Source organism: Actinomycetota bacterium, from assembly GCA_041658625.1.
In the GTDB taxonomy this organism is placed as follows: domain Bacteria; phylum Actinomycetota; class JAHEXW01; order JAHEXW01; family JAHEXW01; genus JBAZZW01.
This window is the reverse complement of sequence record JBAZZW010000003.1, coordinates 57,672-104,882: the sequence shown is the minus strand read 5'-3', so window position 1 is coordinate 104,882 and position 47,211 is coordinate 57,672. Positions and strand designations below refer to the sequence as shown.

General features: G+C 55.7%; 57 protein-coding genes, 5 tRNA genes and 2 pseudogenes (1 of these 64 cut by a window edge). All 64 read right to left on the bottom strand.

Annotated features, from left to right (window positions below):
* Nucleotides 1-334: 334 nt before the first annotated feature.
* Nucleotides 335-1,624, bottom strand: a complete 1,290-nt coding sequence (locus WC891_08625) for an alkaline phosphatase family protein (protein MFA5867997.1) — start codon at nt 1,622-1,624, stop codon at nt 335-337.
* Nucleotides 1,621-2,364: a hypothetical protein gene (locus WC891_08620; protein MFA5867996.1), complete on the bottom strand. Its 744-nt coding sequence runs from the start codon at nt 2,362-2,364 to the stop codon at nt 1,621-1,623. The genes WC891_08625 and WC891_08620 overlap by 4 nt, the downstream gene beginning before the upstream one ends.
* A 28-nt stretch (nt 2,365-2,392) precedes the next feature.
* Nucleotides 2,393-3,178: a sugar phosphate isomerase/epimerase gene (locus WC891_08615; GenBank protein MFA5867995.1), complete on the bottom strand. Its 786-nt coding sequence runs from the start codon at nt 3,176-3,178 to the stop codon at nt 2,393-2,395.
* A 52-nt stretch (nt 3,179-3,230) separates the two neighbouring features.
* A complete protein-coding gene (gene glmS, locus WC891_08610; GenBank protein MFA5867994.1) occupies nt 3,231-5,063 on the bottom strand; it encodes a glutamine--fructose-6-phosphate transaminase (isomerizing) in 1,833 nt (610 codons plus the stop codon).
* A 1-nt stretch (nt 5,064) separates the two neighbouring features.
* Nucleotides 5,065-6,408: a phosphoglucosamine mutase gene (glmM, locus tag WC891_08605; GenBank protein ID MFA5867993.1), complete on the bottom strand. Its 1,344-nt coding sequence runs from the start codon at nt 6,406-6,408 to the stop codon at nt 5,065-5,067.
* 17 nt (nt 6,409-6,425) lie between these two features.
* Nucleotides 6,426-7,400 carry an alanine racemase gene (locus WC891_08600; GenBank protein MFA5867992.1) on the bottom strand — a complete coding sequence of 325 codons (975 nt, stop codon included), beginning with the start codon at nt 7,398-7,400 and terminating at the stop codon, nt 6,426-6,428.
* A gap of 238 nt (nt 7,401-7,638) precedes the next feature.
* Nucleotides 7,639-8,034 carry a 30S ribosomal protein S9 gene (rpsI, locus tag WC891_08595; protein MFA5867991.1) on the bottom strand — a complete coding sequence of 132 codons (396 nt, stop codon included), beginning with the start codon at nt 8,032-8,034 and terminating at the stop codon, nt 7,639-7,641.
* A 2-nt stretch (nt 8,035-8,036) separates the two neighbouring features.
* Complete coding sequence (gene rplM, locus WC891_08590; protein MFA5867990.1) at nt 8,037-8,471, bottom strand: 50S ribosomal protein L13; 435 nt, start codon at nt 8,469-8,471, stop codon at nt 8,037-8,039.
* Between the two features lie 45 nt (nt 8,472-8,516).
* The gene (truA, locus tag WC891_08585) at nt 8,517-9,320 is read right to left on the bottom strand and encodes a tRNA pseudouridine(38-40) synthase TruA (GenBank protein ID MFA5867989.1); all 804 of its coding nucleotides are present in this window, start codon (nt 9,318-9,320) and stop codon (nt 8,517-8,519) included.
* Nucleotides 9,310-9,675, bottom strand: a complete 366-nt coding sequence (gene rplQ / locus WC891_08580) for a 50S ribosomal protein L17 (GenBank protein MFA5867988.1) — start codon at nt 9,673-9,675, stop codon at nt 9,310-9,312. Before rplQ ends, truA begins: the two co-directional genes overlap by 11 nt.
* A gap of 4 nt (nt 9,676-9,679) precedes the next feature.
* Complete coding sequence (locus WC891_08575) at nt 9,680-10,612, bottom strand: DNA-directed RNA polymerase subunit alpha (GenBank protein ID MFA5867987.1); 933 nt, start codon at nt 10,610-10,612, stop codon at nt 9,680-9,682.
* A 27-nt stretch (nt 10,613-10,639) separates the two neighbouring features.
* Nucleotides 10,640-11,266 carry a 30S ribosomal protein S4 gene (rpsD, locus tag WC891_08570; GenBank protein ID MFA5867986.1) on the bottom strand — a complete coding sequence of 209 codons (627 nt, stop codon included), beginning with the start codon at nt 11,264-11,266 and terminating at the stop codon, nt 10,640-10,642.
* Nucleotides 11,267-11,659 carry a 30S ribosomal protein S11 gene (gene rpsK / locus WC891_08565; protein MFA5867985.1) on the bottom strand — a complete coding sequence of 131 codons (393 nt, stop codon included), beginning with the start codon at nt 11,657-11,659 and terminating at the stop codon, nt 11,267-11,269.
* A 31-nt stretch (nt 11,660-11,690) separates the two neighbouring features.
* A complete protein-coding gene (rpsM, locus tag WC891_08560) occupies nt 11,691-12,062 on the bottom strand; it encodes a 30S ribosomal protein S13 (protein MFA5867984.1) in 372 nt (123 codons plus the stop codon).
* A gap of 113 nt (nt 12,063-12,175) precedes the next feature.
* Nucleotides 12,176-12,289: a 50S ribosomal protein L36 gene (gene rpmJ, locus WC891_08555; GenBank protein ID MFA5867983.1), complete on the bottom strand. Its 114-nt coding sequence runs from the start codon at nt 12,287-12,289 to the stop codon at nt 12,176-12,178.
* Between the two features lie 17 nt (nt 12,290-12,306).
* Nucleotides 12,307-12,525: a translation initiation factor IF-1 gene (gene infA, locus WC891_08550; GenBank protein MFA5867982.1), complete on the bottom strand. Its 219-nt coding sequence runs from the start codon at nt 12,523-12,525 to the stop codon at nt 12,307-12,309.
* A complete protein-coding gene (map, locus tag WC891_08545) occupies nt 12,518-13,282 on the bottom strand; it encodes a type I methionyl aminopeptidase (GenBank protein ID MFA5867981.1) in 765 nt (254 codons plus the stop codon). The genes infA and map overlap by 8 nt, the downstream gene beginning before the upstream one ends.
* Nucleotides 13,279-13,929, bottom strand: coding sequence for an adenylate kinase (locus WC891_08540; protein ID MFA5867980.1), 651 nt, complete (start codon nt 13,927-13,929; stop codon nt 13,279-13,281). The genes map and WC891_08540 overlap by 4 nt, the downstream gene beginning before the upstream one ends.
* A 16-nt stretch (nt 13,930-13,945) precedes the next feature.
* Nucleotides 13,946-15,208, bottom strand: a complete 1,263-nt coding sequence (gene secY, locus WC891_08535) for a preprotein translocase subunit SecY (GenBank protein MFA5867979.1) — start codon at nt 15,206-15,208, stop codon at nt 13,946-13,948.
* On the bottom strand, nt 15,209-15,646 hold the full coding sequence (gene rplO / locus WC891_08530; protein MFA5867978.1) for a 50S ribosomal protein L15: 438 nt from the start codon (nt 15,644-15,646) through the stop codon (nt 15,209-15,211).
* Nucleotides 15,647-15,915: 269 nt separating this feature from the next.
* Nucleotides 15,916-16,110: pseudogene (gene rpmD / locus WC891_08525) on the bottom strand (50S ribosomal protein L30).
* A gap of 10 nt (nt 16,111-16,120) precedes the next feature.
* Nucleotides 16,121-16,618: a 30S ribosomal protein S5 gene (gene rpsE, locus WC891_08520; GenBank protein MFA5867977.1), complete on the bottom strand. Its 498-nt coding sequence runs from the start codon at nt 16,616-16,618 to the stop codon at nt 16,121-16,123.
* Between the two features lie 15 nt (nt 16,619-16,633).
* Nucleotides 16,634-16,987 (bottom strand): 50S ribosomal protein L18, encoded by a 354-nt coding sequence (rplR, locus tag WC891_08515; protein MFA5867976.1) that lies wholly within the window; start codon nt 16,985-16,987, stop codon nt 16,634-16,636.
* Between the two features lie 139 nt (nt 16,988-17,126).
* Nucleotides 17,127-17,663, bottom strand: coding sequence for a 50S ribosomal protein L6 (gene rplF / locus WC891_08510; GenBank protein ID MFA5867975.1), 537 nt, complete (start codon nt 17,661-17,663; stop codon nt 17,127-17,129).
* Nucleotides 17,664-17,679: 16 nt separating this feature from the next.
* Complete coding sequence (rpsH, locus tag WC891_08505) at nt 17,680-18,078, bottom strand: 30S ribosomal protein S8 (protein ID MFA5867974.1); 399 nt, start codon at nt 18,076-18,078, stop codon at nt 17,680-17,682.
* Between the two features lie 17 nt (nt 18,079-18,095).
* Entirely contained in the window at nt 18,096-18,281 is a 186-nt protein-coding gene (locus WC891_08500) for a type Z 30S ribosomal protein S14 (GenBank protein MFA5867973.1), read from the bottom strand.
* 26 nt (nt 18,282-18,307) lie between these two features.
* Nucleotides 18,308-18,847, bottom strand: coding sequence for a 50S ribosomal protein L5 (rplE, locus tag WC891_08495; GenBank protein MFA5867972.1), 540 nt, complete (start codon nt 18,845-18,847; stop codon nt 18,308-18,310).
* A 59-nt stretch (nt 18,848-18,906) separates the two neighbouring features.
* Nucleotides 18,907-19,236, bottom strand: coding sequence for a 50S ribosomal protein L24 (gene rplX, locus WC891_08490; GenBank protein MFA5867971.1), 330 nt, complete (start codon nt 19,234-19,236; stop codon nt 18,907-18,909).
* A gap of 3 nt (nt 19,237-19,239) precedes the next feature.
* A complete protein-coding gene (rplN, locus tag WC891_08485) occupies nt 19,240-19,608 on the bottom strand; it encodes a 50S ribosomal protein L14 (GenBank protein ID MFA5867970.1) in 369 nt (122 codons plus the stop codon).
* Nucleotides 19,605-19,880 (bottom strand): 30S ribosomal protein S17, encoded by a 276-nt coding sequence (rpsQ, locus tag WC891_08480; protein ID MFA5867969.1) that lies wholly within the window; start codon nt 19,878-19,880, stop codon nt 19,605-19,607. The genes rplN and rpsQ overlap by 4 nt, the downstream gene beginning before the upstream one ends.
* Entirely contained in the window at nt 19,867-20,070 is a 204-nt protein-coding gene (gene rpmC / locus WC891_08475; GenBank protein ID MFA5867968.1) for a 50S ribosomal protein L29, read from the bottom strand. The genes rpsQ and rpmC overlap by 14 nt, the downstream gene beginning before the upstream one ends.
* 3 nt (nt 20,071-20,073) lie before the next feature.
* A complete protein-coding gene (gene rplP, locus WC891_08470) occupies nt 20,074-20,487 on the bottom strand; it encodes a 50S ribosomal protein L16 (GenBank protein ID MFA5867967.1) in 414 nt (137 codons plus the stop codon).
* 3 nt (nt 20,488-20,490) lie between these two features.
* Nucleotides 20,491-21,738 carry a 30S ribosomal protein S3 gene (rpsC, locus tag WC891_08465; protein MFA5867966.1) on the bottom strand — a complete coding sequence of 416 codons (1,248 nt, stop codon included), beginning with the start codon at nt 21,736-21,738 and terminating at the stop codon, nt 20,491-20,493.
* Entirely contained in the window at nt 21,722-22,267 is a 546-nt protein-coding gene (rplV, locus tag WC891_08460; GenBank protein MFA5867965.1) for a 50S ribosomal protein L22, read from the bottom strand. The genes rpsC and rplV overlap by 17 nt, the downstream gene beginning before the upstream one ends.
* Nucleotides 22,268-22,283: 16 nt before the next feature.
* Nucleotides 22,284-22,562, bottom strand: a complete 279-nt coding sequence (rpsS, locus tag WC891_08455; protein ID MFA5867964.1) for a 30S ribosomal protein S19 — start codon at nt 22,560-22,562, stop codon at nt 22,284-22,286.
* Between the two features lie 15 nt (nt 22,563-22,577).
* Entirely contained in the window at nt 22,578-23,405 is an 828-nt protein-coding gene (gene rplB, locus WC891_08450) for a 50S ribosomal protein L2 (protein MFA5867963.1), read from the bottom strand.
* Nucleotides 23,406-23,432: 27 nt separating this feature from the next.
* A complete protein-coding gene (rplW, locus tag WC891_08445) occupies nt 23,433-23,720 on the bottom strand; it encodes a 50S ribosomal protein L23 (GenBank protein MFA5867962.1) in 288 nt (95 codons plus the stop codon).
* The gene (gene rplD, locus WC891_08440) at nt 23,717-24,346 is read right to left on the bottom strand and encodes a 50S ribosomal protein L4 (protein MFA5867961.1); all 630 of its coding nucleotides are present in this window, start codon (nt 24,344-24,346) and stop codon (nt 23,717-23,719) included. Before rplD ends, rplW begins: the two co-directional genes overlap by 4 nt.
* 3 nt (nt 24,347-24,349) lie before the next feature.
* Entirely contained in the window at nt 24,350-24,982 is a 633-nt protein-coding gene (rplC, locus tag WC891_08435; GenBank protein ID MFA5867960.1) for a 50S ribosomal protein L3, read from the bottom strand.
* 29 nt (nt 24,983-25,011) lie between these two features.
* Nucleotides 25,012-25,320 carry a 30S ribosomal protein S10 gene (gene rpsJ, locus WC891_08430; GenBank protein MFA5867959.1) on the bottom strand — a complete coding sequence of 103 codons (309 nt, stop codon included), beginning with the start codon at nt 25,318-25,320 and terminating at the stop codon, nt 25,012-25,014.
* Between the two features lie 14 nt (nt 25,321-25,334).
* Entirely contained in the window at nt 25,335-26,543 is a 1,209-nt protein-coding gene (tuf, locus tag WC891_08425) for an elongation factor Tu (protein MFA5867958.1), read from the bottom strand.
* Between the two features lie 11 nt (nt 26,544-26,554).
* A complete protein-coding gene (gene fusA, locus WC891_08420; protein ID MFA5867957.1) occupies nt 26,555-28,636 on the bottom strand; it encodes an elongation factor G in 2,082 nt (693 codons plus the stop codon).
* 45 nt (nt 28,637-28,681) lie between these two features.
* Complete coding sequence (gene rpsG / locus WC891_08415) at nt 28,682-29,152, bottom strand: 30S ribosomal protein S7 (GenBank protein MFA5867956.1); 471 nt, start codon at nt 29,150-29,152, stop codon at nt 28,682-28,684.
* A gap of 1 nt (nt 29,153) precedes the next feature.
* The gene (rpsL, locus tag WC891_08410) at nt 29,154-29,528 is read right to left on the bottom strand and encodes a 30S ribosomal protein S12 (GenBank protein ID MFA5867955.1); all 375 of its coding nucleotides are present in this window, start codon (nt 29,526-29,528) and stop codon (nt 29,154-29,156) included.
* Between the two features lie 126 nt (nt 29,529-29,654).
* Nucleotides 29,655-33,449, bottom strand: a pseudogene (locus WC891_08405) (DNA-directed RNA polymerase subunit beta').
* A gap of 17 nt (nt 33,450-33,466) precedes the next feature.
* Nucleotides 33,467-36,922 carry a DNA-directed RNA polymerase subunit beta gene (locus tag WC891_08400; GenBank protein ID MFA5867954.1) on the bottom strand — a complete coding sequence of 1,152 codons (3,456 nt, stop codon included), beginning with the start codon at nt 36,920-36,922 and terminating at the stop codon, nt 33,467-33,469.
* Nucleotides 36,923-37,025: 103 nt separating this feature from the next.
* Nucleotides 37,026-37,418 (bottom strand): 50S ribosomal protein L7/L12, encoded by a 393-nt coding sequence (gene rplL, locus WC891_08395; protein MFA5867953.1) that lies wholly within the window; start codon nt 37,416-37,418, stop codon nt 37,026-37,028.
* A 39-nt stretch (nt 37,419-37,457) separates the two neighbouring features.
* Nucleotides 37,458-37,973, bottom strand: coding sequence for a 50S ribosomal protein L10 (rplJ, locus tag WC891_08390; protein MFA5867952.1), 516 nt, complete (start codon nt 37,971-37,973; stop codon nt 37,458-37,460).
* Between the two features lie 20 nt (nt 37,974-37,993).
* Nucleotides 37,994-38,704 carry a 50S ribosomal protein L1 gene (gene rplA, locus WC891_08385; protein ID MFA5867951.1) on the bottom strand — a complete coding sequence of 237 codons (711 nt, stop codon included), beginning with the start codon at nt 38,702-38,704 and terminating at the stop codon, nt 37,994-37,996.
* 12 nt (nt 38,705-38,716) lie between these two features.
* Entirely contained in the window at nt 38,717-39,139 is a 423-nt protein-coding gene (gene rplK / locus WC891_08380) for a 50S ribosomal protein L11 (GenBank protein ID MFA5867950.1), read from the bottom strand.
* A gap of 24 nt (nt 39,140-39,163) precedes the next feature.
* Entirely contained in the window at nt 39,164-39,712 is a 549-nt protein-coding gene (gene nusG / locus WC891_08375) for a transcription termination/antitermination protein NusG (GenBank protein ID MFA5867949.1), read from the bottom strand.
* Between the two features lie 26 nt (nt 39,713-39,738).
* Nucleotides 39,739-40,029 carry a preprotein translocase subunit SecE gene (gene secE / locus WC891_08370; GenBank protein MFA5867948.1) on the bottom strand — a complete coding sequence of 97 codons (291 nt, stop codon included), beginning with the start codon at nt 40,027-40,029 and terminating at the stop codon, nt 39,739-39,741.
* 86 nt (nt 40,030-40,115) lie between these two features.
* Nucleotides 40,116-40,193: transfer RNA gene (locus tag WC891_08365), tRNA-Trp, on the bottom strand.
* Nucleotides 40,194-40,277: 84 nt separating this feature from the next.
* Nucleotides 40,278-40,427, bottom strand: coding sequence for a 50S ribosomal protein L33 (gene rpmG / locus WC891_08360; protein MFA5867947.1), 150 nt, complete (start codon nt 40,425-40,427; stop codon nt 40,278-40,280).
* A 79-nt stretch (nt 40,428-40,506) separates the two neighbouring features.
* Nucleotides 40,507-41,715 (bottom strand): elongation factor Tu, encoded by a 1,209-nt coding sequence (gene tuf, locus WC891_08355; GenBank protein ID MFA5867946.1) that lies wholly within the window; start codon nt 41,713-41,715, stop codon nt 40,507-40,509.
* Between the two features lie 188 nt (nt 41,716-41,903).
* Nucleotides 41,904-41,980 (bottom strand) — tRNA-Met (locus tag WC891_08350).
* Nucleotides 41,981-42,256: 276 nt separating this feature from the next.
* Nucleotides 42,257-42,331, bottom strand: a tRNA-Thr gene (locus WC891_08345).
* Nucleotides 42,332-42,497: 166 nt separating this feature from the next.
* A tRNA-Tyr gene (locus tag WC891_08340) sits at nt 42,498-42,583 on the bottom strand.
* Between the two features lie 172 nt (nt 42,584-42,755).
* A complete protein-coding gene (locus WC891_08335; GenBank protein MFA5867945.1) occupies nt 42,756-43,433 on the bottom strand; it encodes a hypothetical protein in 678 nt (225 codons plus the stop codon).
* Between the two features lie 15 nt (nt 43,434-43,448).
* On the bottom strand, nt 43,449-43,916 hold the full coding sequence (locus WC891_08330) for a hypothetical protein (protein MFA5867944.1): 468 nt from the start codon (nt 43,914-43,916) through the stop codon (nt 43,449-43,451).
* 651 nt (nt 43,917-44,567) lie between these two features.
* Nucleotides 44,568-44,642, bottom strand: a tRNA-Thr gene (locus tag WC891_08325).
* A 77-nt stretch (nt 44,643-44,719) separates the two neighbouring features.
* Entirely contained in the window at nt 44,720-45,277 is a 558-nt protein-coding gene (locus WC891_08320; protein MFA5867943.1) for a sigma-70 family RNA polymerase sigma factor, read from the bottom strand.
* Nucleotides 45,278-46,750: a cysteine--tRNA ligase gene (gene cysS, locus WC891_08315; protein ID MFA5867942.1), complete on the bottom strand. Its 1,473-nt coding sequence runs from the start codon at nt 46,748-46,750 to the stop codon at nt 45,278-45,280.
* Nucleotides 46,731-47,211, bottom strand: partial view of a serine O-acetyltransferase gene (gene cysE, locus WC891_08310; protein MFA5867941.1) — the 3' portion only. The gene runs 179 nt beyond the window's last position; the window shows 481 of its 660 coding nt (coding positions 180-660); its start codon lies beyond the right edge, outside the window; it ends in the stop codon at nt 46,731-46,733. Before cysE ends, cysS begins: the two co-directional genes overlap by 20 nt.

The window sequence follows — 47,211 nt, the reverse complement described above, 5'->3', positions numbered from 1 at the left end:
CCGGTGGGCCTGAGACCCGTTGGTACATACAAGTGGGAGCTCTACTACAGCTTTCACCTGCTCGGGGTATTAGACGAGAGGACCAAAAAGATCATCCCGGCCAAAGGCTGGCATGGAGCGAATTGAAAAGAAGCGTAAAGGATGTGCCCGGTCTAAAACGTAAAGGATGTCCGGCTTTCACAGTAGGTCGAGCATGCGGTCAAATCACGTCCGAGCGGAGAGCATTGATCGCTCGGCGAAGCGACTTGAAACACGGGGTCAGGCCCTGTCGCATAAGAAGAAAGGGCCTGACCCCAAAGCACTAACGATGGTAGGCCGCGAGCGGCATGCGAGTCTATTGTTTAGGCTGTGGCTTTAGGGGATTGACGCGGTCGGGCGTGGGACGCGCGTTTGAGGAAAAAGGATACGGGCGTAAGCCATGATAGTTGGCGCGATCGGTGTAGTTTAAAATCAGCGGCATTAAATCCTTGCCCCTAAACATGCCTAAGGCGCCTGCTCGGCAAGCCTTTTCGCTATAGCTCTTAACGTCGTCGGCGCCGCATAGCGCCCCTGTCATCAGGATAGGTACGGCGTCGCCTGAATGGATCATCCTGCCCGCGCACGGCGTCGCGTGGTCGCCGGTAATCAGACAAAGCGTGTCTCTGTCCAGGTCCATTGCCTCAAACGCCTTATCCAGCCTTTCTATTTGCGTCTTCTTGTACTCCGGATTCTTGGTGTGGCCCGCTTGGTCCGGCACCTTCGAGTGGACGTGGACGAAACCGAATCCGTCCTTGAATAGCTTGCGGGCAATCTCCAGACCGCCTGATAAGGCGTCTTCAGGCGACTGTCCTTCGGCTGACGGAAAATGGCCCATACCTAAAGCGGACGCCAGGCCTTTATATAGTGACCCGTTGGCGACGATCGCCCCGTTGAACGAGGTTAGATTATAGAATGACGGAATTTTCTTTGGCCGTCCCGGCCATTTGGTGATCAGGAAGTTCAGAGGTTGATCGCGCAGCGCCTCCGCGGACAGCAGCATGAACCGGTTAACGGTGTCCGCGGTCCGTCTGGCGGCCGCGGGTTCACCGGTTATATCCAAGGGTTCTACCAGAATAACGGGCATGTCGATCGATAAAGAATCAGCGTCGCTGACGTCCGGACTTACGTCTCCGGAAACGAACAACAGCCCTTGCCGCGCGCCTGTATATACAAAACGGCACCTGGCGTCCTCAATTACCTTGTCCTTAATCAGGCCCGCCGCTTCGCGGGCTAAAATGTCTTCGTTTTCTCGCTCTCTTGATGTAACGGTAAACCTGTCACCTGATTCTTCAACTGTCACGAAACTCGTCCTAAAGACGACCTCGTCGTCCTTGACGTCGTATCCTTCCCCTAAAGCCTCGATATAGCCGCGGCCCGGGTAGCCGCGCGCTGGGTAGCCGCGCGCTGGGTAGCCGAATAGCCGGAAGTGGGCGATGTCGCTAGATGGCGCGATGCCCGGCCCAAAGGGAAACATGACGCCGTTTATTCCGCCGGCGGCCAGCCTATCCAGGTTGGGCGTGCGGGCCGCTTCAAGCGGCGTCCGGCCGTTTAATTCAGCATAAGATTTGTCGCCCAGACCGTCCAAAATGACGCATAAAACCTTCATCGCGCGCTCCCTAGGACCTCAGCAACGGCCGGCAGGTAGTCTTTTTCCCCCGCGGACAGCATTTGGGCCAGCCTCTTGCCGACCGGCAAAAGAAATTCATCAATAAAAAGTTTCTCCGTTTCTTCCGGAACCCTGATAGGTGTTCCATCCGTCAAGCGGTAGTTCCCGCTAAGAACGCAGTTCATCTGTTCTCCACCTTCTTCCCACAACCACGGCGCCAAAGCCTTGATCTCGGCTCTGTCTACAATGTCGCGGACCGGAAATTCCAGCGAGAGGCCGACCGCCCCCAGGACTTCTTGATAACAAGCAAGTAAACTCGGCGTTTGATTTATCTTGCTGCCCGAAGCGTGCGTCGTTCTCTCGCCTGCCACAACGACGCCGCAATCATATCGGCGAGCTTCCGGTATCCTCATGAGGTGCAGGTATAAATGACACCCGATACAAGGGGAAAAGAAACCGAACCGGTCGCGGATCGTCGTCATAAACCGGCCGTTAAGCGCGCGCCAAAGAGAGGTGTCGGCCGAAACGACCAAATCGAGCAACTTGACGCTGAACCGCTCCGCCAGGTCTCGCCGCAGGTAGTCAACGTGAGATCCGACCACGCTGAAATCGCCGTATTCAGTTCCGGTGTGAACGTAGGTCGGCAACATGACCGTATGAGGATTAGTGGAAGCGTAGGAAATCGCAGCCGCGAACGCGTCTGCCCCGGCTATCTCCAGTACGGCGCTAATATTATCCATGCGGCTAGAATAGCAGATAAACGTCCGCTTAGGAAACCGGTTGTCTCCGGTAATCCCGCAAGAGGTTTATGGTCCGGCTTATTTCATCGGGATCGCCTAATTCGGCTACCCACCAACCGCAAGTAGTCTTAGATAGGGCATCGAGCGCAGGTCTAACCAAGGTTAAGTCTAAGGGAGCAATGTGGCCTTTACCGTCGACCTCGGCCTCATAGACGTGCGCGGCCGCGATGCGGTTTCCCAGTTTGGCGATTATGTCTTCCGCAGTCCATCCGTTGGCGGCCGCCTCGCTGGAATTAAAATGACCCACATCAAAGGTTACGGCGGCGCCTGTTTCTTCCGCCACCCTTATAAAGTCTTCGGGGCGCGCCGTTAAACCCCGGCGCAGATTCTCGACGCAAACCGTAACGCCTAAATCGCCGGCGTAGTCTACCAGCGCTTTAAGTCCGTCAATAGTGCTGGCAACATCGATCACCCCGTGCAATCCGAGGTTAAACCCTAAGTGGATCGTCAGATAATGTCCTTCCGCGGCGGCTACGTTGGCGACAACGTGGCGCATAAAATCAAGGCCCTTCGCCGCCCGTCCCACGTCCGCGCTGCCGATTTCGACATCCGCAAAATAGGCGTGAAAACGAATGTCAAAGCCACTGTCCGGTCCGCAACAGTCGTTAAGAGCCTGTTTCAGGTTGTCAACGTTTGCGATGTTAACCGCGAAATCAATACCAGTCGCGCCGCATGCGACCGCGATATCCGAGGCTCGTGTGTTTGAAGGAATCAAGTGAGTGCATATAGCTAGTTGGATGGATTTCTTAATCATATATTCATTATAACCGAAACCAGACCGTGCTATAAGGTATCTTTATATAAACTTATTCGACGGTGACGCTTTTGGCCAGGTTCCGGGGCTGGTCTACGTTGCAGCCGCGCTTCTTGGCGATATAATAGCTGATGAGCTGGAGCGGCACGACGGCGGGCACCGCCGATAATATCTCTGAAGTCCGAGGTACATAAATGATCTCATCGGCGTATTTGGCGATTTGCTCGTCGTCCCGGCTAGCGATGGCCATGACGTTCGCCCCGCGCGCCTTAACCTCCATGATGTTGCTGATGACCTTGTCGTACACATGGCCTTCGGTCGCTACTGCGACAATCGGCACCGCCTCTTCCACCAGGGCGATCGGGCCATGCTTCAGCTCACCGGCCGCGTATCCCTCGGCGTGAATGTAGGATATTTCCTTTAGTTTCAACGCGCCTTCCAGGGCGACCGGGTAGCCGACGCTGCGGCCGATAAACAGAAAGTCGCTCTTGTCTGCGTGTCTATCAGCGTATTGCTTCATTAACTTCATCTGAGTTTCGTCTTGCAGCAGATCTTCGACGACCTCGTCCATCCGGAAGAGCTCCTCGACGATCTCGGCTTCGTCCTCTACGGACAGGCTGCGCCGAACGGTGGACAAATATAACGTCAGTAAATATAAAGCGATCATCTGCGCGATCAGCGTCTTTGTCGCGGCCACGCCGATCTCTGGCCCGGCGTGAGTGTAAAGCACGCCGTCGGCCTCGCGGGAAATCGTGCTGCCCACAACGTTTGTTATCGCCATGATCTTCGCGCCCTGTTCACGGGCGAAACGCATACCTGCCAGAGTGTCGGCTGTTTCGCCTGACTGACTGACCGCCACCATCAGCGTCCGGTCGTCCAAAATCGGATTCCGGTACCTGAACTCGCTGGCGATATCTATCTCGACCGGAATGCGAACCCAGCTTTCTATCGCGTATTTGGCGACCATTCCCGCATGATACGACGTTCCGCAGGCGACGATGAAGACTTTATCGATCATCTTGATGTCGTTTTCCGTCAAACTGAGTTCGTCCAATATTATCTTATTGTCGTGGACCCGGCCGCGCATCGTTTCCCGGATGGCATGCGGCTGTTCAAAGATTTCCTTAAGCATGAAGTCGTCATAGCCGGATTTCTCGGCCGCGCCGGCGTCCCAGGTAACCTTAATGGGCTTCCTTTTCACTACCTTTCCGTCAAGCCCTTTCAACGTAACCTTGTCGCGATTGACGATAACCATTTCGTTGTCCTCAACAACCAGAACATCTTTGGTGTAGTTGAGAATGGCCGGTATATCCGAGGCCAGAAAATTCTCGCCTTTGCCCAGCCCCACTATCAGGGGGCTGTCTTTACGAGCGGCAACAATCGTCTCGGGATGTTCAACGACTACCGCCGCCAGGGCGAACGATCCCTCGACACGGGTGAGCGCCGTCCGGACGGCGTCTTCTAAGTCGCCGCGATAATACATTTCTATGAGATGGGCTAAGACCTCGGTGTCGGTATCGGAGGTGAAATTATGGCCCCGCTTCTGCAACTCTTCCCTTAAGTCATGGAAGTTCTCGATGATGCCGTTATGGACAACGGCGATCTGCTCCGTGCAGTCCATGTGCGGATGGGCGTTACGTTCGCTGGGCTCGCCGTGCGTCGCCCATCTGGTATGTCCGATACCGACCATCCCTTCAGGTGAGTCTTTCTCAAGCGCTCCGGCCAGCTCGCTCAGTTTGCCGAGACGCCTAACGACGTTGATTTTGCCGCCATCTACAACCGCTATGCCGGCAGAATCGTACCCGCGGTACTCCAGCCCCCGCAGGCTGTCTAATAGAATCGACGCCGCTTGTTTATCTCCCAGATAACCGACTATCCCGCACAATTTATGAAAGCTCCTTTTCCACTATGGCGGCCAAATGGCCAGCTATTCTCCCGGCCGCGCCTTCGGTATCAGCCTCTACCATCACGCGTACCAGCGGTTCGGTCCCGGAGGTCCGAATCAGAACACGTCCGCGTCCCCCAAGCGATAATTCGCTCTTCTCGACCTCACTCCAAATGGCGACTGCCTCCCCAAGCTTACGCTTGTCGGCCACGCGAACATTCAACAACACTTGAGGCAGCTTGCTCATGACATTCTTCAGTTCCGACAAGGGCCGGCCCGTCTCGGCCTTTATGGCCGCTAGCATGAGGCCGGTAATGATGCCGTCGCCCGTCGTATTATGGTCTAAAAAGATAACATGGCCGCTTTGCTCGCCCCCGAAATTAAGATCCTGATCAAGCAGCTCTTTTAGCACGAACCTGTCGCCGACGTCGGTCTTAATGACGTTTATGCCCAATTCCTCCATCCCTAAGTCAAAACCGCAATTTGCCATGACCGTCGAGACCAGCGTGTCGGCCTTCAGACTGCCTTTTTCCTTGATGTATTTCGCCAGAATGGCCATTATATAATCCCCGTCCAGGATATTCCCGTCTTCGTCAACGGCGATTACCCGGTCGGCGTCACCGTCAAAGGCCAAACCAAAAAAGCCTTCCCTCGCAACAACCTCGTCCCGAATGCAAAGCGGGTTGGTCGACCCGCAATCAACATTAATAAGATCGCCTCGGGGTTCGTCGCCGATGGTGATAACCTCCGCTCCGGCTTTCCTAAAGATATCCCCGCCCATCTGATAAGCCGCTCCGTAGGCCGCGTCCAGCGCGATCTTCAGGCCGGTCAGATCAACCGGTAATACCTTCAGGGCATGCTCGGCATAGAGACGGCGGCCTTGCTCCCCGGCGTCCGACAACTCGCCGACATCCGCGCCCGAGGGATGCTCGCCGGCGTAAGCGCCTGAGGGAACAAGCTTTTCGACCGCTTCCTCTTCTTCCTCCGTGAACTTAAAACCCGATCGGTTAAACAGTTTGATCCCGTTGTCGTCAACGGGATTGTGCGAGGCGGAAATAACGCAGCCGGCGTCGGCGCCTAGTTTCCGGGTGAGATAAGCCACCGCGGGCGTTGGTATGATGCCCAACCGCAACACCTCGGCGCCCGTCGACATAACACCGGCCATAAACGCCCGTTCCAGCATCTCGCCTGATAATCTGGTGTCGCGCCCGATAACGACGCGTCCGGGTTCGCCGCCGTTCACCGCAACGACCGCGGCCGCCCGTCCGACCGCCATGGCCAGCTCGGGAGTAAGGTCTTTATTGGCGACGCCGCGAATTCCGTCAGTACCGAATAACTTGTTCATAATCATACAATTATACTCTAGACATATTGTTTGGTGACGAACGGGCTTGTCATGGCCTTGAGGAGCGACTCGTAACCGGGAATAAAGGAAATTACCGCGCCCGTACGGGCTGGCGGCCCTGATTTCTTCAAAACAAAGTGGTCGGAGCTGGCTTTAACTATTCTCCAGGTGTCGTCAAGGGGAAACAGCTGAGTCCCTTCAATATCCTGGCGGCCGAGGGCCGCAATGTGGTGGTGGCCGCGCTCCGGGATACTTTCGATTATCTCCGCCTTGATAACAAAGGCGTCGTGATGCATATCCTGAATCAACCGGCCTCTCGCGGTTTCCTTGCCCAGCAAAATTGCCTCTCCCAGTCTGACCTGGTTAATCCCGGGCGGCATTTCGCCCGATTCAATCAGCTCCCAGGCGCTGCTGTTCCCGCCCGAAACGACCGGTAATTCAATGCCCGCCTTCTCTCTTGCGTCATTAGCTAGGGCCACCAGGTCTTTCATTTGATCCGGCGTAGGTTTTTGTCCGGCCAGGCAGGCGACGTTCACGCCCAAACCGACAACCTCGACACCTTGCAGCTGTGCCGCCCGCATTGCCGTCTCGACGGCGTCTTCCCGGCGAACGCCTTCGCGGCCGTCGCCCATATCGACCATGATAATTACTTTATGCTTCTTTCCGACCCGGGCGGCCGCCCGTCCCAGCGCTTCAATGACCGTCAAATCACTGTTCAAGCTGATATCGGACAAATCTACGATCTGCGGGATTTCGCTTAACATCGGCAACCGGAGCATCATCAATTGCTCTGTTATTCCGGCGCCTCGCAGATTTACCAGATTCGCCGGTCGGGAGTCGCCGATACCGGCAACACCGCCGTCCAGCATGGCGCCGGCGATAACCGGATCGCCCAAGCATGCCTTGGTAACGCCGATTACCTGGATATTCCGCGTGGCGCAGACAGAAACAGCGTGTTCAGCATTTTGTTTGATTTTTTTGGTGTTAATCAATATACGTGGATAAGTCATAATGTTTACCTTCTCGACTCGGTCGCCACTAGCTCCCTCACTCGAAGAATATTTTCGCTTTTCGCTTCAATTACAGTGATACTGGTGATGGCGGTGATGTTGGTGATCCTGCTTTGCATTTTTGTTTTTTCACTTCCATCACTTCACTCTTCACTCCTAAAAGCAAACGAGCCCCCGGCCACCTTTGGCGGCAGGGGGCTCGCATAAGTCGAGCGTATTTCTAACGTTTTGAGAACTGCGGCTTCTTGCGAGCTTTCTTAAGGCCGTATTTACGGCGTTCTTTCATACGCGGGTCTCTGGTTAGAAGACCGGCCGCCTTAAGCGCCGGCCGCAGCGATTCGTCGGCCTCCAGAAGCGCCTTGGCGATTCCGTGCCTGAGCGCCCCCGCTTGACCGGAAACGCCGCCACCTTCAAGTTTGGCGAACACGTCATAAGCGTCGGTCAATCCGGTGACCGAAAACGGTGTCTGGATCAAGATGTGATGGACTTTGCGCGGGAAGTATTCTTCCATCGTCTTCCCGTTGCAGTTGAATTCTCCTTTACCGGGGATCAGCCGGACGCTCGCGATGGCGTCCTTACGTTTTCCCGTTCCCCAGTAGACGGCCTGTTCAGCCACTATCAACCTCCGATCTTTAAGGGTGCGGGTTTTTGCGCCTCGTGTGGATGCTCCGCGCCCTCATATACCTTTAATTTTTTAAACATCGCCCGGCCGAGCTTCGTGCTAGGCAACATGCCTTTGATGGCTCGTTCGACCGCGGCGGTGGGTTTCTTCTCCATCAACTCTTCAAGAGTCTCCGTTTTCGATCCGCCCGGATATCCGGAATGCCGGAAATATTCCTTGCCGGCCATTTTATTTCCCGTAACCTTTATTTTGGCCGCGTTGATGACGACCACAAAATCGCCGGTGTCTATTGTTCGCGTATAAGTTGCCTTATGTTTGCCCTGTAGGACGCGCGCGACTCCCGTCGCCAGGCGGCCCAGCGTAGCCCCCTCGGCGTCTACGATAAACCAAGCGTGTTCTATGTCGCTCGGTTTGGCGGTGTATGTCTTCATCGTTTGTGCCATCTACTTAGCTCCCTTAAACCCGTGAACTTGTAATTAATATCCGATTTTCGTCAACGTCAAGCCGTGCGCCGGCGCCGTTCGTCCGGCAAGTTTTCTATCTCTGCTCTCTAGCATCCTCTTAATCGTGTCCGGCTCCAGTTTGCCGAGTCCGATGTCGATCAACGTCCCCATCAGCGACCTGACCATCCGGTGCACGAATCCGTCCGCCCGGATCGTCAAACTGATCAGGCCGGGTTCCGGCTCGTCCAGCGCGACCGCGGTAACGTTCCGGACACAGCCCTTGACGGCTGAAGAGGCGACGCAGAATGCGCTGAAATCGTGCTCCCCTACGACCGACTCGGCCGCCTTTTTCATCAGACCGGTGTCCAACGGACGATCGATTCGAGTGACATAACCGCCCCGGAAGATTTCCGGGTACGGTCTGTTCCAAATCAGGTACTCGTATTCCCGCCAGGCCGCGCTCTTGCGAGCGTGAAACTCAGGCGACGCGTCTTCTACCGCGGTTACAGCGATCCCGCCCGGCAACAGACCGTTCAAGCTCTTCATGATCCGCTCAGCCGACATATCGGACTTGGTGCGGAAGTTCACGATTTGGCCGCGAGCGTTCACGCCGGTATCGGTCCGCGAGGCTCCGGTGACCCTGATGCTCTCTCTGAGCAATATGCTTAACGCTTTTTCAAGTTCTCCTTGGACGGTCGGCTTGTTTTTCTGCCGCTGAAACCCCTTAAAATCCCGCCCAATGTAATCAACCGTGATTTTAATGTTTCTGTTTATACTTCTCGACTCCCTCTCGACAAGCTCGAGGTCGCTCGAAGAATATTTTTGTCTATCTTTCAATCTCTCCAACTAGTTCGAGTTGAACCATCGGCGCGGCGTCGCCTTTGCGGTAGCCTGTCTTAATAATCCGGGTATATCCGCTCTGGCGGTCGCCGTACTTAGGCGCAATCTCCTCAAATAGTTTGTATACAGCCGTTTCATCGTTCAGTTCGCTTAAGCACCGCCGTTTCGCGGCCAGATCGCCCTTCTTGGCGAGGGTGATCATCTTCTCGATGAACGGTTTGACTTCTTTGGCTTTTGTTTCAGTCGTCTTGATTTTGCCGTTCGAGATAACGTCGGCCGCAAGATTTCTAATCATCAATTTCTGATGCGCCGCACTGCCGCCCAAACGGTAACTTTTCTTTGGCCTAGGCATTTTCTCAGTCCTCTTCTCTGAGCGCCAAGCCAAGCTCGCCCAGCTTCTCCTTAACTTCGGTCACTGACCTTTTCCCGAAGTTCTTTATGGCGTTCAAATCGGCTTCGGTGCAATTGGCAAGCTTCTCGACCGTGTCGATTTTCTCTCTCTTCAGACAATTGTATGACCTTGTCGACAAATCCAGGTCATCAATACTCATCTCTAGATCTGTACTCGGCCGCGCCTCCTCCGACGGGAAACCGACGCCGATGGCGATGTCGTCCGTCAGATCCTCGAACAACACCATATGATCCGCGACAATCTGGGCCGCGAGCTTGAGCGCCTCGGTCGGCTCGATGCTGCCGTCAGTTTCGACAGCCAGCGTCAATTTGTCGTAATCGGTGATTTGGCCGACGCGCGTCTTGCCGACCTCGTAAGTTACCTTCCTGACCGGGCTAAAGATGGAATCGACCGGAATCGTGCCGATAGGCATCTTTTCCTTCTTATTCCGCTCGGCGGCCACGTATCCTTTGCCTTGCTCGACGGTGAGTTCGGCCTCCAGCTTGCCCTGTTTGTTCAACGTAGCGATTGGCATCGCCACGTCGATGATTTCGACGTCGGCCGTCGTCATAATGTCCCCGGCTTTGATTTCCTTGGCGCCTTTGGCCTCGATTCTAACGGTAACAGGCAGCTCGGAATATGATTTCAGAACCAGCTGCTTGATGTTCAAGATGATATCGGTCACGTCCTCTTTGACGCCCGGAATGGTCGAGAACTCGTGAAGAACGCCGTCGATTTTTACCGACGTTACGGCCGAACCCGGGATGCTCGCCAGGAGAACCCGGCGCATCGAATTACCGAGCACGTGTCCGAATCCGCGCTCCAAAGGCTCTACGACGAACCTGGCGGACGTGTCCGAGACTCTCTCGAATTTCATCTTCGGTTGTACTATAGCGATTGCCACTTTATTGGACCTCCTGTCCGGTTACTTGGAGTAGAACTCGACGATCAGTTGTTCTTTTAGGTCGACGGGAATCTCCTCCCTTGTCGGCAGGCTCTTCACCTTGGCTTTGATAGATTTCACGTTAAAGTCAAGCCACGGAGCGACCTCGCCCTCAATGGCCTGGCCCGCTTGCTCTTTGGCCTTAAAGACCTTCTGGCCGGCCGTTGTCAGGCTGACCTCGTCGCCCTGACGAACCAAATAAGACGGGACGTCAACCCGGCGGCCGTTCACTGCGAACAGACCGTGGGTAACCATCTGCCTCGCTTCGCGCCGCGCCGGCGCCAGTCCCAAGCGGTAGATGACATTGTCCAGACGGCTTTCCAGCATCCTTAGTAAGATTTCGCCGGTAACACCCTTCTCGCGGGCGGCCTTGGCGTAGTAGTTGCGGAACTGTTTTTCCAAGACGCCGTAAATCTGCTTAGCCTTTTGCTTTTCGCGCAGCCTGACGCTGTATTCCGTCTCTTTGACATAGCGCCGGCCGTGCTCACCAGGCGGGTAGGACCGCTTGGACACAGGACACTTGTCGGAGACGCATTTGTCGCCTTTTAAGAACAGCTTGGTGCCAGCTCTCCGACAGAACCTGCAAACTGAACCTGTAACCCTTGCCACTTAGACCCTTCTCCTTTTAGGACTGCGGCACCCGTTGTGCGGTACCGGCGTTACGTCGACGATGCTGGCGACTTCCAGGCCGGCCGCCTGCAGAGACCTGATGGCTGTCTCCCGGCCGCTGCCCGGGCCTTTGATGAAGACGTCAACCCTTTTCAAGCCGTGCTCCTGGGCTTTCTTCGCCGCGGATTCGGCTGCCATCTGCGCCGCGAACGGCGTGCCTTTGCGCGAACCCTTGAAGCCGACCGTACCCGAACTCTCCCAGGAAATCGTGTTGCCCTGAGGGTCGGTCAAAGTCACTATCGTGTTGTTGAAAGTCGACGAGATGTGAGCCTGTCCCCTAGGGATATTCTTCCGCTCCCGCCTCTTCGCCTTTCTTGCCTTAGGTTTGGCCATCCTACCTCCTGAAACTTACAGCCAAAACGAGTTATTTCTTCTTCTTGATGCCTACTTGCCGGCGTGGTCCTTTTCGGGACCTCGCGTTGGTATGCGTCCGCTGACCGCGTACCGGCAATCCCTGACGATGCCTGAGACCCCGGTAGCAACCTATCTCCATCAGGCGCTTGATGTTCTGCGAAACCTCGCGCCTGAGATCTCCCTCGATCTTGTAGTTTTCCTCGACGAACTCGCGAAGCTTGATGACCTCTTCTTCAGTCAGATCTCTGACTCGGGTCCCGACTTTGATACCAGTCGCTTCGACGGCCTTGCTCGCCCTCGTCCGCCCGACGCCGAAAATATAGGTCAGGCTGATTTCAACCGGTTTGTCTCTCGGAATATCGATTCCGGCTATGCGTGCCACTTACTTTGCCCCCTTGCTCGTAGTTAGCAGTTGGTCATTAGTCGTTGGTTCCATATTCGATTCTAAGTATTGCCTATTACCAACCACCAACAACTAACTACCCCTTTAACGCCCTAACCCTGGCGCTGCTTGTGGCGCGGATTCTGGCATATAACCATGACCCGGCCCTTTCGCCTGATTATCTTGCACTTGTCGCACATTTTTTTAACGCTCGGTCGTACTTTCATATCCTCAATCTCCCAGTCTATTTGAACCGGTAAGTGATTCGGCCTCTCGTCAAATCGTAAGGAGACAGCTCAACCGTCACCTTGTCGCCGGGCAGAATACGTATATAATGCATCCTCATCTTGCCGGAGATATGGGCCAGGACCTTATGCCCGTTCTCCAACTCCACCCGGAACATCGCGTTCGGTAAGGGCTCGATTACCGTTCCCTCGACTTCGATCGCGTCTTCTTTAGACAAAGCTCGCCTCCTCCCCGGTCAAAATGACCGGGCCTTCCTTGGTCACAGCGACAGTGTGCTCATAATGAGCCGATAAGCTCCCGTCGGCCGTCACAACCGTCCAGCCGTCGTCAAGCGTCTTGACGTCGGAACCGCCCATGTTTACCATCGGCTCGATGGCGAAGACCATGCCCGGTTTGATAACCGGTCCCGTCCCCGGTTCACCGAAATTCGGGATCGGCGGATCCTCGTGCATTCGGCGGCCGATACCGTGTCCAACATAGCGTCTGACCACTGAATATCGTCGTCCTTCGACATAAGATTGCACAGCCGCCGATATATCGCCGACGCGTTGCCCGGGGCGGCAGTACTCAATACCCGCCTTCAGCGAGTCCCGCGTCGTTTCTATCAGGTCAATCGCTTGCGCCAGCACTTGGCCGACGGCGAATGTCCTGGCCCCGTCCCCGTAGAAATTCTTATAGATGGCTCCTACGTCGACGCTAACCAAGTCACCGTTGCTTATCTTTTTGTCATCCTTCGGAATCCCGTGAACGACCTCGTCGTTCAGCGAAATGCAAAGCGAATTCGGAAAACCGTGATAACCCAGAAAAGCTGGTTCGGCGCCACACTGTCTTATATGCCTCTCGGCAATCCTGTCAAGTTCCCCGGTCGTGATACCCGGCGTGAGGTTATCCTCAACTATCCTCAGCGTCTCCGCGACAATCGCGCCAGCCGCTTTAATTCTTTCCAGTTCTTTCTTGGACCTTCGTGCAATCAAGTCCTAGCCTCGATGAGAACGACTATCGTCTCAAAAACCTCATCCATCGGTCGTGTCCCGGAAACCTCCGCCAATATGCCCATGTCTCTGTAATAGCCGATGAGCGGTTCACTGTTGGTCCTATAAACCTCTAAACGATGGCTGATAGTCGCCTCGTTATCGTCATCTCTCTGTATCAAACCTGTTCCGCAAGTATCGCAAACATCTTCCGTCTGCGAAGGCCTATGGTCCAAATGGTACACGGCGTTACATTTCGGGCAGACACGCCGGCGGCTTAAGCGCCGGATGATTTCGTCGTCCGGTACGGCAATATTCAATACCAGGTCGATGTCCTTGCCTTGGCTCTTAAGCATCTTCCCCAGAGCCTCCGCCTGCACGGCGCTCCGCGGAAAGCCGTCCAGGAGAAATCCCTGCTGCGCGTCCGGCTCGTTCAGCCTGTCGCGCACGATCTTGATAACCACATCGTCCGGGACGAGTTCCCCTTTGTCCATAAAGGACTTGGCTTCCAGGCCAAGCGGCGTCCCCTTAGCAATCGCTTCCCTCAGCATATCTCCCGTAGAAACCGCTGGAATACCAAACTTGGCGCTTATCCTGGCCGCTTGGGTGCCTTTTCCGCTGCCCGGAGGCCCCATGATAATCATGTTCATTTAAGTCACCGCCCGTTTATCTGCTAAAGAACCCTTCGTAGTTCCGCATGTGCAGCTGGGCTTCCAGCTGACGCATCGTTTCCAGCGCGACGCTGACGACGATGAGTATGGAAATACCACCGAAGCTCTTAAAGAACGGCACATTCAAGGTGCCCATGATAATCGTCGGAATCAGAGCGATCAACGCCAGGAAAACCGCTCCCGGCAGTGTCATCCTGGTCAAAATATTGTCAAGATACGCGGCCGTCGGCCGTCCCGGCCTTACTCCCGGGATAAACCCGCCGTATTTCTGGATATTCTCCGAAATATCGATCGGGTTGAATGTAACGGCTGTATAGAAATACGCGAACACGATAATAAGAAGCGAATACATAAGCATATATCCGATTGACGACGGCGCCAGATACGTGTTCATGGCCGTAGCGAACGCCGAAGCCGGGAAGAACTGCGAGATAATTCCCGGAATCATGAGCACCGAAACCGCGAAAATGATCGGCACCACACCGGCCTGGTTTATCTTCAGAGGAATATATGTCATCTGGCCTCCGTAAACCTTGCGGCCGACTATCCTCTTGGCGTATTGCACCGGTATTTTTCTCTGCCCTAGCTCCGTAGCCACGATTGCCGCCATAACCAACAGAATGATTAAGACGACCACGGTGATGACCAGCGGACTAGAAACCTGCGCTGTCTGGACCGCGGCTATCGGAAGACGCGATATTATGCTGGCGGCGATGATTACCGACATCCCGTTACCGATGCCCTTCTCCGTAATCAACTCGGCCAGCCACATTATCAAGGTAGTTCCGGCAACCAGCGTAATCACGATCAGGCCGACGGAATTAAAGTTGTAACTTGCAATAACTTTGTAGTTCTTAAAAGTGACCACCAGCGCCATTGCCTGGACAAAAGCCAAGGCCACAGTCATATACCGGACGTACTGGTTGATCTTCTTCTGTCCGGCTTCGCCTTCCTTCTGCAGCTGCTCCAACTTCGGAAAAACGACCGTCAAAAGCTGCATAATGATCGTCGACGTTATATAAGGCATGATGCCTAAGGCAAAAACGGCGAATTCCGATAGCGCCCCGCCCGCGAACAAATCGACGAATCCGAACAGGCCTCCCTCCTGGGACGCGACAAACGACTTAAGCGCCGCTACGTCAATGCCGGGCACGACGATATGCGACCCGATTCGATAAACCGCGATAATCGCCAGGGTGAACAGTAAACGCTTTCGAAGCTCGGGAACCCGGAAAAGATTGCGGAAGGCCTCCAGCATTTAGAGCACCTCGGCGCGGCCGCCCGCTGCCTCGATCTTTTCCTTGGCCGCTTTGCTGAAAGCGTGGGCTTTAACAGTCAACGCCTTGCTGACTTCGCCGTCACCTAAAATCTTCACTTTTAAAGTTGCCTTCTTTATCAGACCCTTGCCGGTCAAGGCCGTCGGATCGACGGTCTCGCTGGCCTTGAAATCATTTAATCTGCCCACATTGACCAGCTCGTAATAAAGCTTGTCGGGATTCTTAAATCCGGCCAGCTTCGGCACCCGGCGGATCAACGGCATCTGGCCGCCCTCAAAACCCGGCCTGGTCGTGTTGCGGGCGTGCTGCCCCTTCTGGCCTCGCGTTGACGTCTTGCCGTGCCCCGAGGCCCGGCCGCGTCCGACGCGTTTGCCTTTTGTCTTCCCGCCCTCGGCAGGTTTTAGGTCGTGTAGCTTCATTACTTAGTCTCCTTTTTATCCGCCGTAGCCTTGGCAGAGGCGGGCTTAGGAGCAGTCTTCTTTGGCGCCGCTTTCTTGACAGCCGTTTTACCCTCCGTAGCCTTGACGGAGGAGGGCTTCTTGGCAGTTGCAGGTTTCTTGGCCGCTACCTTTGCAGTCGTGTCCTTTCCGTCACTGCGAGAAGCTTGTTCTTTAGGCGACGAAGCAACCTCAGCTTTAACCGGTTTTGCGGCCTTGGCCGTCTTCTTAACCGGCGCTTCTTTCGCCTCCGCTGTCTCGACTCTCACTAAATGCGCGACAGAGTTCACCATTCCGCGCACCGCCGGGTTATCCGGCAGAACCGAGGACGAGCTGATCTTCCCCAGCCCGAGCGCTTTGATTGTCCGCTTCTGCGGTTCGATTCGACCGATAGCGCTCTTTACCTGCGTTACCTTTATGTAATTGGCGGTTTCCGTTTTGGCCATTCCTGTTCCCTTATCTTATGTCCGCGACGTCTTTGCCGCGCATGGCGGCGACTTCTTCAGGTGTACGCAAGCTTTTTAAGGCTTCCACAGTCGCGCCAGCTACGTTGATCGCGTTGGCGCTGCCCAGTGATTTGGTTAAAATATCTTTAATGCCGGCCAGTTCAAGTACGGCGCGCACGCCACCGCCAGCGATAACGCCGGTTCCTTTGCCCGCCGGTTTCAGAAGAACGGACCCTGACGCGTAGTGGCCGGTAATCTCGTGAGGAATCGTCGTGCCGTTTAAGCTGACGTCGAACATTTCACGCTTGGCGCGTTGAACGCCCTTTTGAATCGCGCTGGCCACGTCATTTGCCTTACCCATAGACACGCCTACCCGGCCGTTCTTGTCCCCGACCGCGACGAGCGCGCTGAAACTAAACCGCCGGCCGCCCTTAACGACCTTGGCGACACGGTTTATATAGATAACCCGTTCCTCTATTTCTCTGGTTTGGTCCTTGTCGAAATCCAAGTGTGCCCGTCCTCCTTAGAACGTAAGGCCGCCCTCGCGGGCTCCTTCGGCCAACGCCTTAACCCGGCCGTGATACAACCGGCCGCCGCGGTCAAAAACAACTTTGCCGATTTTTTTGGTTTTGGCCTGTTCGGCGAGATGTTTGCCGACTTCCTTAGCCTGTTCTGTTTTTTTCTTCCCGCTCGCGCCCTTCAAACCGATATCCGACGCGCCCAGGATAATCTTACCCGTCGCGTCGTCGATAAGTTGCGCGAAGATATGCCGGTTGCTCCGGTAAACACACAGACGGGGCCGGTCGGCGGTGCCGATAACAGTTTTCCTGACCCTTCTATGCCGTTTTATTCTCGCTTCAACAGTCGTTAAACTCATTTCTCTCCACTCTTATCTCATTGTTACCGTTACTTCTCGACTCGTTCTCTTCGCTCACTCGCTCGAAGAAGATTTATTGAACACGAACTTCTAACCACCAACTACTAACTACTCTCCGCTCTTTGCTCTTGGCTCTAAGCTATTTGGCGGCTTTGCCGGCCTTGCGCCGGACATATTCACCCTGATAGCGAATACCTTTGCCTTTATAAGGCTCGGGGCCCCGGAACTTCCGGATCTTAGCCGCCGTCTCGCCGACTTTTTCCGCGTCAATACCCTTTACGATTATACTGGTCGCCTGGGGCACTTCGAACTCTATGCCCTCTTCGGGTATGACCGTAATCGTATGCGAATAACCCAGCGCCAGCTCGATATCCTTACCTTTGAGCGTTGCCCGGTAACCAACACCCTGTATCTCAAGAGTCTTGGTGAATCCGTCAGTCACTCCTTTGACCATATTGGCCAAAAGCGACCGGTTCAAACCGTGCAAGGCGCGATGATCGCGTTCATCGCTCGGCCGCTTCATGGTGACCGCGCCTTCTTCGATGACCATCTCTATCTCTGGGTTAAGGGTTCGTTTGAGTTCGCCTTTCGGCCCCTTAACGGTCACCAGGTCGCCTTCTCTTTTTATTTCCACGCCGCCCGGTACCGGGATCGGCATTCTACCTATCCGTGACATTTATCCTCCGCCCGCCTTACCAAACATAGGCGATGACTTCGCCCCCGACGCCCACCTCGCGGGCGCGTTTGTCGGTCATGATTCCCCTTGAGGAAGACAAGACCGCGATGCCGAGACCGCCCAAGACCTTAGGTATGGCGTCCTGTTTAGCATAGACGCGTAAACCCGGCTTGCTGATCCGTTTGATGCCCGTGATGACGCGTTTCTTGTTCGGCATATATTTCAAGGTAATGGTGATAGCGTTCTCCGGTTTGCTTTCCTTGACCTTATAGCTAGCGATATAGCCCTCTTCGGCCAAGACCTTGGCTACCTCAAGCTTGATATTCGAGTAAGGCACGTCCACGGTATCGTGATACGCCAGATTGGCGTTGCGAATCCTGGTGAACATGTCTGCCAGCGGATCTATGACGTTCAACTCGTTCCCTCCTGTTTCTACCAGCTTGACTTGGTCAAGCCGGGAATCTCGCCTTTATGCGCCATCTCGCGAAGACAAACGCGGCACAAACCGAACTTGCGGAAATATCCGCGGGGGCGTCCGCAACGGGTGCATCGCGAATAGCCTCTCGCGCTAAATTTGCTCTTTCTCTCCGCCTTCGCTACCAGTGATTTTTTAGCCACTAGCTCAAGTCCTCCTTAAAACCGCGTTAGTCCTTCTTGAACGGGAAGCCCATCCTGGTTAAAAGCGATCTTGCTTCCGCATCGGTTGGAGCCGTCGTTACTATCGTTATGTTCATACCGCGAGTTTTGTCGATGGAATCGTAGTCTATTTCCGGAAAAACCAGTTGCTCGGTCAAGCCCAGCGTATAGTTGCCGTCGCCGTCGAACTTATCGTTCAAGCCCTTGAAATCACGGACCCTTGGCAAAGCCAGCGATAGCAGCCGATCCAGGAATTCGTACATACGCTCGCCCCTCAAAGTGACCTTGGCGCCGATCATCATGCCTTCGCGCAACTTGAAGCTGGCGATGGATTTCTTAGCCCGCGTAACGATGGGCTTCTGGCCGGTAATTGCCGTCAAGTCTTTGACCGCGCCGTCGATTGCTTTCGCTTCCGTCTTAGCCTCGCCGACTCCCATGTTTACGATAACCTTGGTGACTTTGGGCACTTCCATGGTGTTCCTATAGGAGTGCTCGGACATCAACTCCGGCATAATCTCGTTTTTGTACGCTTCTTTCAGTCTCGCCATCTACTCATCCTGTCTTTTATTTTTTATTCCTAGCTTTGCCATATTTTATTTCTTATTTATTATTTTTTATCTATAGCGGCGCCGCACTTCTTACAGGTTCTGGTGCGGTTGCCTTCCTCGTCCCTAACGCTTCCGGCTTTGGTCGGTTTGCCGCAGCTGCCGCAGATCAGCATCAGGTTGGAAACGTTTATTGGCGCTTCCATCTCTATTATTCCGCCCGACTGCGGATTTCGCTGAGTCGGCCGGCTGGCTTTCTTAATCTTGTTTATTCCCTCGACGACAACGCGATTCTTGTCCGGCAACGAGCGAATGACCTTGCCTCGCTTGCCTTTATCCTTGCCTGTTAAGACCTCGACGTTATCGCCTTTTCGGATTGTCATTTTGCCCATGCGCTATAAAACCTCCGGCGCCAATGAAACGATCTTCATAAATTTTCTGTCCCTAAGCTCTCTGGTTACGGGCCCGAAGATTCGCGTGCCCCTTGGGTTCTTGGCGTCGTCGATGATGACCGCCGCGTTTTCATCAAATTTTATATAACTGCCATCCGGACGGCGGTACTCTTTCTTCGTGCGGACCACGACCGCTTTGACCACGTCGCCTTCCTTTACGACGCCACGCGGGATGGCTTCTTTGACGGTCGCGACCACGATATCGCCCAACCGCGCGTAACGCCTGCGGCTGCCGCCTAAAACCCGTATAACCAGGATTTCCTTGGCTCCGGTGTTGTCCGCCACCTTCAGCCTGGATTCCTGCTGGATCATACTGTCTCCGCCTTTTCCAAAACTTTAACCAGCCGCCAGCGCTTCGTCGCGCTCATGCGGCGAGTTTCCATGACTTCCACCAAATCGCCGGTCTGGCTTTCGTTTTTCTCGTCGTGCGCCTTTAACTTGGTAATCTGTTTCATGGTTTTCCCGTAAAGCGGATGATGGACTTTTGTCTTTACCTCAACGACGATGGTTTTATCCATCTTGTCGCTGACGACCCTTCCCGTCATCGTCTTACGTTTCCCGCGGTCGGTATTATTCTCCGGCATTCTGGAGCTCCCTTTCCTGGCGCACTGTCTCGATGCGCGCGATGTCGCGCCGGACCTGCCGGACGCGGCGCGGGTTGTCAAGCTGTGCCGTTGACATCTGAAAACGAAGGTTAAATAGCTCTTCCCTGGCTTCCGCCAGCTTCTTATTAAGTTCTTCCTGATTCAATGACCTTAACTCTTTGGCGTTCATGTCTTACACCTCGGTGCGCTTAGCGAATTTCGCTCTGATCGGTAACTTATGGGCCGCCAGCCGCATGGCCTCACGAGCGGTAACCTCGTCTACCCCGGCCAGCTCGAACATTATATGGCCCGGCTTGACAACAGCCACCCAGCCTTCGGGAGCGCCCTTGCCGCTGCCCATGCGCGTCTCGGCCGGTTTCTTGGTAATGGGCTTATCCGGAAATATCTTGATCCATACCTTGCCGCCGCGCCGTATATGCCTGGTGATCGCGACACGGGCGGCTTCAATCTGACGGTTGCTGATCCAGCCTGGTTCAAGCGCCTGCAAGCCGTAGTCGCCAAAGCGAACCTGGTTGCCGCGTGTAGCCTGACCCCGCCGGTTTCCCCTTTGTACTTTTCTATGCTTGACCCGCTTGGGAATTAACACGCCTTACTTCTCCTTCTTTGGAGCTGTCTTCTTGGCCGCCGGTTTACCCGCCGTAGCCTTGGCGGAGGCGGGCTCTTTCTTCATAGCCGGCTTGCCCGCCGGAGCTTTAGCGGCGGAGGGTTTCTTAGCCGCGGACTTGGCTTCCTTCTTGGGAGCGGCCGCGGCCGGCTTGGCGGTCTCCTTAGAGGCCGCCTTAGTTGTCTTTGTCGTCTTGGCGGCTGCCTTCTTGGCCGCAGGCTTGGCGGCCTTTACTGTTTCTTTGGGCTTCGCTTTGGCAGCCGGCTTGTCCTCTGACTTCTTCGCCGGAACTTTAGCGGCGGCGGGAGCTTTAGCGGCCGTTTTCGGTTTAACCTCAGCCTTTGCCGCCTTGACCTCAGGCTTTACTGTCTTCGTGCTCTTTGGACTCGACTCGGCGGATTTCTCCGTCTCTATCGGCTTAACCTCTATGGCGACTTTTGTCGCTTCGATTCCCGGCGCGGTGGCTTGTTCCGGCTTGGTTTCAACCGGTTTCTCCGCTTTTACCTGAGCCAACTTGGCTTCGATAACCCGTTTCGGTCGAGGCGCCATCGGTCGCGCGTTCTCCTCGCTGATGTCGAGTTCAGTCTCATGCCTGACGCTCAAGCCTCTCAGCGGCACATCGCCGTGGTATATCCAAACTTTAACGCCTATCTTGCCTGACTTAGTGTTAGCTTCGGCCGTCCCGTATTCTATGTCGGCTTTCAGCGTGTGCAACGGCACGCGGCCTTCGCGGTACCATTCGGTACGTGACATTTCGGCGCCGCCCAACCGGCCTGCCGACGATATCCTGACGCCCTTTACACCGCCGGCCATCGCCTGGCTGACGGCTTTTTTCATCGCCCTTCGGAATGAAACCCGGCCTTCAAGCTGCTGCGCTACGTTTTGGGCAATCAGCGGGGCGCTGATTTCAGGCCGCCTGACTTCCTGGATATCTATACGAACGCGCTTGCCGGAAAGTTTTTCAAGATGGCCCCGCAGCTTGTCGACCTCGGCGCCTTTCTTGCCGATGACAATGCCCGGACGGCCAGCGTGAATAACGATCTTTACCTGCTGTTCGGTGCGTTCGATATCGATCTTTGCTAACCCTGCGTGTGACAGCTTGTTAATCACGTGGCGGCGAATCTTTATATCTTCGCTTAGATAAGCGGCAAATTCTTTTTCGTTGTACCAGCGGGTCCGCCAATCGTTGATTATTCCTAAGCGCAGCCCGTAAGGGTTAACCTTCTGACCCACTCGAATCCTCCTTAGAGACGGCTTTCTTCGCCTTGGTCTCGGTAATCTTCGCTTTTGGCTCTTTCTTCGTTGTCTTTCCGTCATTGCGAGGAGCCGCCTTTTTCTTCGGCGACGAAGCAACCTCGCCTTTCTTGGCCGCTTTCTTGGCTGCTGACTTGGCCGGCGCCGGCTCTTTGGTTTTCTTGACTTCCGTCTTTTCTATTTCATTCAAAACCAATGTGATGTGACTGGTCCGTTTGTTGATCCTGCTAGCCCGGCCTTGCGCCCGCGGACGCCACCGCTTCAGAATCGGACCTTCGTCGACAAAAGCTTCGGAAACGACGAGGTTGTCCGCGCCCGACGCGCCCTTTTGGACGGCGTTAGCGACCGCCGAATTCAGCACTTTCAGAATCGCTTTCGACGCTTCCCGGGTGGAAAACTGAAGTATGACCGCGGACTCGGCCGCGTTCTTACCCCTGATCATGTCAACGACCAAACGCGATTTACGCGGGGCGATTCTTATGTATTTAGCGCGAGCTCTGGCTTCCAATGTCATTCCTCTTTTGCTAACGGACCGTCGTCTTGTCTTTGGACGAATGCCCGCGGAAAAACCGCGTCGGCGCGAACTCGCCCAATTTGTGTCCAACCATACTTTCCGTGATATAAATTGGCACGTGTTTCTTGCCGTTGTGAACCGCGATAGTCAGGCTTACCATTTCCGGAAAGATCGTCGACCGTCTGGACCAGGTCTTAATAATAGCCTTGCTGTTATCTTCACCGGCCGCGGAGACCTTCCTCATTAGCGAGTCGTCAATAAACGGACCTTTTTTCAGGGACCTGCTCAAAGTTAGTTAAGCCTCCTATCTTTTCCTGCCCCTGACGATCATTTTGTCAGAGGGTTTGCTCTTCCTTGTCCGGTAGCCCAGCGTCGGCTTGCCCCAAGGCGTCACCGGATGCCGGCCGGCGCTCTTGTTCTTGCCTTCGCCGCCGCCGTGCGGGTGGTCGACCGGATTCATAGCCGTACCGCGGACGCTCGGGCGGATGCCCAGCCAGCGGCTGCGGCCTGCCTTGCCTACGGTCAAATTGGAATGGTCGGAGTTGCCGACCTGGCCGATCGTCGCCTTAGCTTCGATGCCGACTAAGCGGACTTCGCCCGACGCCATTTTAACCTGGCCGTATTCGCCTTCCTTGGCGACCAGTTGGGCCATACATCCGGCCGAGCGGCAGAGTTTCGCGCCCTGACCGGCTTTAATCTCAACATTATGGATTACCGTGCCGAGCGGGATATCTTTGATCCTTAAAGCGTTGCCCGGTTTGATGTCCGCCGACTCTCCCGACATAACCGCGTCGCCCGGTTTCAATCCGACCGGCGCGACGATATAGCGTTTCTCGCCGTCGGCATAGTTCAGCAAAGCAATATTGGCCGAGCGGTTCGGATCGTATTCGATAGCCGCGACCTTCGCTGGAATGCCGTCTTTATCCCGCATAAAGTCGATCAAACGGTACTTGCGTTTGTGTCCGCCGCCCTTATGCCTTGTCGTGATCCGGCCGTAGACGTTCCGCCCGCCGCTTTTCTTAAGCGTTGAGGTCAGCGCTTTTTCCGGCTTGTCCTTTGTTATCTCCTCAAAGCTAGAGGAGGACATATAACGCCTGCTCGGTGTCGTCGGCTTATATTTTTTAATACCCATCTCTTATATCTCCAGCTTATTCCCTGACTACTTCGACTCGAAGAACTCGATCTTGTGGCCTTCGGCCAGCGTAACAATGGCTTTCTTCATCGACGGCGTGTAACCTGACGTCGCGCCCTGTCGTTTCATTTTTCCCCCGCGGTGCATTGTGTTGACGCCGATGACCTTAACATTGAATATGGCCTCGATTGCGTCTTTGATTTCTTCCTTGCCCGCTTTAGGATCGACCGCGAATACATATTTGTTTTCTTCAATCAACTTATAGCTTTTTTCGCTGATGATCGGCTTCTTGATGACCGCGCGCGGATTTTTCATACCAGTCTCTCCTTGGCCACCAGCTCGAAAACGCTTTTCGTCGTGACGATATCATCGGCGTTAAGAACGTCATAGGTCGTCAGCTGTCCGGCCGATACGACCTTGACGTGCGGCAGGTTGCGGAACGACTTCATAATCGCGTCCTGCTCGTCCTGGACGACGGCTAGCACCTTGCCTTCGGCTTTCAGCGCCGCCAAAAGCTCAACGGCCGCCTTAGTCGACGGTTTCTCCCACGTCAGCTCCTCGACGACTTTAAACGACCCGTCGCGAAGCTTGTCGGCCAAAGCGCCCTTAAGCGCCGCGTATTTCATTTTCTTCGGCACTTTCTGTGAAAAATCGCGTGGTTTCGGCCCGTGGACGATGCCGCCGTGCCGCCAGATCGGTGACCGGATGCTGCCCGCGCGCGCGCGTCCCGTGCCTTTCTGGCGCCAGGGCTTGACCCCTCCGCCCGAAACCTCGCCGCGGGTCTTCGTGTTGGCCGAACCCTGTCTCAATCCCGCCAGATACGCGTTGACAACCTGGTGGACCAGTGCCGGGTTGGCTTCGTATTTCATAGCGGCGTCGCTGACCGCGACCTCGCTGACCTTCTTGCCTGTTTTGTCGTGAACCGTGATGCTCTTACCCATGGTTTAAGCACGACTCCTTTTTGCTTCCCGGATCATGACCAGGCCGCCTTTGGGGCCCGGTACGCAGCCCTTAAGGGCGATCAGGTTGTTGCCTTTGTCCACCTTAACGACCTCGATAAAAGATATCGTGGTCTTGGCGTTGCCCATCCGTCCCGGGAGTTTCTTGCCCTTCCAGACGCGCGAAGGGGTAGCGCACATACCGATGGCGCCCGGCGCGCGGCGAAAGTGGTGGCCGTGCGTTGCCGGACGGGTCGAGAAATTATGGCGCTTGACGACGCCGGCGAAGCCTTTGCCTTTGGACACGCCCTCGACGTCGACTATCTCGCCTTCGGCGAAGACATCGGCGTCGATCTGTTGCCCGACGGATACGGCTTCTAGGTCCTCGACGCGGTACTCCGCCAGATATTTCACCAGCGGGGTCCCGGCCTTGGCCAGATGGCCCCGTTCCGGTTTTGACAGATTGCCTTCTTTGGTCTCGCCAAAGCCAAGCTGAACAGCCTTATACCCATCGTTGCCCTCGTCCTTTACCTGGACGACATAGCAGGGGCCGGCCTCTATCAGCGTCACCGGAACGACTTTTCCGTCGCTGGAAAACACCTGGCTCATGCCTATTTTTTTGCCGAGAATACCTTTCACGCTCATGCCTCGTCTAGTATTTCGAGACCTTACAGTTTGATCTCGATATCGACCCCAGCCGGCAGATCCAACCTCATCAAAGAATCAATCGTTTTAGGTGTCGGATCCAGGATGTCGATCAGACGTTTGTGCGTCCTGATCTCAAAATGTTCCCGTGAATCCTTGTCCTTGTGGGGCGACCTGATAACGCAGTAACGGCTCCGCCGCGTCGGCAGCGGGACCGGGCCTGAAATCCTGGCGCCCGTCCGTTTGGCGGTTTCCACGATTTTTCGGGCCGACTGGTCAATCAGCTCGTGGTCATATGCTTTTAGTCTTATTCGGATCTGCTGGTTCGCCAACTCTTATCCTTTACTTACTTCTTGATCTTCGTGACGCGCCCGGCGCCGACGGTGCGGCCGCCTTCGCGGATGGCGAAGCGCAGGCCTTCTTCCATGGCGATCGGGGCTATAAGCACGACTTCCATCACCGTGTTATCTCCCGGCATGACCATCTCGGTCCCGGAAGGCAAGGTCACGACGCCGGTGACGTCGGTCGTCCTGAAGTAGAACTGGGGCCGATATCCTGAGAAGAACGGGGTGTGACGCCCGCCTTCTTCCTTGGTCAGGATGTAGGCCTGGCCGGTGAACTCGGTGTGAGGGGTGATGCTCCCCGGCTTGGCCAGGACCTGTCCCCGCTCGATCTCGTCTTTCTCCACACCTCTTAGAAGCACGCCAACGTTGTCGCCGGCTTCGGCTTCGTCGAGTAACTTCCTGAACATCTCCAGCCCTGTGGCGACCGTTTTCTTGGTCTCGGGGCGGATGCCGACGATCTCGACTTCCTCGCCGACCTTGATCTTGCCCCTCTCCACTCGGCCCGTCGCGACGGTGCCGCGGCCGGTGATGGTGAAGACGTCTTCCACACTCATCAAGAACGGCTTGTCCACGTCACGGGCGGGGGTGGGGATATAGGAGTCGACCGAGTCCATCAATTCCATGACGGGCTTGCAGTCGTCACAGGTCTTGGGATCTTCGCACTTGCTCTCCAGCGCTTTCAGGGCACTCCCCCGGATGACCGGGATGTCGTCGCCCGGGAACTCGTACTCGGTGAGCAAGTCCCTGACTTCCATCTCGACCAGGTCCAGGAGTTCCGGGTCGTCGACCATGTCGGTCTTATTCATGAAGACGATGATGTAGGGGACGCCGACCTGCCTCGCCAACAGGATGTGCTCGCGGGTCTGCGGCATCGGGCCGTCGGCGGCCGATACCACCAGGATGGCCCCGTCCATCTGGGCCGCTCCGGTGATCATGTTCTTGATGTAGTCGGCGTGTCCCGGGCAGTCGATGTGAGCGTAGTGGCGCTTCTCCGTCTCGAACTCGACGTGGGCGATGGCGATGGTTATGCCGCGCTCGCGCTCCTCGGGAGCGTTGTCGATGGAGTCGAAGCTCCTCTCGGCGACGTTCATGCCCGCCTTGTGAAGGCACGTCGTGATGGCCGCCGTCAAGGTCGTCTTGCCGTGGTCGACGTGACCGATGGTGCCGATGTTCAGGTGCGGCTTGGTCCTCTCGAATTTCTGCTTAGCCATAAGGTAACCTCCTACTCTCCTCGGCTTTTCTTAACTATTTCCTCGGCAATCCGCTTCGGAACTTCTTCATATTGCTTAAACTGCATCGTATAATTCGCCCGCCCCTGCGTTTTGCTGCGCAAGTCGGTCGCGTATCCAAACATCTCGCTCAACGGCACCAAAGCTCTGACGGAGCGAGTGTCGCCGCGTAGTTCCATTCCCTCAATCCGGCCGCGGCGGCTGTTCAAGTCGCCGATGACGTCGCCCACGTATTGCTCGGGGCTGACAATTTCAACATCCATGACCGGCTCCAGCAAAACGGGATGAGCTTTATTTATAGCATTCTTAAAGCCCATGCTGCCAGCAATTTTAAACGCCATTTCGCTGGAGTCGACATCATGGTAAGAACCGTCGTAGAGCGTCGCTTTAATATTCACCAGTGGATAACCGGCAATCGCGCCGCTTTCCATGGCTTCCTCGACGCCTTTGCCGACGGCCGGGATGTATTCCTTGGGCACAGCGCCCTGGGTAATCTTGTCTTCGAACTCGAAATTCTGTTCGCTTTCCTTCAGCGGTTCGACTTTGATATAAACATGCCCGTACTGGCCGCGGCCGCCTGTCTGGCGGACGAACTTGCCTTCGGCCTGGGCTTCCTTGGTGATAGTCTCGCGGTAAGCTACCTGCGGTTTGCCGACATTGGCGTGAACGTTGAATTCGCGGATCAACCGGTCAACGATAATCTCCAGATGAAGCTCGCCCATTCCGGCCACAATAGTCTGACCCGTATCCTCGTCGGTCTTGACGCGGAAGGTTGGATCTTCCTCAGCCAGTTTCAACAACGATGCGGACAGTTTTTCCTGGTCCGCTTTGGTTTTTGGCTCGATGGCCACGTCGATGACCGGTTCGGGAAAGACCATGGATTCCAGAATAATCTGATGCGCTTGGTTGCAAAGCGTGTCACCGGTTGTCGTGTCTTTTAGGCCTACGACCGCCGCAATCTCTCCCGTGTATACTTCTTTTCGCTCCTCACGGGTATTGCTGTGCATCTGAAGCAGACGCCCAACGCGCTCCTTGATGCCCTTGTTCGCGTTGTAGGTGTAAGCTCCGCTTTGTAGCGTGCCGGAATAAACGCGGAAGAAAGTGAGTTTGCCTACGAACGGGTCGGTTACGACCTTGAAGGCCAGCGCGGCGAAAGGCTCGTCGTTGCTGGGCTTACGCTCGATTTCGTTGCCCGTCTTGGGCTCGATGCCCTTAACGGGCGGTACGTCCAGCGGACTCGGCAGATAGTCGATGACCGCGTCGAGTACGGGTTGCACGCCCTTATTTTTAAGCGCGGTTCCGCAGAGAACCGGCGTGACCGCGTTGGCCAGTGTTGCCTTGCGAATAGCCCGCTTGATCTCTTCTACGGTTACGTCCTCGCCTTCCAGGTATTTCAGCATCACGTCCTCGTCGTAATCGGCGACGGCCTCGATCATATGGATGCGATGCTCCTCGGCGTCGGGCAGCATGTCGGCCGGGATATCTATGATATCCACATTAGCGCCCGTCGGATCGTTATACTCGTATACTTTCATCTCTATCAGGTCGATATGGCCTTTGTAGTTGTCCTCGGCGCCGATGTTTAATTGAATCGGAACCGGATTCGCGCCCAACCGGTCGCGCAGCGACTGAACCGCGTTCAAGAAATCCGCGCCGGTCTTGTCCATTTTATTGATGAAGCAGATTCGCGGTACGCCGTATTTATCGGCTTGCCGCCAGACTGTTTCAGATTGTGGTTCGACGCCGGCTTCGCCGTCGAATACGGCAACCGCTCCGTCAAGAACCCTAAGTGATCGTTCGACCTCTACAGTGAAGTCCACGTGGCCGGGTGTGTCTATAATGTTAATCCGCACGCCCTTCCAATTGGCGGTTGTAGCGGCGGAGGTAATGGTAATGCCGCGCTCCTGTTCCTGGACCATCCAGTCCATCGTGGCCTGACCCTCGTCCACCTCGCCGATGCGGTAGTTGACGCCCGTATAATAAAGTATGCGTTCGGTCGTCGTTGTTTTGCCCGCGTCGATATGGGCCATGATCCCGATGTTTCTCATGTCTTCCAGGCGGAACTTCTGCGACATTTCCTTCTCCAATTGCGGTGTAGGCATAATCCCTTTCGTCCTGACTTACCAGCGATAGTGCGCGAAAGCCTTGTTGGCCTCGGCCATCTTGTGCGTATCTTCCTTTTTCTTAACCGACGTGCCTGTATTATTCGACGCGTCGAGTATCTCAGCGGCCAGACGGTCGGCCATTGTCTTCTCGCGCCGGGCGCGGGAGTATCCCACCAGCCAGCGGATAGACAAGGTCGTGCCGCGTTTGCTGTCCACTTCGATCGGTACCTGGTAGGTAGCGCCGCCGACCCGGCGGGGCTTGACTTCCAGATGCGGCTTCGTGTTCTCGACAGCTTTCTTCAAGACGACGAGGCCGGGTTTGCCGCTTTGCTTGCCGGCGATTTCCAGGGCTTCATACACGATACTCTCAGACGTGCTTTTCTTACCCTGGAGCATAATTTTATTCACGAACTGGCTGACCAGTTTGTCTCCATAGACCGGATCCGGTATGAGTTCCCGTCTTGGAGCAGCCCCTCTGCGCGGCATATTACTTCTCCGCCTTCGCGCCGTACTTGCTGCGGGCTTTCTTGCGGTTCTCGACGCCGCCCGTATCCAGCGCGGCTCGCACAACCTTATAGCGGACGCCCGGCAAATCCTTAACCCGGCCTCCCCTAATCAATACGATGCTGTGTTCCTGCAGGTTGTGGCCGATACCGGGGATGTACGCCGTGACTTCCTGGCCGGTTTTCGCCAACCTTACCCTGGCAATCTTACGCAAAGCCGAGTTCGGTTTCTTGGGCGTTGTGGTAGAAACGCGTGTGCAAACACCGCGCCGCTGCGGGGCTCCCGCCAATGCCGGCGTCGACACTTTGCTCTTCTTACTCTTTCTACCCTTTCTTACCAGCTGATTAATTGTCGGCATACACTCTCCGTGTTACGATTCTTGCTTGGCACAGACCTTTAAGTTTATCAATCGCTTTTTGGCTTGTCAAACTTTAGTTTCTTCGACTTCCGGCTCCTCCGACGGCGCCGGCGTGATGCCGACTGCGCGGTAACGTTTCATTCCGGTCCCGGCGGGAATCAACTTGCCGATTATGACGTTCTCCTTTAAGCCCAGGAGAGGATCGCTCTTACCAGCGACTGCCGAGTCGGTTAAGATCCGCGTGGTCTCCTGGAACGATGCCGCGCTCAAGAAGCTGTCAGTCTCCAAAGCCGACTTGGTAATCCCCAGAATGACCTGGCGCGCCGACGCGGGCTTGGCGCTTTCCCCGATAACCCGTTCGTTTTCCGCTTCAAAATCGTAGCGGTTCACGTACTGGCCGGGCAGGAAGTCTGTGTCGGCCGCCTTGGTCACAAAGACCTTCGTCAGCATCTGCCGGGTGATAAGCTCGATGTGCTTATCGTGGATATCCACGCCCTGGCTCTTATACACTTCCTGAACGCCGTCGACCAGATACTGCTGGGTGACGCGCGGTCCTTTGATATGAACCAGGTCGGGGGGATAAACGGAACCGTAAGTCAGTTTGTCTCCCGCCTCGACCGTGTCGCCGTCGCTGACGCGAACGCGGGAGCTGCTCGGTATCTTATACGCCTTCTCGGTCTTGGGTATACCTTTCTTGGCCGGAGCGGTTACCGTTAGCACAAGCACGTCTTCTTCCTTGTCGGTGGTCATCTTAACCTTGCCGTCGATCTCTGCCAAAAGCGCTTGACCTTTCGGTTTGCGCGCCTCGAACAGCTCGACCACGCGGGGCAGACCCTGCGTGATATCGCCGCCCGCCGCCACGCCGCCGGTGTGGAAGGTTCGAAGCGTCAACTGCGTTCCAGGCTCGCCGATAGACTGGGCGGCGATGATGCCGACCGCCTCGCCGATATCCACAGGCCGCCCGGTCGCCAGGCTAAGTCCGTAGCACTGCTGGCAAACACCGTGGCGCGTGTCGCAGGTAACTACGCTTCGCACGGCCGCCTCGGTAACGCCGGCTTCAATGATGACGTCCAGGTCAGTATGTTTAATCGGCTCGCCCTTGGCCAAAATGACCTTCCTGCCTTTAGGCACGGTGATGTCTATGGCGACAATTCGGGAAATCAGACCCTCATTAGGCTCGCCGTCTTCTTTGACCGCGGGCAGTATCACGTATTCGGTCGTGCCGCAATCTTCCTCTCTGACAATGGTGTCCTGGACGACGTCGACCAGACGCCTGGTAAGATAACCGGCGTCAGCCGTCCTGAGCGCGGTGTCGGCTAAGCCCTTTCTGCCGCCGTGCGTGCTTAGGAAGTACTCCAGAACGGTCATTCCTTCACGGAAGTTGCTCTTAATCGGGCGGTCAATGACCTCGCCTTTCGGGTTAACGACCAGTCCGCGCATGGCGGCTAGCTGCCGGACCTGCTTTAAGTTACCGCGGGCGCCGGAGGTCGCCATCATATAGATGGGATTGTCCTCATCGAAGCTGTCTTCCATGGCCTTGCTTACCTTCTCGGTCGCTTCGGTCCAGATGTTAACAACGCGCTGGTGCCGCTCGTTGGCGGTCATTAAACCGCGGCGATACTGCTGTTCCGCCTTGGCGACCGCTTTTTCCGGCTCTTCCAGCATGGCCGCTTTTTCTTTCGGAACTTTGATATCGTCCAGCGCGATGGTCGTGCCGGCGCGTGTCGCGTACTTGAAGCCAAGCTTTTTAATGCCGTCTAGGACTCCGACAATGTCTCCCATCGGGTAGTTCTCGACGCATTCGGTAACGATTGCCGAGATGTCGCTCTTGTCGACGCGTTTGTTGATGTAACGGAAACCTTCAGGCAACACCGAGTTAAAGATAACGCGGCCGACGGTCGTGTCGACGATGCGCTCGCCTTTTATCCTGACCGTGATCTTGGCCCTTAGATCGATCTCGCCAAATTCCTCAGCCATGATGGCTTCATCGGGGGAGCCGAAGATAAGACCTTCGCCCTTTACGCCGTCCTTCATGATCGTCAGATAATAGCAGCCGAGAACCATGTCCTGCGTCGGCGTAGCAATCGGTTTGCCATTGGCCGGGCTCAAGACGTTGTGGGCGCTTAACATAAGCAAACGTGCTTCAGCCTGCGCTTCCGCGCTTAGCGGCAAATGCACGGCCATCTGGTCGCCGTCGAAATCAGCGTTGAACGCCGTGCAGACGAGCGGATGTATCTGGATGGCTTTGCCTTCCACGAGTACCGGCTCGAAAGCCTGAATGCCCAGGCGATGCAGGGTCGGAGCCCTGTTTAGCAGGACAACCTGGTCTTTGATGACCTCTTCCAGGACGTCCCAGACGACCGGGTGGGCGCGTTCGACGAGTTTCTTGACGCCCTTAATATTCGGCGCCAGACCCTTGTCGACCAATCGTTTCATAACAAACGGTTTAAACAATTCCAAGGCGATCTGCTTAGGCAGGCCGCACTGATAGAACTTAAGATCCGGGCCGACGACGATGACTGAACGTCCGGAGTAGTCGACGCGCTTGCCCAGTAGGTTCTGGCGGAACCGGCCCTGCTTACCCTTAAGCATGTCGGACAGCGATTTTAGAGGCCGATTGCCGGCGCCAGTTATAGGCCGACCGCGGCGCCCGTTGTCAAACAGGGTGTCCACCGCTTCCTGGAGCATCCTCTTTTCGTTATTGACGATGATCTTCGGAGCGCCCAGGTCCAATAGCCTTTTTAAACGGTTGTTGCGGTTGATGACGCGACGGTATAGATCGTTAAGGTCAGACGTCGCGTACCGGCCGCCGTCCAACGGCACCATCGGCCGCAGATCCGGCGGGATGACCGGCACGGTTTCCAGAATCATGTCTTCCGGCCGATTCTTGCTGCTTCTGAAGGCTCCGACTACTTTAAGACGTTTGATGGCTTTCTGTTTCTTCTGGCCTTTGGCGCCTTCCTTGTCGCCATCGCCCTTGATGAGGGCTTTGAGACCGGATGCTTCCGCTTCCAGGTCGATGTCCCTTAAGAGCTCGCGAACCGCTTCCGCGCCGATACCGCCCTCGAAATATGAACCGTAACGGTCCTCAAGATCCCAGTAAAGCTGCTCGTTGTTTACGTTGCGCCGCTTGAACATCCGGTTAAAAACGTCCTCGAACTCGGCTAGCTGGCCGGGTTTCATCGTTTTAAAGAACTCGAAAACGCCGCTCAAGTCCTGGGTGCGGCGCATCGCCCGATCGTCGATCTCCCTTAACTCCTTAGCTAGCTGTTTCTCTAAGTCGGCGATCTCCTTTTTAAGCGGTTTGTTGTCGGCTTTGGCGGCGGAGACGGCTTTCTTGTCTCCCTCCTCCGGCTTCAAATTTTCTTCGATTTCTTTGATTTTCTCCTCGGCTTCGGCGATGACAGTTGCTTTTTCCTCGTCGGCCGACTTGTTGATGACGTCCGTATCCTTGCTCAGCGCGTCCTTAAGCTTGTCCATTTCACCCTGACGCTTCTCATCGTCAATACGGATGATGCAGTGGGACGCGAAGTACAATACTTTTTCCAGTTCCTTCGGGCTCATGTCCAACAGATATCCCATCTTGCTGGGGATGCCCTTGAAATACCAGATATGCGCTACCGGCGCCGCCAGTTCGATATGGCCCATACGCTCCCGGCGCACCCTCGCCCGGGTGATTTCAACCCCGCACTTTTCGCAGATGATGCCCTTGAACCGGACTTTCTTGTACTTACCGCAGTAGCACTCCCAATCCTTGGTCGGCCCGAAAATCTTTTCGCAGAACAGGCCGTCGCGCTCAGGCTTGAGGGTTCTGTAGTTTATGGTTTCGGGTTTCTTAACCTCCCCGTTGGACCAAGCCCTGATCCGTTCGGGGGAAACAATACCGATTCGAAATTCCTCGAAATCCTGGATTTCCGCCACTTGTTAAATCACATCCCCTAAGATTCGTCTATTTCATCGCCGCCGGGCGAGCCAAGGACAGCCTTGGCGTCTTCCGCGGTTATCGTTTCTTCCGTTTCTTCTTCTTCTTCCTTAGCGCCGCCGGCCTCTTCGATGGCAAAGCCGAACAACTCTTCGTCGCCCAACGGCTCCTCGCGCTGGATGTCGACGCCCAACGCCCGCATGGCCCGGCCGAGTTCCTCGTCTTCCTCGCGGAGGACGGTGATCTCCTGACCTTCGGCGGTGTATAAGCCGACATCCAGACACAAGCCCTGCATCTCTTTGACGAGAACCTTAAACGACTCCGGCATACCGGGTTCGGGAATATTCTCGCCCTTGACGATGGCTTCGTAGGTACGGACACGACCGGCCACGTCGTCAGACTTGACCGTCAGGATTTCCTGGAGCGTGTACGCGGCACCATAAGCCTCCAGCGCCCAGACCTCCATCTCGCCGAACCTCTGTCCGCCGAATTGCGCCTTGCCGCCCAGCGGCTGCTGGGTTATAAGCGAATACGGACCTGTCGAACGAGCGTGAATCTTGTCGTCGACCAGGTGCAGCAGCTTCAGCATGTAGATATAACCGACGCTGATCGGTTGGTCGAAAGCCTCGCCCGTCTTGCCGTTGTAGAGAATCGATTTGCTATCCTCCGGCAGACCCGCTTTCTTTAAAGATGTCCTTATGTCTTCCTCGGTCGCGCCGTCAAAAACCGGGCACGCCACGTGATAAGGGGCTTTCATCCCCTCGTATTGCTTACCCTTGAGCGGCCAGCCTTCGTGCGCCGCCCAGCCTAGGTGCGTCTCCATAATCTGGCCCAGGTTCATCCGGGACGGGACGCCCAGCGGGTTCAAAACAATATCGACCGGCCGTCCGTCCGGCAGGAACGGCATGTCCTCCTCGGGGACGATGACCGAAATAACGCCCTTGTTGCCGTGGCGCCCGGCCAGCTTGTCGCCCTCGCTGACTTTCCGCTTCTGCGCGACGTAGACGACGACTTTCTCGTTAACGCCGGGATTAAGCTCGCCGCCCTTGTCGCGATGAAACTCGCGTACTCCGATGACGATACCCTCGTCTCCGTGCGGCACTTTCAAAGAGGTCTCGCGGACCTCCCTGGCTTTCTCGCCGAAAATGGCCCGCAGGAGCCGCTCCTCCGCGGTCAGCTCGGTCTCGCCCTTTGGCGTGATCTTGCCGACCAGGATGTCGCTATGCCGCACCTCGGCGCCAACGCGAACGATTCCGCGCTCGTCAAGGTCCTTCAAAAGCTCCTCGCCGACGTTGGGAATGTCCCGCGTGATTTCTTCCGGGCCAAGTTTGGTGTCTTTCGCTTCTATCTCATATTCCTCTATATGAATCGAGGTCAGGATGTCATCCTTGACCAGACGTTCGCTGATGATGATGGCGTCCTCGTAGTTGTATCCTTCCCACGGCATGAACGCGACCAGCAAGTTCCGTCCCAGCGCCAGTTCGCCCTGGTCCGAACTCGGCCCATCGGCGATAACGTCGCCGGTCTTGATCTTTTGCCCTTCTGTAACGACGGCTTTCTGATTGATGCAGGTGCCCTGGTTGCTGCGCCGGTACTTAAGAAGGTTATAGTCATGGGTTTTCCGGCCGCTCTTGACCTCGACGTCATCGGCTGAAACCCTGGTGACCACGCCGTCTTCCTTAGCGACGAGCACGCTCTTCGTGTCGATAGCGACCTTTTGCTCCATGCCTGTTCCGACTAGCGGAGCCTCGCTTCTGAGGAGCGGCACCGCTTGACGCTGCATGTTGGATCCCATCAGCGCCCGGTTGGCGTCATCGTGTTCCAGGAAAGGAATCAAGCCGGCCGAGACACTGACGACCTGCAACGGCGAGATGTCCATATAATCTACCTCGTCGGGCGTCGCCGTCCGGACTTCCTCTTCCTTAACGCGGACGAAGACGTTTTCCTGGGTGATTTTGCCTTTGTTGTCTACCGGCGTGTTCGCCTGGGCGATAACGTATTTATCTTCCTCGTCGGCTGTCAGGTATTCGATCTTGCTGGTAACGATGCCCTTTTCGACCCGGCGGTACGGCGTTTCGATAAAGCCGAGCGAATTGATGCGGGCGTAGGTTGACAGTGAGCCGATAAGGCCGATATTCGGGCCTTCCGGGGTTTCGATCGGACACATCCGACCGTAGTGCGACGGATGGACGTCGCGGACCTCGAAGCCCGCGCGCTCCCTCGACAGACCGCCCGGACCCAGAGCGGATAACCGGCGCTGATGCGTCAATCCGGCCAGTGAGTTCGTCTGGTCCATGAACTGGGACAGCGGGCTGCCGCCGAAGAATTCCTTGATGGCCGCGGAAATGGGTCGCACATTGACCAGCGTCTGCGGCGTGATCGTCTCGACCTCGCTGGTTGATGCCATACGCTCGCGCACGATCCTCTCAACGCGCGACAGGCCGATCCTGAACTGATTCTGGATCAACTCGCCGACCGTCTTAATCCGACGGTTGCCGAAGTGGTCGATGTCGTCGACGTCTCCCAAACCGTTGGCCAGATCCACAAGTTTCCTGACAGCCGCCAGGATATCGTCCTTGGTCAACACGGTCGGGCCGGCTTCCACGCCTTTGCCTTCTTTATTGTGTAGTTTCTTGTTTAATTTATAGCGGCCGACGCGCGCCAGGTCATAGCGATGGCCGTCAAAAAACATCGAGTTGATCAGGTTCTCGGCCGAATCGACGCTTTGCTGTTCGCCCGGGCGCATATGCTTATAGAGTTCTATCAGCGCTTTATCGCGGTCGTCGGTCGGGTCTTTATCCAAAGTATTTTTAATAGCCGGATCGTTATTGAAAATGTCCAGGATGTCATCGTTGGTGCCGAAACCGAGCGCTTTCAGCAGCACGGTGACCAGCACTTTACGCCGGCGGTCGATACGAGCCCAGACGGCTTTCGGCGTCTCGGTCTTTTTATGCGGGTCAGTCTCAAATTCCAGCCAGGCGCCCCGGTTGGGGATAAGCCGGCAAATGTGAACGGTCTTGTCGTTCTCCAGATTGTCTTCCTTGTCGAAATAGACGCCCGGTGACCGGACAAGCTGGGAAACCACGACTCTTTCGGTACCCTTGATAACAAAGGTGCCGTTGTCGGTCATAAGCGGAAAATCGCCGATGAATACCTCTTGCTCCTTCATCTCGCCGGTTTTTTTGTTATGGAACATCATGGTTACGTAAAGCCGGGCGCCGTACTGCATGCCCCGGTCCTTACATTCGTCTACTGTATGCTCGATATCCCCAAAACGGTATTCGCCGAAATGGAGTTCTAGATTACCCGTATAATCCTGGATGGGCGAAACATCGTCTAACGCTTCGCGTAAGCCCGCTTGGATAAACCACTCATACGAATCCTTCTGCAGGGCGATGAGATCGGGCGCTTCCAGTTTGACGGGGATTTTGCCAAAGCTAATCCGTGAGCGGCTGCCGGAGTCAGCTTTCATGCGTTAACCACCTCAATGATGCGGACGACCACGTCCGCGCGATTTGAATACGATATTTGATTGCTTAAGGAGAAGAGCTTGTAGCCCGGCAAGTTAAGTCGGGTTATTTGAGCTCGACGGTCGCGCCGGCTTCCTCAAGTTGCGCCTTGAGTTTGGCGGCCTCTTCCTTGTTGACCTTCTCCTTGACGGTGTTAGGGGCGCCGTCTACGAGCTCTTTGGCTTCTTTCAGGCCGAGAGTCGTAACGCTGCGAACCACCTTGATGACCTCGATTTTCTTGTCGCCGACCGCTGACAGAACGACGTCGAACTCGCTCTTCTCCTCAGCCGGTTCAGCGCCCGCGGCGGGCGCGCCCGCGACGGCTACCGGAGCCATGGCGGCGGCGGAAACACCGAACTCATCTTCCAGTGATTTGACGAGTTCGGAAAGTTCAAGGACGCTCATGCCCTTGATTGTCTCGAGGATCTCGTCTTTCGTTGCGGCTTTCTTGTCTGCCATTACTGAAGTACCTCCTTGGGGTCTTCTTTGAAAAATGGTCTACCGTTTATTCTGCGCGACCGCGTTCAAGGCAAAAGCCAAGTCCTGGACCGGCTTATTCAGCACTGTGACCAGCCTGACAATCGGCTGGTTCAAAAGTCCGACGAACTGGGCGATCAACTGCTCGCGGCCGGGCAATTTAGCCAAGGCCACGACCTTCTCTTGGTCGATTACCTGGTGTTCGATGACCCCGCCTTTGATTTCCAGGGCGTCGTGCTTATTGGCGAAATCGTTCAATATCTTGGCTACAGCGATCGGATCGTCAAACCCGAAGGCGATCGCGGTCGGTCCGACCAACATTCCCTCCAGGTCGTCCAAGCCGGCTTGCCGCGCCGCGATTGTCGCCAGCGTGTTCTTGAAAATCTTAAAATTGATTCCGGCATCGCGCAGCCCTTTGCGGAGCTCCGTCATTTCCGCGGCGGTTAAACCCCGATAGTCCGCCAAAACCGCCGTCGTCGATTTGTTCAGGTTCTCGAGGATCTCCTCGACGATGGCGACTTTTTCCGGACGCACCATTGTTGTCTCCGTCATCGCTATCAGCTCGCTTCCGCCGCGAGATCGCGGATTTTGGACGGGTCGACCTTCAAGCCCGGACCCATCGTGCTCGACAGGGTTATGCCTTTGATGTAACGGCCTTTAGCCCCCGCCGGTTTTGCCCTAATTATCTCGTCCATCAATGTTTTGTAGTTATCGGCCAAAGCCGTTTCTTCGAACGACCTTTTGCCGATAACCAAATGGACTATGCCGAATTTGTCGGCACGGTATTCCACCTTGCCCATCTTGCTGTCCTTGACCGCCTTGCCAATGTCGAAGGTAACGGTGCCGGTTTTCGGATTCGGCATCAAGCCCCGGGGACCCAGCACCTTGCCTAGCTTCCCGACCGTTCCCATCATGTCGGGCGTAGCGATGGCGACGTCAAAATCCGCCCGGCCTTTCGTTACCTCTTCGGCCAGGTCTTCCGCCCCGACTACGTCGGCGCCGGCGTCCATCGCTTCGCGCGCTTTCTCACCCTGGGCGAAGACCGCGACGCGAACCGAACGGCCGGTGCCATTAGGCAGAATAACCGTGCCTCTGACCTGCTGGTCGGCTTTCCTTGTGTCCAGCCCCAGGCGGATGGCGATATCTACCGTCTCGTCGAACTTGGCCGTGGCGTTTTCCTTAATGATCTTGATCGCGTCCAGCGGCGTGTAAATCTTATCCGCTTCCACTTTAGCGGCGGCCGCGTTGTATGTTTTGCCTCTTTTCATAAGCCGCCCCCCTTAAGAGATCTCGACGCCCATGCTGCGGGCGGTGCCTTCGATTATCCGCATGGCCGCTTCAACGCTGCCCGCGTTCAGGTCCTTCATTTTTAGCTCGGCAATCTCCTTGACCTGATCCTTGGAAATCGCACCGACCTTGTCCATGTGCGGCTCGCCGCTACCCTTCTCCAGTCCCGCGGCTTTCTTGATAAGCTCGGCCGCCGGCGGCGTTTTCGTGATGAAGGTGAAGCTGCGGTCCTCGTAAACCGTGATGACAACCGGGATGATGTTTCCGGCCTGGTCTTTGGTGGCGTCGTTAAACGCCTTGCAGAACTCCATGATGTTGACCGCGTGTTGACCCAAGGCGGGGCCGACAGGCGGCGCGGGTGTGGCTTGACCGGCTGGTATGTGCAGCTTAATCAAGCTCAAGACTTTCTTTGCCATGTATCCTCCTCGCGCGGTGTGCTTTTAGAGCTTGGCGACCTGGTCAAACCCTAGTTCGACCAGCGTCTCCCGCCCGAATATCTCGATATAGACTTTCAGCTTGCCTTTCTCGACCTCGATCTCGTTGATTTTGCCCGAGAAATCGACAAACGGGCCTTTAATGACCCGAACGCTCTGGCCGACCTCGAACTCCGTTTTCGGCTTAGGCTTCTCGAAACCCTCGCGGCGGATAATCTTGTCGACCTCGCCCTGGCTAAGGGGCGTCGGCTTAGCGCCGGCTCCGACAAATCCGGTGACTCCCGGCGTATTCCTGACGACGAACCAGGAATCGTCGTCTAAACGCATTTCGACCAGGATATATCCCGGGAATACCCGTTTCTGGGTGATAGTCTTCTTGCGGCCTTTTATCTCCACAACATCTTCTACGGGGATGACGATCCCAAAAATCTTGTCCTCCATATCCATGGAGGTAATCCGGCTCTCCAGATTCGCCTTGACCTTGTTCTCATAGCCGGCATAGGTATGAACCACGTACCAGTTCTTTTCCGTTGTCACTGAAGCTTGCCGTGCCATCGTGATTATCAAATCCCCCTCAAGGCCTATTTCGTTAAAAGCGTCGCTGCCTGGGCGAACACCAAATCCATTACATAGATAGCACCCGTGAGCGCGAGCAGGATGACCAGGACCATCAAGGTCGATTGGATCAGTTCCGTTCGCGTCGGCCAGGTGACTTTCTTCAGCTCCGCGCGAACTTCACGCAGGAACTGTATCGGAGTCGTTCGCTTTTTAGGCGGCCCGCCTTGTTGCGGTTTCTTCTTGGTCGGCGCCGCGGATTTTTTCTGCGACTGAGACCGTTCCATTTCCCGTCTTAGTTTTCTGGAAACCGCCATCGTTATTACCTTTCCTTAAACGCAAGTAACCCTTGGCCGTAAATGTCTTCCCGGTTCTCCTTACAGTGCGGCCCCGCCTGAAGAACTGGCAGGCCTGGAGGGATTCGAACCCCCAACATCCGGTTTTGGAGACCGGCGCTCTAACCAATTGGAGCTACAGGCCTACACAGATGCAAAAAAGACAAAGCAAGACAAGCCATCGCGCGTTTCTAGTAAACGCGATGACCTGCCGTGTATGTAATTGTACCCTACCGCGTCTCTTTATGTAAAGTATGTTTTTTGCACCACGGACAATATTTCTTAAGCTCAATCCTATCCGCGTCGTTGTTTTTGTTCTTGGTCGACGTATAATTACGCCGCTTGCACTCGGTGCAAGCCATGGTCACGGTTACTCTCAATATTACTCCTTTGCCTGCTTAGAGCTTAGAGCCGATGGCGTAGAACCAGTACTCTCCGCCCTCCACCCTTAGCTCTCCGCTATTTCTTGATCTTCGTGACGCGCCCGGCGCCGACGGTGCGGCCGCCTTCGCGGATGGCGAAGCGCAGGCCTTCTTCCATGGCGATCGGGGCTATAAGCACGACTTCCATCACCGTGTTATCTCCCGGCATGACCATCTCGGTCCCGGAAGGCAAGGTCACGACGCCGGTGACGTCGGTCGTCCTGAAGTAGAACTGGGGCCGATATCCTGAGAAGAACGGGGTGTGACGCCCGCCTTCTTCCTTGGTCAGGATGTAGGCCTGGCCGGTGAACTCGGTGTGAGGGGTGATGCTCCCCGGCTTGGCCAGGACCTGTCCCCGCTCGATCTCGTCTTTCTCCACACCTCTTAGAAGCACGCCAACGTTGTCGCCGGCTTCGGCTTCGTCGAGTAACTTCCTGAACATCTCCAGCCCTGTGGCGACCGTTTTCTTGGTCTCGGGGCGGATGCCGACGATCTCGACTTCCTCGCCGACCTTGATCTTGCCCCTCTCCACTCGGCCCGTCGCGACGGTGCCGCGGCCGGTGATGGTGAAGACGTCTTCCACACTCATCAAGAACGGCTTGTCCACGTCACGGGCGGGGGTGGGGATATAGGAGTCGACCGAGTCCATCAATTCCATGACGGGCTTGCAGTCGTCACAGGTCTTGGGATCTTCGCACTTGCTCTCCAGCGCTTTCAGGGCACTCCCCCGGATGACCGGGATGTCGTCGCCCGGGAACTCGTACTCGGTGAGCAAGTCCCTGACTTCCATCTCGACCAGGTCCAGGAGTTCCGGGTCGTCGACCATGTCGGTCTTATTCATGAAGACGATGATGTAGGGGACGCCGACCTGCCTCGCCAACAGGATGTGCTCGCGGGTCTGCGGCATCGGGCCGTCGGCGGCCGATACCACCAGGATGGCCCCGTCCATCTGGGCCGCTCCGGTGATCATGTTCTTGATGTAGTCGGCGTGTCCCGGGCAGTCGATGTGAGCGTAGTGGCGCTTCTCCGTCTCGAACTCGACGTGGGCGATGGCGATGGTTATGCCGCGCTCGCGCTCCTCGGGAGCGTTGTCGATGGAGTCGAAGCTCCTCTCGGCGACGTTCATGCCCGCCTTGTGAAGGCACGTCGTGATGGCCGCCGTCAAGGTCGTCTTGCCGTGGTCGACGTGACCGATGGTGCCGATGTTCAGGTGCGGCTTGGTCCTCTCGAATTTCTGCTTAGCCATATTTCCTCCTTAGTGGCTTAGAGCATAGGGCTTAGAGCGTAGAGCAAGTACTTAGTACCGGCTCTTTGCCCTTGGCTCTCGGCTATTCGCCAAGAATGGTAGCGGTGGGAGGACTCGAACTCCGCCAAAGGCGGACCAGCCTCATTAAGTGCTGGCTGGCGCCCATTCCGCTTTCTCCTTACTAAACTTGGTAGCGGTGGGAGGACTCGAACCTCCGACTCCGCGGGTATGAACCGCGTGCTCTTGCCAACTGAGCTACACCGCCACATAGTCGTTAGCTATTGGAAGTTAGTCGTTAGACCCATCTAACTGTTCTTCTAACCTCTAACAACTAATTACTAACTACTGCTAATTAGCGCAGCTGATTCGCTGGAGCTGGAGGGGGGATTTGAACCGCCCGGCCGTCGCGTAGTCACCCAACTGCCTCCACTCCTCAGAGGGGCAACCAAGGTTTCCCCTCTGAAATCTCCCCTTCCTAAACATAGTCTTAAGGGGAAGCCTCTCCCCCTTAAGAATCCCTCTCAGGCCGGGGCTTCAAGCCTGGAGCTGGAGGGGGGATTTGAACCCCCGGCCTGCTGCTTACCATGCAGCTGCTCTACCCCTGAGCTACCCCAGCCATTTTTTCGTGACACCCTCCTTTGCTTAAGACGCAGTCGCCTTGATAAGCGGCTCCTGCCGTCTGCTTCGGAGGGCACCATCCTTCGCCCCTATATCAAGCTGGCCTGCCATCCGTAGCGACAGAAAGGACGAAGGCCGCAAGGCCTGAGTCCATCCGCGAAGGATGGTGGGGGGAGGAGGATTTGAACCTCCGAAGGCGTTCGCCGGCAGATTTACAGTCTGCTCCCTTTGGCCACTCGGGCATCCCCCCGCGCTTTGACGCACGAACACTTAATAATATCAGATGAGAAAAAGGCGGACAAGGTTTTTGGGTGTACGATTTGATCCACCATGCACGAGATTAGCTGGCTGTACCTGTTTCTGACCTACAAGGCACGATTTTAGCTGGAGCGACAGCTACGTCTGAGTTCCTGCGATTCGACTTAATCGGTCGAACCCCAGGATGACTGTTCGCAGGACGCTCGCCCAGGATGACGCTTTAAAAGGTTTACTAGAAACAGGCCGGTGATAGCGCCTACGGCGGCGCCCATCATAACACCTGAAATAATCCCCGCGGCGACGAACACCCAGACGGCGCTGGTGTCCGGCACCAGCTGGATGCCAAAGACAGGAATCATTACCCCGGCCGGCCAGGCGATCGCGTTGGCGATTATCCAGATCCAGGCTTTCTTGACATGTTTACGGAGTTCCAGCCATTGCGCCCCGCCGATGGAGACCAGAAAGAACGGGACACCGATGATTCCGATGACGATCCAAACCCAAACAGGCAATTCGACGGAATTGTTTATAGTGCTGGGCGACATTCCGATAATCCAGGCCAGCGCGGCCGCGAGTGCCGTATATATTATGAATCTTGCGCGGTTCAGGTCCGGCAAGCGCTTCTTAAGAATTGCCGCTTGCCAAGCGGCCAGAATCGACCCTTCCCCCAAACCGCCGACGGCGGCTAACAACAAGGTCGCGGCTATCCCCAAGGGCGAAGTAGCCTCTCCGATAATCAACGCGCCGATTACGCCGGCCGCTACCGGCGCTAAGAACCCGAAAAGCTCGCCTAGCGCCGTGTACAGCACCCATTTGCCATAGAACCTTTTATCAAAAGCCATAGGAAGATAATAGCATTAGATTTCAGGTATCATCTCACGGATCGTTAACCGGAGCCGTGGTTTACCGGCGTAATACTGCCAGACCATGCTCGCTTTTTTCTTGCCGTCGGTTTTTAGATATTGTTTGGCATTGGAGCCTTCCGCGTATGCCTGCCAGCCGCGCGCCGGCATTTCTATTTCATAATAATCTTTGACCTCTTCTATCGACCCCAACGTAAAAACGATTACAAAGACCTGTATCTCGTCGACTTCCTTACCGCTGTCAATGTTGCCGCTCTTGTATAAAGGGATATCTTCCGGCAGTTTAAGGTCGGCTGGCCGTTCGGCGGCGGCCGCTTCCGTTTCGACTGCCCGTGAGTTCTGGGTGGCGCCCACAATCTTAACAAAAAGCCAGCCACCCCCGAAAAATACCAGGCAGGCGACAAGTATTGAGATCAGCGTGACACGAAGATAATTGTTGCCGGGATACAGTGTCGCATCCATAGTGCACAGCTCCCAATCGAAGACCACCCAATAAGTTTTATCGGATTGTAACAGATGTTACTTTAGTGACTCCTTATATTTATTCTAACCTCCAGGCCGTCGCGCCTGCCACAGAAAAAAGCTAGAACATTACTTTTACACGTAATAGGGCACTCTCTCTCCTCGAACCACCCGGCCGTCGCGCCTCCGCCTAACGAATACGTTAGGCAAGCTGCCGATAAGGAAAAATCGAGCATACGGACTAGACACTAACGAGCGGAGAGCATTGTTTGCTCGCTGTGGCGACTTGAAACACGGGGTCAGGCCCTGTCGCATTAGAAGAAAGGGCCTGACCCCAAAGCACTAACGATGGTAGGCCGCCTGCCGGCAGGCAGGCGGCATGCGAGTCTATTATGAGTGGAGCCGGTGGAGGGATTCGAACCGCCGGCCGTCGCGCCTCCGCCGAACCGTCGGCGTCAAACGCCAGGCAGAAAGCGCTGGAACGACCTGTTACACGTAACAAGGCCCCTCGCCCTGAATAATACGATCGAGCATGCAGACAGAACACTAACGAGCGGAGAGCATTGTTTGTTCGCCGTGGCGACTTAAGTTCTTGGGAGCGAGGCGGGCAAACGATGGTAGGCCGCAAGCGGCATGCGAGTCTATTGCGAGTGGAGCCGGTGGAGGGATTCGAACCCCCGGCCTGAGGTTTACAAAACCCCTGCTCTACCTCTGAGCTACACCGGCTTGTAGATGATTATAACAGGCGGCTTCTCGACTCGTCCTTAAGATAAACATAAGGACTAGCTCAAAGTACGATTCTTCTATTGTCCGAGTTTTTGTCTCGCTCTCCGGAGAGCGTTGTCGACCGCTTTGGCCGAGATGCCTAGCGAGACGGAAATCTCCTGATAAGACTTCCCGTTCAGGCGGAGTCCCAGGACGGCCGCTTCCCTTTCTGTCAGTATTCTTCGAACCCGCTTGAATTCTTCCTTATCGATCAGTGACTTAAGGGGGTTGACAGCTTTGTAGTCCCGCATCATGTCTTTGTCCTCCGCCGCCGTGGTTGCGTCAAGCGGTAACGACAAGTTCAACGGGGTGTGCTTTTTTCGCGTCGCAGACCGGATAGCGGTCGTGATCTGGCGCTCCACACACATATCGGCAAAAGCCCCGAAGGGGGCGCCCGATGCCGGACTGTAGTCGCGAATGGCCTTGAACAGGCCGATCATGCCTTCTTGAAGGATGTCTTCTCGCTCCAGTCCCGGCGGCACTACAATCCGGGACTTTGTTTTGACCATTGATTTATAGCGCCGCAAGAGCTCGTCGAAACCTCTTTTGTCCCCCTGCTGGGCGGCCTTGACCTGCAGTTCGTCTTTGTCGGCCAATCAATTACCTTTCCCGACGCGGTATTTGGTGCCGGTTGCGGTATCCTCAATAGTCACGCCAAGAGCCGCCAGTTCGTCGCGGATGCGGTCAGCCTCCGCCCAATCCTTGGCCTCTCTGGCTTGGTTTCGCATTTTAATCATCGATTCGATTTCCTCGGTCGAGACGACGATCCCAGTCCCCGCATCTGTTTGCTCTGTCCGAAATCCTCGGAAAGTAAGTCCCAGCGCGGCGCCTAAGTCGATAATCGTCTTTTTGACGGCGTCCAGCGCATCCATTTCGTCAAGAGATAATTGCGTCCTGTCTTTCAGGTACGAGTTCACGTCGCGCGCTAAAATAAACAGCGTCCCCAGAGCGTCCGGCGCATTGAAGTCGTCATCCATGGCCGCGACGAATTCCTCTTCGGTTCGGCGCGCCGCCTCATACAGTAAGGCTTCCTGGCCTGATCCCATCATGACCTTTACCGGTTCTCTGTAGTCGTCTATCGCCCGGTCTAAATTGCCGATCACGTTGTTCAGCCGGCTATAAGCGGCTTCGGCTTCTTTTAGCTTGCCGGCGTTAAAATCGATGGGGCCCCGATAATGCGTGCCAAGAAACAACATCTTGACAGCTTGAGGATCGACATCGTCCAAAACGTCACGCACTCGGATGATGTTCCCGACTGATTTAGCCATCTTTTCTCCGCTCATGGTAACGAAACCGTTATGCAGCCAGTAGCGGACAAACGGCTCGCGTCCCGTCGCGCCCTCGGCTTGCGCAATCTCGTTTTCGTGATGCGGAAAGATCAGGTCCAGGCCGCCTCCGTGGATGTCGAAGGAAAAACCCAAATACCTCTGCGACATCGCCGAACACTCGATGTGCCAGCCGGGCCGGCCATGCCCCCAAGGACTTCCCCAGCTGGGTTCGCCCGGTTTGGCCGTTTTCCAAAGGGCGAAATCCATCGGGTTTCGCTTGCGCTCGTCCACGTCCACCCTGGCGCCGGCCTGCATATCGTCAAGCGACCGGTGTGAGAGTTTACCATATCCGGGGAATTTATCGACTTCGTAATAGACGTCCCCGTCGACCTCGTATGCAATCCCCTTATCGATCAGGCTGCCGATCATCTCGATCATTTCCTCGATATGCTCGGTCGCCTTAGGTGTTACGTCGGGCGGCTCGACGTCGAGCCTGGTCATATCCTCCTCGAACGCTTTGATATATTTTTCGGCCAGATCAGCCGGGTCGACGCCCTCGCTGTTTGCGGCGTTGATAATCTTGTCATCGACATCCGTAAAATTCTGCGCGTAGAGAACCTTATATCCGCGGTGCTTAAGATACCGCCGCATCATGTCAAAAGTCAGGTAACAGCGCGCGTTGCCAACGTGAATATAGTTATAAACCGTCGGCCCGCATACATACATGGCTACTTTGCCGGGATCTCTGGGAACGAATTCCTCCTTTTTCCCCGACAGCGTATTATGAACCCTGATGCCCACGGGCCTGGCTCCCCTCGTACTTGCCTATTTCGTCGTCCAACCCGTCTAAGCGCCTTTCGATGTGCCTGAACATCTCGGCGACCGGATCCGGCAGCCTCTCGTGATGGAGATCCGTTGTCGGGATCTCGCGTCCCCGGTGCACGACGAACCTTCCCGGCACCCCGACGACCGTCGAGTTAGGAGGCACGGATTTTATTACCACCGCTCCGGCGCCGACATTCGAATCATGTCCGATTGTTATGTTCCCCAGAACCTTCGCCCCGGCCGCGACTACGACCCGGTCCTCCAAGGTCGGATGCCGCTTACCCTTCTCTTTGCCCGTGCCGCCCAAGGTTACACCCTGGTACAGGGTTACATCGTCGCCGACAATCGAAGTAGCCCCGACGACGACGCCCAGGCCGTGATCGATAAAAAACCGGCGGCCTATTACCGCGGCTGGATGGATCTCGATTCCGGTAACA

Excerpts from the sequence above, each read along its gene's own strand:
- rplL (MFA5867953.1), bottom strand. The coding sequence starts at position 37,418 with ATGGCAGACAAGAAAGCCGCAACGAAAGACGAGATCCTCGAGACAATC.
- rplF (MFA5867975.1), bottom strand. The coding sequence starts at position 17,663 with ATGTCACGGATAGGTAGAATGCCGATCCCGGTACCGGGCGGCGTGGAA.
- WC891_08615 (MFA5867995.1), bottom strand. The coding sequence starts at position 3,178 with ATGATTAAGAAATCCATCCAACTAGCTATATGCACTCACTTGATTCCT.
- rplK (MFA5867950.1), bottom strand. The coding sequence starts at position 39,139 with ATGGCAAAGAAAGTCTTGAGCTTGATTAAGCTGCACATACCAGCCGGT.
- WC891_08330 (MFA5867944.1), bottom strand. The coding sequence starts at position 43,916 with ATGGATGCGACACTGTATCCCGGCAACAATTATCTTCGTGTCACGCTG.
- rplO (MFA5867978.1), bottom strand. The coding sequence starts at position 15,646 with ATGAAGCTACACGACCTAAAACCTGCCGAGGGCGGGAAGACAAAAGGC.
- WC891_08625 (MFA5867997.1), bottom strand. The coding sequence starts at position 1,624 with ATGAAGGTTTTATGCGTCATTTTGGACGGTCTGGGCGACAAATCTTAT.
- WC891_08540 (MFA5867980.1), bottom strand. The coding sequence starts at position 13,929 with ATGAACATGATTATCATGGGGCCTCCGGGCAGCGGAAAAGGCACCCAA.
- WC891_08400 (MFA5867954.1), bottom strand. The coding sequence starts at position 36,922 with ATGAAAGCTGACTCCGGCAGCCGCTCACGGATTAGCTTTGGCAAAATC.
- rplJ (MFA5867952.1), bottom strand. The coding sequence starts at position 37,973 with ATGGTGCGTCCGGAAAAAGTCGCCATCGTCGAGGAGATCCTCGAGAAC.
- rplB (MFA5867963.1), bottom strand. The coding sequence starts at position 23,405 with ATGGGTATTAAAAAATATAAGCCGACGACACCGAGCAGGCGTTATATG.
- rpsK (MFA5867985.1), bottom strand. The coding sequence starts at position 11,659 with ATGGCCAAACCTAAGGCAAGAAAGGCGAAGAGGCGGGAGCGGAAGAAT.
- rplR (MFA5867976.1), bottom strand. The coding sequence starts at position 16,987 with ATGAGTTTAACGACTGTTGAAGCGAGAATAAAACGGCATAGAAGGGTC.
- rpsQ (MFA5867969.1), bottom strand. The coding sequence starts at position 19,880 with ATGCCGGAGAATAATACCGACCGCGGGAAACGTAAGACGATGACGGGA.
- rplN (MFA5867970.1), bottom strand. The coding sequence starts at position 19,608 with ATGATCCAGCAGGAATCCAGGCTGAAGGTGGCGGACAACACCGGAGCC.
- rpmC (MFA5867968.1), bottom strand. The coding sequence starts at position 20,070 with ATGAACGCCAAAGAGTTAAGGTCATTGAATCAGGAAGAACTTAATAAG.
- rplW (MFA5867962.1), bottom strand. The coding sequence starts at position 23,720 with ATGAAAAATCCGCGCGCGGTCATCAAGAAGCCGATCATCAGCGAAAAA.
- WC891_08335 (MFA5867945.1), bottom strand. The coding sequence starts at position 43,433 with ATGGCTTTTGATAAAAGGTTCTATGGCAAATGGGTGCTGTACACGGCG.
- rplM (MFA5867990.1), bottom strand. The coding sequence starts at position 8,471 with ATGAAGACATACACCGCCAAACCGAGCGACATAGAACACGCTTGGTTT.
- WC891_08620 (MFA5867996.1), bottom strand. The coding sequence starts at position 2,364 with ATGGATAATATTAGCGCCGTACTGGAGATAGCCGGGGCAGACGCGTTC.
- rpsL (MFA5867955.1), bottom strand. The coding sequence starts at position 29,528 with ATGCCGACAATTAATCAGCTGGTAAGAAAGGGTAGAAAGAGTAAGAAG.
- rplA (MFA5867951.1), bottom strand. The coding sequence starts at position 38,704 with ATGAAAAGAGGCAAAACATACAACGCGGCCGCCGCTAAAGTGGAAGCG.
- secY (MFA5867979.1), bottom strand. The coding sequence starts at position 15,208 with ATGCTGGAGGCCTTCCGCAATCTTTTCCGGGTTCCCGAGCTTCGAAAG.
- secE (MFA5867948.1), bottom strand. The coding sequence starts at position 40,029 with ATGGCGGTTTCCAGAAAACTAAGACGGGAAATGGAACGGTCTCAGTCG.
- rpsG (MFA5867956.1), bottom strand. The coding sequence starts at position 29,152 with ATGCCGCGCAGAGGGGCTGCTCCAAGACGGGAACTCATACCGGATCCG.
- tuf (MFA5867946.1), bottom strand. The coding sequence starts at position 41,715 with ATGGCTAAGCAGAAATTCGAGAGGACCAAGCCGCACCTGAACATCGGC.
- tuf (MFA5867958.1), bottom strand. The coding sequence starts at position 26,543 with ATGGCTAAGCAGAAATTCGAGAGGACCAAGCCGCACCTGAACATCGGC.
- rplQ (MFA5867988.1), bottom strand. The coding sequence starts at position 9,675 with ATGCCTAGGCCAAAGAAAAGTTACCGTTTGGGCGGCAGTGCGGCGCAT.
- rplD (MFA5867961.1), bottom strand. The coding sequence starts at position 24,346 with ATGGGTAAGAGCATCACGGTTCACGACAAAACAGGCAAGAAGGTCAGC.
- nusG (MFA5867949.1), bottom strand. The coding sequence starts at position 39,712 with ATGGCACGGCAAGCTTCAGTGACAACGGAAAAGAACTGGTACGTGGTT.
- rplX (MFA5867971.1), bottom strand. The coding sequence starts at position 19,236 with ATGGGCAAAATGACAATCCGAAAAGGCGATAACGTCGAGGTCTTAACA.
- rpmJ (MFA5867983.1), bottom strand. The coding sequence starts at position 12,289 with ATGAAAGTACGACCGAGCGTTAAAAAAATGTGCGACAAGTGCAAGATA.
- fusA (MFA5867957.1), bottom strand. The coding sequence starts at position 28,636 with ATGTCGCAGAAGTTCCGCCTGGAAGACATGAGAAACATCGGGATCATG.
- rplE (MFA5867972.1), bottom strand. The coding sequence starts at position 18,847 with ATGGCGAGACTGAAAGAAGCGTACAAAAACGAGATTATGCCGGAGTTG.
- glmM (MFA5867993.1), bottom strand. The coding sequence starts at position 6,408 with ATGAACAAGTTATTCGGTACTGACGGAATTCGCGGCGTCGCCAATAAA.